At 49.4% G+C, this 57,541-nt stretch carries 54 protein-coding genes (1 of these 54 cut by a window edge); 25 read left to right on the forward strand and 29 right to left on the reverse strand.

All coding sequences use genetic code 11. From position 1 onward, the window contains the following. Positions 1-228 (forward strand): transposase (locus tag BMW93_RS23595; RefSeq protein ID WP_143061713.1); only part of this gene is annotated, 228 nt, incomplete at its 5' end. A gap of 151 nt (positions 229-379) precedes the next feature. Here the strand turns inward: BMW93_RS23595 and BMW93_RS23600 are convergent. Next, on the reverse strand, positions 380-838 hold the full coding sequence (locus tag BMW93_RS23600) for a hypothetical protein (protein ID WP_090382163.1): 459 nt from the start codon (positions 836-838) through the stop codon (positions 380-382). 231 nt (positions 839-1,069) lie between these two features. Here BMW93_RS23600 and BMW93_RS23605 point away from each other — a divergent pair, with 231 nt between their 5' ends. Both BMW93_RS23605 and hemW read left to right on the forward strand, forming a co-directional pair. Further along, positions 1,070-3,142: a TonB-dependent receptor gene (locus BMW93_RS23605; protein ID WP_090382165.1), complete on the forward strand. Its 2,073-nt coding sequence runs from the start codon at positions 1,070-1,072 to the stop codon at positions 3,140-3,142. Next, complete coding sequence (hemW, locus tag BMW93_RS23610; RefSeq protein ID WP_090382681.1) at positions 3,142-4,266, forward strand: radical SAM family heme chaperone HemW; 1,125 nt, start codon at positions 3,142-3,144, stop codon at positions 4,264-4,266. The genes BMW93_RS23605 and hemW overlap by 1 nt, the downstream gene beginning before the upstream one ends. Positions 4,267-4,320: 54 nt before the next feature. Here hemW and BMW93_RS23615 read toward each other — a convergent pair whose 3' ends face one another. Further along, positions 4,321-4,746 carry an OsmC family protein gene (locus BMW93_RS23615; protein WP_090382168.1) on the reverse strand — a complete coding sequence of 142 codons (426 nt, stop codon included), beginning with the start codon at positions 4,744-4,746 and terminating at the stop codon, positions 4,321-4,323. Between the two features lie 270 nt (positions 4,747-5,016). Here BMW93_RS23615 and BMW93_RS23620 point away from each other — a divergent pair, with 270 nt between their 5' ends. Beyond that, complete coding sequence (locus tag BMW93_RS23620; RefSeq protein WP_090382170.1) at positions 5,017-5,550, forward strand: hypothetical protein; 534 nt, start codon at positions 5,017-5,019, stop codon at positions 5,548-5,550. Between the two features lie 85 nt (positions 5,551-5,635). Further along, positions 5,636-6,256, forward strand: coding sequence for a DUF1684 domain-containing protein (locus tag BMW93_RS23625; protein ID WP_090382172.1), 621 nt, complete (start codon positions 5,636-5,638; stop codon positions 6,254-6,256). 55 nt (positions 6,257-6,311) lie between these two features. Here BMW93_RS23625 and BMW93_RS23630 read toward each other — a convergent pair whose 3' ends face one another. Continuing rightward, on the reverse strand, positions 6,312-6,863 hold the full coding sequence (locus BMW93_RS23630) for a YcxB family protein (protein ID WP_090382174.1): 552 nt from the start codon (positions 6,861-6,863) through the stop codon (positions 6,312-6,314). Between the two features lie 237 nt (positions 6,864-7,100). On the opposite strand from BMW93_RS23630, the gene BMW93_RS23635 reads away from it, so the two are divergent. The 6 genes from BMW93_RS23635 to BMW93_RS23660 all read left to right on the forward strand — a co-directional run bounded on the left by BMW93_RS23635 (position 7,101) and on the right by BMW93_RS23660 (position 12,340). Beyond that, the gene (locus BMW93_RS23635) at positions 7,101-9,155 is read left to right on the forward strand and encodes a BatA domain-containing protein (RefSeq protein ID WP_090382177.1); all 2,055 of its coding nucleotides are present in this window, start codon (positions 7,101-7,103) and stop codon (positions 9,153-9,155) included. Between the two features lie 81 nt (positions 9,156-9,236). Continuing rightward, positions 9,237-9,509 carry a hypothetical protein gene (locus BMW93_RS23640; RefSeq protein ID WP_090382179.1) on the forward strand — a complete coding sequence of 91 codons (273 nt, stop codon included), beginning with the start codon at positions 9,237-9,239 and terminating at the stop codon, positions 9,507-9,509. Between the two features lies 1 nt (position 9,510). Next, entirely contained in the window at positions 9,511-9,891 is a 381-nt protein-coding gene (locus tag BMW93_RS23645; RefSeq protein ID WP_090382182.1) for a type II toxin-antitoxin system VapC family toxin, read from the forward strand. 119 nt (positions 9,892-10,010) lie between these two features. Beyond that, positions 10,011-11,150 (forward strand): 5-(carboxyamino)imidazole ribonucleotide synthase, encoded by a 1,140-nt coding sequence (locus BMW93_RS23650; protein WP_090382184.1) that lies wholly within the window; start codon positions 10,011-10,013, stop codon positions 11,148-11,150. 9 nt (positions 11,151-11,159) lie between these two features. Beyond that, positions 11,160-11,651: a 5-(carboxyamino)imidazole ribonucleotide mutase gene (purE, locus tag BMW93_RS23655; RefSeq protein WP_090382186.1), complete on the forward strand. Its 492-nt coding sequence runs from the start codon at positions 11,160-11,162 to the stop codon at positions 11,649-11,651. A 59-nt stretch (positions 11,652-11,710) separates the two neighbouring features. Continuing rightward, complete coding sequence (locus tag BMW93_RS23660; RefSeq protein WP_090382189.1) at positions 11,711-12,340, forward strand: LysM peptidoglycan-binding domain-containing protein; 630 nt, start codon at positions 11,711-11,713, stop codon at positions 12,338-12,340. Positions 12,341-12,421: 81 nt separating this feature from the next. Here BMW93_RS23660 and BMW93_RS23665 read toward each other — a convergent pair whose 3' ends face one another. Together BMW93_RS23665 and BMW93_RS23670 are read right to left on the reverse strand one after the other, a co-directional pair. Next, complete coding sequence (locus tag BMW93_RS23665; protein WP_090382190.1) at positions 12,422-15,328, reverse strand: TonB-dependent receptor domain-containing protein; 2,907 nt, start codon at positions 15,326-15,328, stop codon at positions 12,422-12,424. 171 nt (positions 15,329-15,499) lie between these two features. Next, complete coding sequence (locus BMW93_RS23670) at positions 15,500-19,114, reverse strand: PAS domain S-box protein (protein WP_090382192.1); 3,615 nt, start codon at positions 19,112-19,114, stop codon at positions 15,500-15,502. An 88-nt stretch (positions 19,115-19,202) separates the two neighbouring features. Between BMW93_RS23670 and rsmA the strand changes: the two genes are divergently transcribed. After that, a complete protein-coding gene (gene rsmA, locus BMW93_RS23675; RefSeq protein ID WP_090382195.1) occupies positions 19,203-20,003 on the forward strand; it encodes a 16S rRNA (adenine(1518)-N(6)/adenine(1519)-N(6))-dimethyltransferase RsmA in 801 nt (266 codons plus the stop codon). Between the two features lie 66 nt (positions 20,004-20,069). Next, positions 20,070-21,422, forward strand: a complete 1,353-nt coding sequence (gene mgtE, locus BMW93_RS23680; RefSeq protein WP_090382197.1) for a magnesium transporter — start codon at positions 20,070-20,072, stop codon at positions 21,420-21,422. A gap of 11 nt (positions 21,423-21,433) precedes the next feature. Here the strand turns inward: mgtE and BMW93_RS23685 are convergent, their stop codons facing one another. From BMW93_RS23685 to BMW93_RS23695, 3 genes are read right to left on the reverse strand one after another with little or no spacing between them, the layout of a single operon-like run. Beyond that, a complete protein-coding gene (locus tag BMW93_RS23685; protein WP_090382199.1) occupies positions 21,434-22,861 on the reverse strand; it encodes an L-serine ammonia-lyase in 1,428 nt (475 codons plus the stop codon). A gap of 24 nt (positions 22,862-22,885) precedes the next feature. Then, positions 22,886-23,080 carry a hypothetical protein gene (locus BMW93_RS23690; RefSeq protein WP_090382202.1) on the reverse strand — a complete coding sequence of 65 codons (195 nt, stop codon included), beginning with the start codon at positions 23,078-23,080 and terminating at the stop codon, positions 22,886-22,888. A 4-nt stretch (positions 23,081-23,084) separates the two neighbouring features. Then, a complete protein-coding gene (locus BMW93_RS23695; RefSeq protein ID WP_090382205.1) occupies positions 23,085-23,525 on the reverse strand; it encodes a DUF6934 family protein in 441 nt (146 codons plus the stop codon). Between the two features lie 186 nt (positions 23,526-23,711). Between BMW93_RS23695 and dtd the strand changes: the two genes are divergently transcribed. Together dtd and BMW93_RS23705 are read left to right on the forward strand one after the other, a co-directional pair. Then, the gene (gene dtd, locus BMW93_RS23700) at positions 23,712-24,164 is read left to right on the forward strand and encodes a D-aminoacyl-tRNA deacylase (RefSeq protein WP_090382208.1); all 453 of its coding nucleotides are present in this window, start codon (positions 23,712-23,714) and stop codon (positions 24,162-24,164) included. A 104-nt stretch (positions 24,165-24,268) separates the two neighbouring features. Then, positions 24,269-24,595, forward strand: a complete 327-nt coding sequence (locus tag BMW93_RS23705) for a nucleotide pyrophosphohydrolase (RefSeq protein WP_090382211.1) — start codon at positions 24,269-24,271, stop codon at positions 24,593-24,595. Between the two features lie 66 nt (positions 24,596-24,661). Here BMW93_RS23705 and odhB read toward each other — a convergent pair whose 3' ends face one another. The 9 genes from odhB to BMW93_RS23750 all read right to left on the reverse strand — a co-directional run bounded on the left by odhB (position 24,662) and on the right by BMW93_RS23750 (position 37,758). Then, positions 24,662-26,254 (reverse strand): 2-oxoglutarate dehydrogenase complex dihydrolipoyllysine-residue succinyltransferase, encoded by a 1,593-nt coding sequence (gene odhB, locus BMW93_RS23710; protein WP_090382214.1) that lies wholly within the window; start codon positions 26,252-26,254, stop codon positions 24,662-24,664. Between the two features lie 47 nt (positions 26,255-26,301). Then, on the reverse strand, positions 26,302-29,064 hold the full coding sequence (locus BMW93_RS23715) for a 2-oxoglutarate dehydrogenase E1 component (protein ID WP_090382217.1): 2,763 nt from the start codon (positions 29,062-29,064) through the stop codon (positions 26,302-26,304). A 113-nt stretch (positions 29,065-29,177) separates the two neighbouring features. After that, a complete protein-coding gene (locus BMW93_RS23720; RefSeq protein WP_090382219.1) occupies positions 29,178-30,107 on the reverse strand; it encodes a PorP/SprF family type IX secretion system membrane protein in 930 nt (309 codons plus the stop codon). 100 nt (positions 30,108-30,207) lie between these two features. Next, positions 30,208-33,423 (reverse strand): hypothetical protein, encoded by a 3,216-nt coding sequence (locus BMW93_RS23725; RefSeq protein WP_090382222.1) that lies wholly within the window; start codon positions 33,421-33,423, stop codon positions 30,208-30,210. Positions 33,424-33,439: 16 nt separating this feature from the next. Further along, the gene (locus BMW93_RS23730) at positions 33,440-34,510 is read right to left on the reverse strand and encodes an FAD-binding oxidoreductase (protein ID WP_090382684.1); all 1,071 of its coding nucleotides are present in this window, start codon (positions 34,508-34,510) and stop codon (positions 33,440-33,442) included. 1 nt (position 34,511) lies between these two features. Beyond that, positions 34,512-35,222: a (d)CMP kinase gene (gene cmk, locus BMW93_RS23735; RefSeq protein ID WP_090382224.1), complete on the reverse strand. Its 711-nt coding sequence runs from the start codon at positions 35,220-35,222 to the stop codon at positions 34,512-34,514. Between the two features lie 46 nt (positions 35,223-35,268). Then, positions 35,269-35,784, reverse strand: a complete 516-nt coding sequence (locus tag BMW93_RS23740; RefSeq protein WP_090382226.1) for a GNAT family N-acetyltransferase — start codon at positions 35,782-35,784, stop codon at positions 35,269-35,271. A 6-nt stretch (positions 35,785-35,790) separates the two neighbouring features. Next, complete coding sequence (locus tag BMW93_RS23745) at positions 35,791-36,378, reverse strand: LUD domain-containing protein (protein WP_090382228.1); 588 nt, start codon at positions 36,376-36,378, stop codon at positions 35,791-35,793. Positions 36,379-36,381: 3 nt separating this feature from the next. Continuing rightward, positions 36,382-37,758, reverse strand: a complete 1,377-nt coding sequence (locus BMW93_RS23750; protein ID WP_090382231.1) for a lactate utilization protein B — start codon at positions 37,756-37,758, stop codon at positions 36,382-36,384. 240 nt (positions 37,759-37,998) lie between these two features. Between BMW93_RS23750 and BMW93_RS23755 the strand changes: the two genes are divergently transcribed. Next, positions 37,999-38,394 carry a hypothetical protein gene (locus BMW93_RS23755; RefSeq protein ID WP_090382233.1) on the forward strand — a complete coding sequence of 132 codons (396 nt, stop codon included), beginning with the start codon at positions 37,999-38,001 and terminating at the stop codon, positions 38,392-38,394. A gap of 79 nt (positions 38,395-38,473) precedes the next feature. Here the strand turns inward: BMW93_RS23755 and BMW93_RS23760 are convergent, their stop codons facing one another. Genes BMW93_RS23760 through BMW93_RS23785 form a run of 6 tightly spaced genes read right to left on the reverse strand, consistent with a single transcriptional unit; the run spans position 38,474 to position 42,947 of the window. Continuing rightward, positions 38,474-39,256 (reverse strand): (Fe-S)-binding protein, encoded by a 783-nt coding sequence (locus tag BMW93_RS23760; RefSeq protein ID WP_090382239.1) that lies wholly within the window; start codon positions 39,254-39,256, stop codon positions 38,474-38,476. A gap of 3 nt (positions 39,257-39,259) precedes the next feature. Then, positions 39,260-40,042 carry an endonuclease/exonuclease/phosphatase family protein gene (locus BMW93_RS23765; RefSeq protein WP_229240739.1) on the reverse strand — a complete coding sequence of 261 codons (783 nt, stop codon included), beginning with the start codon at positions 40,040-40,042 and terminating at the stop codon, positions 39,260-39,262. 37 nt (positions 40,043-40,079) lie between these two features. Continuing rightward, positions 40,080-40,409, reverse strand: a complete 330-nt coding sequence (locus tag BMW93_RS23770) for an L-rhamnose mutarotase (protein ID WP_090382241.1) — start codon at positions 40,407-40,409, stop codon at positions 40,080-40,082. Positions 40,410-40,417: 8 nt separating this feature from the next. Next, positions 40,418-41,248, reverse strand: a complete 831-nt coding sequence (locus tag BMW93_RS23775) for an amidohydrolase (protein ID WP_090382245.1) — start codon at positions 41,246-41,248, stop codon at positions 40,418-40,420. Positions 41,249-41,251: 3 nt separating this feature from the next. Beyond that, positions 41,252-42,115 (reverse strand): fumarylacetoacetate hydrolase family protein, encoded by an 864-nt coding sequence (locus BMW93_RS23780; protein WP_090382247.1) that lies wholly within the window; start codon positions 42,113-42,115, stop codon positions 41,252-41,254. Positions 42,116-42,173: 58 nt separating this feature from the next. Next, positions 42,174-42,947, reverse strand: coding sequence for an SDR family NAD(P)-dependent oxidoreductase (locus BMW93_RS23785; RefSeq protein WP_090382250.1), 774 nt, complete (start codon positions 42,945-42,947; stop codon positions 42,174-42,176). 39 nt (positions 42,948-42,986) lie between these two features. Between BMW93_RS23785 and BMW93_RS35255 the strand changes: the two genes are divergently transcribed. Continuing rightward, a complete protein-coding gene (locus tag BMW93_RS35255) occupies positions 42,987-43,436 on the forward strand; it encodes a hypothetical protein (protein WP_143061714.1) in 450 nt (149 codons plus the stop codon). Here BMW93_RS35255 and BMW93_RS23795 read toward each other — a convergent pair. After that, positions 43,405-45,060, reverse strand: coding sequence for a UxaA family hydrolase (locus BMW93_RS23795; protein WP_090382688.1), 1,656 nt, complete (start codon positions 45,058-45,060; stop codon positions 43,405-43,407). The genes BMW93_RS35255 and BMW93_RS23795 overlap by 32 nt on opposite strands. A gap of 175 nt (positions 45,061-45,235) precedes the next feature. Between BMW93_RS23795 and BMW93_RS23800 the strand changes: the two genes are divergently transcribed. The 4 genes from BMW93_RS23800 (at position 45,236) to BMW93_RS23815 (ending at position 49,896) form a co-directional block, all read left to right on the forward strand. Next, positions 45,236-46,144, forward strand: a complete 909-nt coding sequence (locus BMW93_RS23800; protein WP_090382255.1) for an AraC family transcriptional regulator — start codon at positions 45,236-45,238, stop codon at positions 46,142-46,144. Continuing rightward, a complete protein-coding gene (ade, locus tag BMW93_RS23805) occupies positions 46,141-47,769 on the forward strand; it encodes an adenine deaminase (protein ID WP_090382257.1) in 1,629 nt (542 codons plus the stop codon). The genes BMW93_RS23800 and ade overlap by 4 nt, the downstream gene beginning before the upstream one ends. 159 nt (positions 47,770-47,928) lie before the next feature. Next, positions 47,929-48,510, forward strand: coding sequence for an RNA polymerase sigma factor (locus tag BMW93_RS23810; RefSeq protein ID WP_015815162.1), 582 nt, complete (start codon positions 47,929-47,931; stop codon positions 48,508-48,510). Positions 48,511-48,624: 114 nt separating this feature from the next. After that, positions 48,625-49,896: a replication-associated recombination protein A gene (locus tag BMW93_RS23815; RefSeq protein WP_090382260.1), complete on the forward strand. Its 1,272-nt coding sequence runs from the start codon at positions 48,625-48,627 to the stop codon at positions 49,894-49,896. On the opposite strand, the gene BMW93_RS23820 is transcribed toward BMW93_RS23815, so the two are convergent. Next, positions 49,890-50,141, reverse strand: a complete 252-nt coding sequence (locus tag BMW93_RS23820; RefSeq protein ID WP_090382262.1) for a hypothetical protein — start codon at positions 50,139-50,141, stop codon at positions 49,890-49,892. The two genes, BMW93_RS23815 and BMW93_RS23820, sit on opposite strands and share 7 nt — an antisense overlap. A gap of 134 nt (positions 50,142-50,275) precedes the next feature. Between BMW93_RS23820 and BMW93_RS23825 the strand changes: the two genes are divergently transcribed. Continuing rightward, the gene (locus BMW93_RS23825; protein WP_229240741.1) at positions 50,276-50,839 is read left to right on the forward strand and encodes a YfbU family protein; all 564 of its coding nucleotides are present in this window, start codon (positions 50,276-50,278) and stop codon (positions 50,837-50,839) included. A 198-nt stretch (positions 50,840-51,037) separates the two neighbouring features. On the opposite strand, the gene BMW93_RS23830 is transcribed toward BMW93_RS23825, so the two are convergent. From BMW93_RS23830 to BMW93_RS23840, 3 genes are all read right to left on the reverse strand, one after another. Beyond that, the gene (locus tag BMW93_RS23830) at positions 51,038-51,232 is read right to left on the reverse strand and encodes a hypothetical protein (protein ID WP_090382264.1); all 195 of its coding nucleotides are present in this window, start codon (positions 51,230-51,232) and stop codon (positions 51,038-51,040) included. A gap of 75 nt (positions 51,233-51,307) precedes the next feature. Further along, positions 51,308-51,802 (reverse strand): hypothetical protein, encoded by a 495-nt coding sequence (locus BMW93_RS23835; RefSeq protein ID WP_090382267.1) that lies wholly within the window; start codon positions 51,800-51,802, stop codon positions 51,308-51,310. Between the two features lie 159 nt (positions 51,803-51,961). Further along, positions 51,962-53,959 carry a T9SS type A sorting domain-containing protein gene (locus tag BMW93_RS23840; protein ID WP_090382269.1) on the reverse strand — a complete coding sequence of 666 codons (1,998 nt, stop codon included), beginning with the start codon at positions 53,957-53,959 and terminating at the stop codon, positions 51,962-51,964. 678 nt (positions 53,960-54,637) lie between these two features. Between BMW93_RS23840 and BMW93_RS23845 the strand changes: the two genes are divergently transcribed. Further along, positions 54,638-55,276, forward strand: a complete 639-nt coding sequence (locus tag BMW93_RS23845) for a response regulator transcription factor (RefSeq protein WP_090382271.1) — start codon at positions 54,638-54,640, stop codon at positions 55,274-55,276. 40 nt (positions 55,277-55,316) lie between these two features. Here the strand turns inward: BMW93_RS23845 and BMW93_RS23850 are convergent, their stop codons facing one another. After that, positions 55,317-56,369, reverse strand: coding sequence for an aldo/keto reductase (locus tag BMW93_RS23850; RefSeq protein ID WP_090382274.1), 1,053 nt, complete (start codon positions 56,367-56,369; stop codon positions 55,317-55,319). Positions 56,370-56,909: 540 nt separating this feature from the next. Between BMW93_RS23850 and BMW93_RS23860 the strand changes: the two genes are divergently transcribed. Both BMW93_RS23860 and BMW93_RS23865 read left to right on the forward strand, forming a co-directional pair. Beyond that, positions 56,910-57,440 (forward strand): gluconate 2-dehydrogenase subunit 3 family protein, encoded by a 531-nt coding sequence (locus BMW93_RS23860; RefSeq protein WP_090382279.1) that lies wholly within the window; start codon positions 56,910-56,912, stop codon positions 57,438-57,440. Positions 57,441-57,524: 84 nt separating this feature from the next. Next, positions 57,525-57,541, forward strand: the 5' end (the start) of a protein-coding gene (locus BMW93_RS23865; protein WP_090382281.1) for a GMC oxidoreductase. Its footprint extends 1,705 nt past the window's final position; the window shows 17 of its 1,722 coding nt (coding positions 1-17); the start codon lies at positions 57,525-57,527; its stop codon lies beyond the right edge, outside the window.

Raw genomic sequence — 57,541 nt, forward strand, 5'->3', positions numbered from 1 at the left:
CAAGTAAATGTGGACCTGGAAAGACATAAACAGCAGGCAGACGAGTTACTGAAAAGTGAAGAGGGAATCCAGAAACGAAAAAAGCGGTGCTTTGATGTCGAACCTGTCTTCGGCAATATCAAGCATAACCACAACTTTCGCCGGTTCATGCTCCGTGGCAAGCAAAAGGTTGAGATCGAATGGGGATTGATTGCGATAGCACAGAATATCAGGAAGAAGGCAGCTTAGATAGGCTTGATCTAGCTCAGGAACTGCCCATGCCGCTAAAATCTTATACCAATCGGAAAACACGTTTGTAAACCATTTAAAACAGAAGCCCGTCCCAAAAATGATTTGAGACGGGCTCATTTTTCATTATTCCATAACCCTCATCAATTTATTAGTCTTTCAAATCCGCCTTTACTTTGGCGATCTTTTCCTTGGTATTCGCCTTGAACTCGTCCCACTTGTCGGCGGTTTCGTTCTGGGCGCGCTTCCAGGAAGCCTGTAACTCTTCTTTTTCAGCATTCAATTCTCTTTTGCGCTCCCGCCATTTGGCTTTTTCCTTGTCGGCCGTCTTGTCAATTTTGGCGTCGGCTTCCTCTATTTTACGGTCGAGTTTGCCGATAGCGTCGTCGATATCTCTTTTCAATTCGTCCTTATCTTCTTTCACTTTGGCTTCAAAATCATCCCCTGCTTCCTTGATATCGGCTTTGGCGTCGGCCACATTTTCGTCCATATCGTTTTTAGCTTCCTCCACCGTCTCTTTGGCGGAGTCCTTTGTTTTGTCTGAACAGCTCGTCAGCGAAAGTGTACCGGCGAGTAACAGAGAGGCGACAATCCATGTGATCTTTTTCATCTTTTCGGGTATTAAGTTGATTTCAATGATTGTGTGAATGCATTGATCAGAGCAAAAAGCTTACCAGGGTGCAGAACGTATATCCGCGTGTTTTTTGTAGAAAATTCTTCTCAGACCGCCGGAAGTCGTTGAACTTCGCACCAGACTGGACGGTTAAGCGCATAGTGATATATTGAAACTGTTGGCATTTATGATCAGCTTTGCATTTTATTAATATACTCCTAAACCTATATGCTCAAAATCTCTATTACCGGCGCTCTTGCCGCTTTCCTCATTATCCACGAATCCGGGCCGGCATTAGCCCAAAGCGATTCGCTGCAAGCGCGCGACTTGCGCGAGGTTACCGTGCACGCATTCGAATCCGACAAAAACCCACTGACGACCACCGCAACGGTAGGCATGCTCACGCCGCGCTCGCTCAGCCGGTTTTCCAATTATACCTGGGCTAACGCGGTCAACACGATCCCGGGCGTACGCATGGAAGAGCGCTCGCCGGGCAGTTACCGGTTTTCCGTCCGCGGGAGTTTGATACGGTCGCCATTTGGCGTGCGCAATGTGAAATTTTACTGGAATGGCATTCCGTTCACCGACGCGAGCGGCAATACGCCCCTGAACTCGGTCGATTATGGGGCTATTCAAAGCATGGAAGTGATCAAAGGCCCGGGTAGCAGTATCTACGGCGCGGGTACCGGCGGTGTGGTGCTTATGCAGAGCCGGCCGGACAACGAATTCCAGAACCGCGCGGAGCAAAGTGTGAGTTTTGGTAAATATGGCTTCCAAAGCCGCAATTCGACCTTGCAAATCGGCGATATTTCCATTCAGTACGGCCATAGCGAACAGGACGGCTACCGCAAGCAAAGCGGCATGGTACGCGATGCGATCCGGTTTACGTCCAATTCAAGCATTGGCGAGAAGGGCACATTGTCGTTGCTGGGAATGTATTCGGATTTGTACTACCAAACACCGGGTGGCATTAACCTTGCCCAATATCAAACCGACCCCAAGCTCGCCCGCCAATCCACCCCGACGGTACCAGGCAGCGAGGCGCAAAAAGCGGCGATTTATACCAGGCTGGCATTGCTGGGTGGTAATTATGTATTACAATTATCGGACAAATGGACACAATCCACCGCTTTGTACCTGACCTTCACCGATTTTGCCAACCCATTCATTTCCAATTTTGAAAAAAGGGATGAAAACGGTGTCGGCGGGCGGAATATCTGGCAAAACAAATCGGAATGGGGGAATGTAAAAACCAACTGGACCAGCGGTTTTGAATGGCAATACGGCAAATCGGCCCAGCGGAATTACGATAACAAGGGCGGCGTTGCGGACAAGCAGCAGACCGTCGAGGATATCCGCACCGCCAACCTGTCGGTATTCAGCCAGCTGGAAGCGACTTTGCTCACCGACCTGACACTAAGCGCAGGTTTGAGCTACAATACTTCCAAATACAAATACGAACGCTACTTCCCGCTTCCGTTCAACGAAGACCAGAAGACATTCGACGGCATATTCGTCCCGCGCTTCGCCGCCAATAAGGTGATTGCCGGCAACTGGTCGGTTACTGCATCGTACAGCGGCGGGTTCTCCCCTCCTACCTTACAGGAAGTACGGCCGTCGGCAGGTGGTTTCCGGAAGGACCTGGAAGCTGAAAAAGGCAATAATACCGAAATTGGCATCCGGAAAGCGGGAAAGGTTATTTCGGGAGAGATCAGTCTGTACCATTTCGGATTGCGTAATGCGATCGTGCGCAGGCTGGACGAGGCTGGTGCCGAATATTTTGTAAATGCAGGTAAAACCAAACAGAATGGCCTGGAATGGACCATCGGCTGGGACATTCTTTCCGATCCGAAACTGCCGGTGATGCTGAAACTCTGGAATACCGGCACTTATACCAAATACACCTACGAGGAATTCCAGCAGGCCGACGTCGACCTGAGCGGGAAACTCATTCCCGGCATTCCACGTTTTTCACAGTCGACAGGCCTGGATGTGTTGCTCAAATACGGCATTTCAGCATTCCTGACCTATCAGCACGGCGATTCGTTTTACCTTAATGACGCAAATACCGTCAAAAACACGGCTTATAACCAGTGGATGGCGCGTGTGAGCTGGAAGAAAAGCTGGGGACAACATTTTTACAGTGAGCTGTCGGCATCCGCGGAGAAGGTCAATGCGGGTATTTACAGCCTGGGCTACGACCTGAACGCATTTGGTAACCGCTATTACAACGGCGCGCCGAAAAACAACCTCTGGGCCGGTGTAAAGATCGGCTGGGAATGGCAGAAAAATTCAAAATAATGCATTTATACATCCATATCCCCTTTTGCAAACAGGCTTGCCATTATTGCGATTTCCATTTCAGTACCAACACCACCAACAAGCGTGCCGTAGTGGAGGCCATTGCGCGGGAAATCGTTTTGAGGAAGTCCTATTTGCCGGACGGGGATATGGAAACCATTTATTTCGGCGGCGGCACGCCTTCGATGCTCGACGAAGCGGAGCTGCATTTCCTGCTTGAAACCATTCACAAGCATTTCCGCGTGGCACCCAATGCGGAGATTACCTTAGAAGCAAACCCCGACGACCTGAATGCGGCAAGCCTGCAAATGTTTGCCAAAGCAGGCATTAACCGCCTCAGTATAGGCATACAATCATTCCACGAGCCGCATTTACGCTTCATGAACCGCGCGCATTCGGCCGTGGAAGCCGAGCAATGCGTAACACTGGCGCAAAATGCGGGTATCGACAATATTTCCATCGACCTGATCTACGCGATTCCTTCGGAGGATCACGACATTCTGCATAGTGACCTTTTCAAAGCATTTACACTCAATGTCCCGCACATTTCGGCCTACTGCCTTACCATCGAGCCGCAAACGGCTTTTGGAAGCTGGCTGAAAAAGAAGAAGATGAGGCCGATTGAAGAAGAATATGCGGCGCAGCAGTTTGAAATACTCGTGAAATCGCTCGGTGAGCATGGGTATGAGCAATACGAGATCTCCAACTTCGCCAGAAATGGACATTACAGCAATCACAACAGTTCCTATTGGAAACAGCATCCGTACCTGGGCGTGGGCCCAAGCGCACACTCGTACAATGGCGCGAGCCGCGAGTACAATATTTCCAATAATGCCAAATACCTGGAAGCGATTCAAAAAGGGCTTATTCCCGCAACCATAGAAGCGCTTACACCTGCCGACCGGACCAATGAATACCTGCTAACCGGCCTGCGCACCAAATGGGGGGTGGAATTACTCAAACTGGACGAGTTCTCCGCCGGCGCATTCGCATTGCAATCCGAAAGTGAATTGGAAAGGATGACCCGGAAAGGCTGGATCAGGGAAGATTCGGGGATATTGCTGCTCACCGAAGCCGGTAAGCTCTTCGCCGACCGCATTGCCAGCGATCTTTTTATCGACTAAAAAAAATCGCCACACTGCGGGCAGCATGGCGAATCTTTTAAAACTGGACTGAAACTAGGCTTCTACCAGTTCCGCGTTCAATGTAATCTCAGTGTTGAGCAACTGGGAAATAGGGCATTCCTTTTTCGCCTTGTCGGCAACCTGTGCAAACTGCTCCGCGCTGATGCCCGGAACCTGTGCTTTCAATTCGATAGCGCTTTTAACAATCTTGCCTTGTGCCGGGTCAAGCGAAATTGTGGCAGTCGCATTTAGCTCGTCGGCTGTAAAACCTGCGGCATTCAGTTCGAAGCTCAGTTTCATCGCGAAACATCCGGCGTGTGCAGCGGCAACCAGTTCTTCGGGGTTGGTTCCCTTACCGTCGGCAAAACGGGTATTGAAAGAGTACTGGGTATTTTCCAGAACTGTGCTCTGCGTGCTGATCGTACCTGTACCTTCTTTGCCGGTACCTTTCCAAATGGCGGTTGCTTTACGGTTAATCATCGTTGTTCCTTTTTAATGTTAGTTGATCCTAAAATCGTTGTTTCCGTGAAAAGTAGCACGTAAACGATATCTACGCAAACAATCAATGCATTAAAAACACAATAATTACTTACCGTCCTCTGTTCCAGTATGTGCCTCCCTGTGATGCATGGAACGGCATTTTTTTAGTTAATAAAGGTTAATGCCCGATCGGGATTTAAACTTTATAATTGCATCATCATCTAATCACAAATTGTTAACAGATTTCTCAATTATCTCAACTCACAAGTCATGAACAGAAAACTCTTGCCCCTAGTGTTACTCGTTGTCGCTGCATTGTTCCAAAGTTGCGAGGGGCCGAAAGGCGATCCCGGACCACAGGGAGGCGACGTGCTCGGCCGGACCTTCGATATCATCAATGTAGACTTTACTTCTGCCAACAATTTTGGCTACGTCCTGAATTTTAAGCAGCAGAATATTGAAGTCGTCCCTACCGACGCGGTGCTGGTGTATGTATACTGGAACGACCAGGGTAACCTCAAAGCTTACCGACCGCTGCCTCAAACTGCATTTCTTGACAATGGCGTGTTGGTAACTTATAACTTCGACCGCACGGACGACGATATGGAAATTTTCATAGATTCAAATATCGACCGGGCCAAACTTCCTACCACCCACACCCGTGGCTTCGAATTCCGCGTGATAGTCATTCCTTCCGATCCCCTCCAACGTGCCAATGCCGAAGTGGATTTGAACGACTACGAAGCGGTAGTTAAAGCATTCAACATCGACGAATCGAAAATCAAGAAAATTTCAGCTCAATAAGTTAAAAGTTCCCCCACTTTTGGGTTTCTGGAATAATTTTTATAAAATCCGGTAAAAATTACCGGATTTCTTTTTTCCCTGACTTATGAAAGTTGTTTTAAGCACACTGTTTATAGTTCTGGTCGCGGCGTTTGGATCACAAGCACAAACTTTTACCGAAGAGACTAATCAGTACAGAAATCATTACAAAGAGGAGTTCCTGCACTCCGACAACTCGCCGCTCAAAGCAGCGGACCTGCCCTATTTGCAGTTCTACGAGCCCGATTCCACCTACCGCGTAGTCGCCCATTTTGAAAAAGCGAAAGGCAAATCCTTCGAAATGCCTACATACAGCGGAATGAACAAGACCTACGTGAAATACGGGACATTGAAATTCAAAGTGAACGGCAGGAGACAAAAGCTGACGGTGTACCGCAGCCTGAGCCTGCAACAACTCGCGAAATACAAGGATTACCTTTTCATACCTTTCAAGGACAAAACCAACGGCGCCGATACCTACGGCGGCGGCCGCTACCTCGACCTGAAAACGACCGATCTGAAAGACGGGACCTGCGTGCTCGACTTTAATAAAGCATATAATCCGTATTGCGCGTACAGTACGGGCTACAATTGTCCGATCCCGCCGCTGAACAACCACCTGGCGATCGCGGTCACAGCCGGGGAAAAGAATTTCACGAAACATCATCAGGAGGCGAGCATCAAATAGCCATCATGAAAAACGCCCGACTTTTCAGCCGGGCGTTTTTCATGAATGCCGTCGATCAGGCTTTCAATATTTCTTTTTGCTTCAAAATGCGTTCGAAAACCTTGATATCGTGCTCCGAAGTGAAAATATTGAATGGCAAATGCAGGAATTGTCCTTTTGAAATAACCAGTACATAAGCGTCCTTGTCTTTATATCCTTCCACGATCTGCTCCCATTTCATCACACTGCCTTCTTTCACATTGAGCTTCATGAGAATCTGACGGTTGTCGATCTCGTAGGAGAACTTCTCAAACATCGGCTTGTATTGCGCAAGCTGCGTGATGCCGGTGAACTGGATCAGCCAGAACAGCACATAAAGGATAGAAGCAACCACAACGGTGATATAAATCCACAAATTGGGATAAATGCCCGTGAGGCTAATGACCGCATTGATCAGGATCAGGGCCACAGGGATAAGTACCCATTTAAGCTGCGTTTTAAAAAAATAACGCATGGCCAGTGAAATGTATTTTTGGGTAGGTAAGGCGTACTTCTTGGTACGAACCGCAGCCGGGTTCGTAGGCATTTGATAGACGGGCTGGTGTTTGTTTACCGAAACTTTGGCCATAACTCTGTTTAAATTAACGATCTTCTCAGTTTGCGACGGCTGTTCGAAACACGGTCCGGGCAAATGAAGTGCAAAGTTAGAAAAAAGCGCCCGAGATATGAGAAAGGTCCGGAAATAAAAAACTGTTAGGAGAAATTGGTGTAATTTGTCTTTCCTAACTGCGTTGAACATTTGAAAAGTGCCGTTTTGAAGCCATATTCGGCAACTGATCACTGATACAAGACTATCCTAAGCTACATGAGTTTCCTTTTTCCGTCCTTCCTGTGGGGTTTGCTGGCGATATCGGTTCCGATTGCCGTTCACATTTTCAATTTCAGGCGGACAAAAAGGGTCTACTTCACGAATGTGGCATTTCTGAAAGCGGTTGAAACGCAAACAAAGTCGATTCGCCAGATCAAGCACTGGCTCGTCATGGCGGCGCGGATACTGGCCATTGCCTGCCTTGCATTGGCGTTCTCCCAGCCATTCATTCCCGCGGAAAGCAATGTGGCCGTCGACAAGCGGGGCATTACCAGTCTTTACCTCGACAATTCGCTGAGTATGGAAAGCGAGCTGAACAACAAGCGCTACCTCGACATTGCGACCGGCCGATTGAGTGATTTATTGGGATTGTTCAAAAACGCGACTTCGCTCCAACTCGTAACCAACGACTTTTCGGCCCAGGAACAGGGCCTATACCCCGCTGAAAAGCTCCGCGACCGCCTGACGACCATCGGGCTCTCAGGCACGCCGCGCACGCTCGAACAGGTGTATAAGCGCCAGGAAAACCTCATGGCGAGGCATTCGCAATCCGGCAGGAACCAGCTCTTCTGGTTTTCGGATTTCCAGAAAAGCACGGCTGGCGACCTTTCTGCCATTCAAACCGACTCGACGAACCAGATTTTCCTGGTACCGGTGCAGGCGGAGGCAGAAAAGAATGTATTTGTAGATTCCGCCTGGCTGAATACGCCATTTATCCGGGAACTTCAAAACAATATACTCTTTGTAAAAGTGAGCAATTCCGGCAACCGCGAGGCGCGGAATGTGGTATTGAGGCTAAGCCTGGATAATACACAGGCGTCGACGGCATCCGTGAATGTGCCGGCCAACGGCAGCGCGACGGCCAGGTTCAACTTCAATCTGAAAGGAAAAGGATATAAAAAAGGCCAGATCACATTCGACGATTTCCCGGTTACTTTTGACAACGACTATTATTTTGTACTGAATGCGTCGCCGCTCATCCGCGTGTTGCATGTATACGGGCAGAAGCCGGAGGGTAATTACATTGAGAACGTGTATGCCAACGACAGTCTTTTTACGCTGCAAAGTTACAGCGCCCAGAATGTCGACCCGGGGCTGATCAAAAACTCGGATTTGGTGGTATTGGAAGGTGTCACGCAGCTTTCGGGTACATTGCCGCAGGATTTGCAGGACTTCGTTCGTCAGGGCGGCAGTCTGGCCATCATCCCTCCTACCGCTCCGGCAGCGGACAGTTACAGCCGCTTTTTAAGTCCGCTAGGCATCAATGGCATTACTTCCGAAAAAGCCCAGGCGCCGCTTCCCCTGGCTGTCCCCGACCGCAACAATCCGTTTTTCAGCGATGTTTTTGAGGAATCGATGCGCCAGGAAATGAACCTTAACCTGCCCGGCGCATTGCCCGTGTGGAGCTGGGCGAATGCAGGGCAGCAGCTACTGACGTTGCGGAACGGACAGACCTATCTTAACCAGGTACTGGCAGGAACGGGCAAAACCTATGTGTTCGCTGCGCCTTTAAATCAGGAAAATGGTAATGTAGCACAACACGCCATATTTGTGCCGGTCATGTATAAAATAGCCGCTTCGAGCGTCAGACAACAGCGTACTTCGTTTACTTTTGATGAAAACCCGATCAGTCTGACCGTCGATAAACCGAAACCTAACTCGGTTTATAAACTACGACGGAACAAAACGGAGATCATCCCCGTCCAGCGTGTGGCAGGCAACCAGCTTTTGCTCGAAATCCCCCAGGGCGACCAAGCCGCCGACGGGCTGACAGCAGGCTATTTCGAACTGGTGCTCGACAACAAAACTGAACAGATCATCGCCCTGAACCACAACCACGCCGAATCGAAACTGCAATACTATTCGCCCGACGAGCTCCGGGCCGCATTCTCCGGCAAAAAGAATGTACAAGTCTTCGACCGCATCGACGACGACGCCTTCTCTACTGCATTCCAGCAACAGAATATGGGGACTAACCTCTGGAAGTTCTTTCTTTATGCGGCGTTGTTCTTTCTATTGGTAGAGATAGGTTTAATTCGGTTTTTGAAGTAGCAATTATCCTGTGACGATTTAGCGGTTTCCGGGTCCGGCAAGGAATGTGTAAATTTGCAAAAAATAAAACAACACACGCCCATGAAAACCCCTTCCCAAAACAAATCCGGAAAACGCACAGGTCCTTCACAAGCCGCATCGTATATCGAACTTGAAGAAACTAGCGCCCCCCAACTCTGTGAGCCCATCGCACACTACGCACGCCTCGATCCGGCCGCGCACGGGCGCATTATTTGTGAACAGCTGACGCCCGAAGAAGAAGTGATGGCCAATGATCCCAATGTCAAGCCTTTCGCCCATGTTTCCGACTCAGCGGCCTACGTGAGAAGAATTCGCCGAGATTTCAGGTGTTAGCATGCTATTACTGGATACCAACATCCTAATCGACTATCTGAGAGGCAGGCAGTCTGCTATTGAATTTATAGACTGTACCGGCAAACCGGGCTTTGCTGTCAATACGGTCATCGTCCTGGAACTTTACAATGGTTGCCTTAACAGGGCTGAACTGGCAAAAATCCGGCGGTTGCTTAATGGGTTCATGCATTTCGATCTGAATGAGGCCATTGCAAAAGCCGCCACCCAGATCGGACACTCCTTCGCATTGTCACATTCGGTGACCGCTTCGGATGCACTAATCGCAGCGACCGCATTGGTCTACAACCTGGAACTACGAACGGCAAATCTGAAAGATTTCAGAATGATTCCGGGCCTGAAAGTATCAAATGCGCTGCTATAACCACATTTTACCAATAACAACTCCCGCCGCGTTGACTCTTCCCGACCAAGATTTAGCCGAACATTCCTTTTTTCTGACCCGTTTTTAAACCAATTTTGCGGGAAAATATCATTTCATAAATGCTTTCATCCCGAATAGGAATTCTTGGTGGCGGGCAGCTGGGACTTATGCTCCTACAAGCGGCTGTGGACTGGAACCTCGATATTCATGTACTCGACCCGGACGCCGAAGCACCGTGCCGGAAAATAGCGCCCCATTTTACACAGGGCTCGCTGCAAGATTTTGACACCGTTTATAACTTCGGTAAGGACCTCGATGTCATTACCATTGAAATTGAAAAAGTAAATGTAGAGGCGCTCGAAACGTTGGAAAAAGAAGGCAAAAAAGTATACCCGCAACCTTCGGTGATCCGTCAGATACAGGACAAACGCATTCAAAAGCAATTCTACGCAGAAAAACAGCTTCCTACCGCGGAGTTTATACTAACTGAAAACCGCGAGGACGTTGCTAATTACGTCTCATTCCTCCCCGCATTTCACAAGCTCGGAAAAGATGGCTACGACGGTCGCGGTGTGCAGCGGCTGACATCGGCGGATGACCTCGATAAAGCATTCGACAAGCCAGGTTTGCTGGAAAAAGCGGTCCCATTCGAAAAAGAGCTGGCCGTGATCGTTGCCCGCAACGCGAACGGCGAAGTCGAAACATTTCCGACCGTGGAAATGGTATTCCATCCCGAGCATAACCTGGTAGAATACCTTTTTGCACCTGCGGAAATCAGTGAGGAAGTAAACGCCAAAGCGCAGGAAATTGCCCGCAAAACGGCAGAGGCATTCCAGATTGTGGGATTGCTGGCCGTGGAGTTGTTCCTGACGCCCGAGGGGGAAGTTCTGATCAACGAAGTGGCCCCGCGCCCGCATAACAGCGGCCACCACACCATCCGCGCGAATGCGACCTCGCAATATGAGCAGCATTGGCGGGCGGTCCTGAACCTGCCGCTGGGCAGCACGCACGCTTACGGGCCGTCGGCCATGGTAAACCTGCTGGGCGAAGATGGTTATGAAGGTCCTGCCATTTATGAAGGAATGGAAAAGCTGCTTGCAACGCCGGAGGTTTTCCCGTTCCTTTATTGGAAAGCGCTCACGAAACCGTTCCGCAAAATGGGCCATATCACGATCATGGATACGGATATCGCTTCGCTCAAAGCAAAAGTGGATTTCGTGAAGAACAATATCAAAGTAATCAGCCACAAAACGAAGTAAAATATACCAATGGTAGGGATTATCATGGGCAGCCTTTCTGACAGAAAGGTAATGCAACTGGCCGCAGACGCATTGACGGAACTGGGCGTTTCTTATGAAATGGAAATCGTGTCGGCACACCGCACGCCCGAGCGTATGCTCGAATACGCAGCATCGGCGCGCAGCCGCGGGTTGCAGGTGATCATCGCAGGCGCAGGCGGAGCAGCGCATTTGCCCGGTATGGTGGCTTCACTGACGTCGCTTCCGGTGATCGGGGTGCCGGTGCTGTCCAGTAATTCGATAGACGGCTGGGATTCGGTGCTTTCGATCCTGCAAATGCCTGCGGGCGTACCCGTTGCGACGGTAGCGCTGGATGGTGCCCGGAACGCCGGAATCCTCGCTGCGCAGATCATCGGAGCGAGCGACGCGGAGGTTGCAAAAAGGCTCGATGCATTCAAAGAAAGCCTGAAAGAGAAAGTTGCGGTGATGAACGAGGAATTGAAAAATCAACTTGGAAACTAGGTTGTCTTTAGTATTTTCGTAGAAAATTAACTCCACTAAAAATAGAATCCGGCCAGGCTATGGAAGAGGAATTCCCGAAAAAAAGAAATATCCGTCCCACTGAAAAGTCGAATCTTCCTATTGTTACATTGCTCGTGTTGGTGTTGCTCGTACTTGCAATGCTTTACGTAGGCTACGAATATATTTCCGATAGTTCTTCCAGCTCCGAAGAGCTCACTTCGGTAGTCGTCGATTCGACGCTCGAAGAAACTGCCGCCGAGCCCGTAAGCGATGAACCGGCACCAACCGAGGAACCGGTCGAAAAGCCAAAGCCTGAACCGGTTAAAGAAAAAACGGAAGAACCGAAAAAAGAAGAGAAACCTTCCATTTCGGCTTCGTCTATCGGTGGAGAACAAATAACGCATACCGTTCAAAGCGGCGAGACGTTTTCGAGCATTGCGTCGCGCTATAACCTGAAAACCGAAACCCTGCAAGGCCTGAATGCCTCGGTTCCCGATGTAAAAGCAGGTGTTACCAAGCTGAAAGTGCAGGTTAAGGCTGTCCATACCGTAGGTCCCGGCGACGTACTTCGCGTAGTGGCAAGCAAATATGGCATTACCAAAGAAGCGTTGATGAAAGCCAACGGCAAATCCCGTGACTTCTCCGAAAGGGGCGAAAAGCTGATCATCCCTTTTCCTGACAAGAAATAGATTTCGATATCTTATAAAGCAAAGAATCCCGGAGCTGACCGCCCCGGGATTTTCTTTGCACTGAATTGAAGGGTTTAATGCTTAATTGTTGAAACCCCGGCCTCCGCCCTGTCCGCGGTCGCCGCCCATTCCGCCGCCGCGCGGGAAGCCCGCTCCGCCGTCGAAATCACGTCTTCTGTATCCGTCGCCATTGTTGGAAGGCATTTTGCCGAAGTTTCTCAAAGTGTATGTGAATGTGAGCATAGCGTATTGTGTGAGCACGCGGTTCGTGACGTCTTGCACGTATGTTTCGGTCACGTTGCGGGTAATGCTGTTGTTTTGTTTCAAAATATCGAAAACAGTCAGTTTAAGCTCGCCTGCATTGTTTTTCAGGAACTTCTTGCCGACACTGGCATTCCAGAGCGTAAAATTCTGGTTGAAACCAGCGCCCAAACCGCGGTACGACTGATTATTGATATCGCTTTGGAATACAAATCCTTTGCCGAATATCCAGTTCACGCGGCCGGTAATGCCCTGTGTATAGTAATTGTTGTTCAAATTGGGCTGGATACTGTTCCGAACCACATTGTAATTGCCTGAATAAGAGACTGTAAAATCGAGTTTGTCGCTGATATTGCTACTCACCACAAGCCCCTGGGAAATTGCGTAGGTATTGGAATAATTGGGCACGTTGTTGATCATCCCCGGCGACCGTACATAGTTGAAGCCCGTGCTGAGGTTCAGGTTCAATTTCAAGGGCGCGATCGGCTTTCCGTAAGCGAAGAGCGAGCGTGCATTCCAGCTACCGTCCACGTTGATCGGCGCGGTGAATTTGGCACCTCTTTCGAGGAACAGACCATTCGGTAATGTCTCCGGTTGCTGTGCGATGTAGGTCGAATTCACGATCGCATTGTTGGTTTGCGTCACAAAAATCATCGCATTCAGGCTGTAAGGCCGTTTCGCGCCGGCAAGTGAATAGCGCACGTTGATCATATTACGGTACTCCTGTTTCAGATCGGGGTTACCTGCCGTAAGCGACAACGGGTTACTGTTATCGACGACATTCTGCAATTGGGAAATCGACGGCTGGTTGGTCGAACTCCGGAAGAATGCCCGGAATTGCGCACCTTCTTTCGAACGGTAGTTCACCATGAAATTGGGGAGAATATTGGTAAACGACTGGTCGACTTTGTTGTTAATCGGCGCCAATTGCTGGCTGTACAGACCGGTATTTTGAAAATCGAGACCCAGGTTGGCCGACCAGCTGTTTTTGCGGTAGCGGTAACCCAAACCCGCGCGGTTGGTAATGTAGCGGTTGTCAAAATTGTTGGTCAGCAGTGAATCCAGGTCCGAATAGGTGCCATCGTCATAGCTCATATTGTAAGTATCCTTACTTGAATTGCTGTTCTGTACCGTCAAACCATAGTTGAACTGCAACTGGCCGGTCGTGCTGATTGGCTCGGTATAGACGAAGTTTCCGCCCAATGTGATACCATCCGAATGCGTAAAACTGCGCTGGTCGATCGTGTCGCCTCTCATCATCGTGTCGCCCAGCGCGAGGTTATCGAAATAGGTATTTCTCGAATACAGGTCGCGGCGACCGTTTTTATCGTTGATCTGCGTGTTCAAATTAAATGAAACGGTGCGTCCCTTTTTCTCGAATGCGTGACGGAACAAAATGTCGTTCGAAAAGTTGTAACCCTTGTTGGAATTGCCCTGGCTGTTGTCGGAGCTGTTGACATTACTTCCATCGGAAGCCAATGTGGTCAATCCGGCTTTCACACTACCGGAATGATTATCCTGGAAACTCAATCGCGGCGTGATGATCAGCGAGTTTTTAGGGTCGATGTTATATTCAATGCGAAAGTTCAGGCGATGATTGGAGTTGGTTGTATTCGTCCGGCTGTTTTCTTTGTACAACTGGTCTCCGGCGCCTCCTTGCAGAAAATACTGTTGTGAAAGGCCCTGCACGTTGCTGTTGCTGGTTCTGTTGAAAAAATAGCTACCGCTGACGTCGAGCTTTTTGCCGATTTTATTGGAATAGTTTAAACCAAATGAATTGGTACCCGTAATCCCGCTCTGGTTGCCCACGAGGAAGTTGCCCGCAGAGCCACCTCCGCCACGGTTTCCGCCTCCCCCACCCGAAACGCCCAGTAAATCCTGGCTGGAAAAGTTCTGGTTATTGATATTGTTGCTCAGTCCAATCACGGATATACGCTGGTTTCCTTTGAAAAAACTCACGTTCCCACCAGCCTGATAACGGTCATCAAGGCCGTACCCTGCGAAAATTTTTCCAAACTGCCCCATCCGCTTGTCGGCCTTAGTGACGATATTGATCGTTTTCTGCGCATTACCATCGTCAAAACCAGTGAATTGGGCCTGGTCGCTCAGCTTGTCGAACACTTCGATTTTATCTACTACTTCCGCGGGAAGGTTTTTGAGGGTCAACGCAGCATCGTCGCCGAAGAAAGGCTTTCCATCCACCAAAACTCTGTTAACCGTCTCGCCATGAGCAGTTACCGTTCCGTTCGTCACGGTAATGCCGGGCATTTTCTGGATCAGGTCTTCGGTGGTAGCGTCCGGATTGGTTTTGAATGCAGCCGCATTGAATTGCGTCGTATCACCCTTCTGTTCCATGGCGGTCACCTGACCCACCACTTTCACCTCTTTCAGGTTGGCTACGGCTTCCGTGAGGGTAATGGTTCCGAGATTTTCAATGTCTTTGGTAACCGTTACTGTACGGGAGAAATCTTTGTAACTCAAATAGGAGACCTTGACAAGGTACGAAACCTGCTTCGACAGGCCCGTAAAAGTGAACTTGCCGTTCACATCCGTCGTCACGTATTCCGGTTTGGAGTCGGGGGTATTTCGGCTTACGGCCACATAGGCGCCTACCACCGCTTCCCGGCTCACACTGTCGACAACGCTACCGGTAATTTGTGCATTTTGTGCGAAGGCCGGGGCGGCGAAACCGGCTAGCAGGAGGACGAAGAATGTAAATCTGTTCATGACTTGTAAAGGTTTATTGCTGGTTAGAGCTCCCTTTGGTAACAAAGTTTAATGCTCCCTCGCAATAAACCTTTACAATCGACAGTATCGGATATTTTAACAGACCAACAGCCCGTTTTTACCGACGAAAAGGAATTGGCCCCAAGCCGTCGGCGATCAGTTATCATGCCACTATTTCAACCATTCTCCCAACAAGCCCTTGTAGCTCGCCAGGAATCTTTCATAAGCTTTTTCCAATGCCGGAAGCGCCTCCGCGAGCGTGCTCGTATCGTCCGATTTGAGCCGCCATTCGGCATCCCGCGCAATCTCGGCGACCTGCGAAACGCCTACCGTGCCACCGCTTCCCTTCAAAGTATGCAGGTTACTCTTTACTGTTTTAATATCACCACTTTGGTAAGCCTCCAATGCACCGGCCACCAGTTCGTTGGATTCGCCCACAAAATCCTCGAACACCGACCAAACGAGATCCGCACCGCCAATACCCGCGAGCTGATCGATAATTTCTTTGTCGAGCACCGGTACCATCGCCTCCTGCGCGATCTCCTTCTGCTTTTGTTCGAGTTTGCGATTTTCGATATTGCCCATCAACTCCTTCACCTTCTGCACGAGCGTCTGCGCGCGTATGGGCTTGGCAATGTAGTCGTCCATTCCCTGGCTCATAAACCGGTCGCGGTCCTCCTTCATCGAATAGGCGGTCATCGCGACGATCGGCGGCAGGCCTTTGGAAAACCGCTTTTTTAGCTCCTGGGTCGTTTCCACACCATCCATATCGGGCATTTGAATGTCCATGAAGATAATGTCGTAACCTTTTCCATCGGAGTGGTACCTCTTTTCCACCATTTCAATGGCCTTGAAACCACTTTCCGCCATATCGGTTTCGCAACCGGATTTTTTGAGGATTTCATTCGCGACTTTCCGGTTCACAGCATTATCGTCCACAAGCAGGATCAGCGGATGGTAATCGGTAAACAGGTCCTCAATCGGCGTGTCCTCCTGCTGGGCAATCGTGCTTACCTGTGCAATGGACGTTTCCTTTGTTTCAAATGTAAACCAGAATGTACTCCCCTCCCCGAGCGTCGATTCTACCCCTATTTCCCCGTTCATCAATGCGCAGAGCTGTTTGGAAATAGCCAGACCAAGGCCTGTTCCGCCAAACGACTTCCGGGACGAGTTATCGAGTTGGGTAAATGAGGTAAACAGAATCTGTTTGTCGGTGGCGCTGATCCCGATCCCGGAATCCTGCACGTCTACTTTGATTTTATGAAATAGCCCCTCTTTCTTCTCCAATGCCAGGAATACCTTCACCGATCCATTCTCGGTGAATTTCAGCGCATTGGACGTCAGATTGGACATAATTTGCAACAAGCGCGTCTGATCGGCGATAATGAATTTCGGGATATCGGGTCCGATGTGGTACGTAAGGGTATTGCCTTTGCTTTTCGCAGTTTGCCCGAAAAGTGAAACCAGTTTGAGCAGCAATTCCTCGACGGCGATCGGCGCCTCGTGAAGCTCCATTTTACCCGCCTCGATTTTCGAAAGGTCGAGAATGTCGTTCAGGATATTCAGCAGTGTTTCCGACGACCGTTTGATCGTCAGTACATAATCTTTTTGCTCGGTATTCAGCGGCGTTTCGCCCAGCAAGTCGATCATCCCGATCACCCCGTTCATTGGCGTACGGATCTCGTGGCTCATGTTGGCCAAAAATCCTTCCTTCACCTTCAATGAGCGTTCGGCGTGTTCCTTGGCTTTCAGTAATTCGAGTTCGTTGCGTTTCAGCTCGGTAATGTCGCGTGCGAGCACGGCGACCTCGGTTGGTTTACCTTTGTCGTTGGTAAACATCAGCATATTGATCATAAACTGGCGCTCCGTGCCGTCTTTGCGGTACATCGTAATTTCGAAATTCCGCAGACTTTTCGTCTTCCGAAGCCGGATCAATGCCGAGTGAATGCGCTTTTTGTCGGCAAAAAATTCGGTAATCTTGTGCCCGATCACCTCCTCCGGCAAGTATCCGAGCCGTTTCAGCACCGACTGGCTGATCATCGTAATCTCGCCCATTCGGTTGATACGGCAATAAATGTCCTGCAAGTTTTCAAAAATACCCCTGAAAAGCTCCTCGCTGTGCCTTAGCGAAAGCTCGGCTTCCTTCCGGCGCGTAATGTCGCGCGCTATACCCGATACCTCCTCGATCACGCCGTCGGCATAATGGATCGGGTTCAGATAAAATTCCAGCCACATTTCACCGGCATCTTTACGGTCGATCTTGAATTCGAAATACTGCGGTTCGCCACGCAATGCCTGGCGATACTTGGTTTCGAGCGTCCGTCGGTTGCTGTTACCGACCATCCGCCATCCGAACTTCTCCGCGCTGGATTGCAGCGAAGGCCGCACACCCAGTTGATTATGAATCAGATCCGCGTAATTCCGGTTAAATGAGGTGAGTTGCAGCGATTTGTTCACCGACCATATTAAATGCGAGCTGCTATCGAAAATCGCATTCAATCGCGCCAGGTATTTACTCAGCTCCTCCTCGCTCTGCTTCCGCGCAATCGCCATCGCCACCTGGCCGGAAATAAATTCCAACAGTTCCAGATCGCGGGTATCGAACATATTGGGATCATCATAGGATTTCACCCCGATAATCCCCGTCACCCGGTCGCCTATACGCAGGGGCACGCACAGGAGCACCTTGGGCGTGACGCCGTACAGATACAAACTGTTCGTTTTAGCCAGCTTTTCAATGTCTGTGTCGGAAAGGAACAGCGGCTTGTTGGACGCGATCGCATATTCGGTCAGGCCATTGCCCAGCTTCCGTTTGGTAAACCGGACATTACCTTTGAAATACTGATCTACATAATAGGGAAAGTAAATGTAGCTTTTGCTGGGGTCGTACAGCGCAATGAAAAAATTCCGGACGTCGATGATCTTGCCCAGTTCGTCATGAATACCATGGTAAAATTCTTCCAGGTTTTGGGTATTGACCGTCCAGTTAGCAATGCTATAATAAAGGCTCTGCGCTTTCTCAGCCCTTATTTTTTCTGTAAAATCATTTAAAATACAGCGGAACGCGGTCGGTTTGCCATTGTCGAAACGACAGTTCACACTACCCGCTACAAACACCTTTTTGCCGTCGCGGTTCATGAAAACGGCTTCGAAACTCGGATTGGCTACGCCTTGTTCGATGCGTTTCAGCTGTTCAATCGCCTCTTCTTTGTGTTGCGGGTGCAGGATGTCCTCCATGCGCATGGAAGCGATCTCGTCCAGCCCGTAGCCGAGTACTTCCCGCCAGGCTTTGTTTACGAATATAAATTTGCCATCGATCGCCACCAACTGGATCAGATCGCTGGTATTATCCACCAAATCCTGCAATTGAGAGTTGGATTTGGCGATCGCGGATTCCATTCTCCGGCGTCGGGTAATGTCATCGCCCACGAGCGTAATGCATTCCACCTCGTCGTTTTCCTGGTGCATCAGCACGGAATTGATCGAGAATGTGCGTAAAGTTCCTTTTTGCGCCAGGAATGGCACCTCCCGTTGTTCGAGCTTCCGCTTGCCCTGGATACCTTCTTCAAGCATTTGACGCATCTCGTGCTCTTCTTCTTTCGGTATCAGTTTGTCGAATATGCTGAAACCGACCAGGTCGGACTCGTGCCAGCCCGTTTTCATAAGGGCGTGCGGGCTTACGCTGCGGATGATAAAGTCCGGCGAAAACGTAATTCCGATCAGGTTTAAATGTTGAAGTGTGTGGTGAATAGTCTGCCAGTCGGTTTGGGATAAAATCAGTTCCATGGGTCCCCGTACAATCGCACTTTTAAGTTTCCTTCCAATTCTTTATTCGATAAATCTACGAATTAAGACGTAATTTTGGCTTGTGAAAATGAATTATAAAAAACCGGATAACTCCAAAGTGCGGGCCAAAAAGCATCTGGGTCAGCACTTTCTGAAAGATTTAAACATCGCCCAGCGCATCGTCGACGGACTCTCCGGCCACGGTGGCTACGACCGCGTCCTCGAAATCGGGCCGGGAATGGGCGTGCTTACCCAATTTCTTTTACCCAAAACCAACTTTACGACCCACGTTATCGAGATCGACACCGAATCGGTGGCGTATCTTGAAAAACATTATCCCGACCTCGCACCACGCATTATCGCGGGCGATTTCCTGAAATTCAATCCGGGAGAATACTTCCAGGACAAATTCGCGATCATCGGGAATTTCCCTTACAATATCTCATCCCAGATATTTTTCCGCGCGCTCGAAATCCGCGACCGCATTCCGGAGATCGTTTGTATGCTGCAAAAAGAAGTAGCACAGCGCATTGCTTCGCCACCGGGAAACAAGGATTATGGTATTCTAAGCGTGCTTTTGCAGGCCTTTTATGACATCGATTACCTCGTATCCGTGCCTCCGGGCGCTTTCGATCCCCCGCCGAAAGTGCAATCGGGTGTGATACGGTTGCGCCGTAATGCGGTGACGGCATTGGAATGCGATGAAAAACTGTTTTTCAGGGTGGTGAAAACCGCATTCAATCAGCGGCGCAAAACCCTGCGGAATGCTTTGAAACCGGTAGGCGAAATACCGGACCATCCGCTGCTCAACAAACGGGCCGAACAATTGAGCGTTCAGGACTTCGTTACGTTGACGTTGCTTGCCCAAAACGCACAGGCAGCGAACTAAACCTTCTCTGAGACAGTATATTAAGTAAGCTAAAAGCATTTCGCCAATCGCTAAAAGCTCATTACGATGACGTTCGAATTAACCCAGCTATACGTAGATCATATTCAGGAACTGATTGAAAAAGAGGACTCTGCGGCCATCCGGTCGGAAATGGAGAATCTTTTTCCCGCGGACATTACCAGCCTTTTGTACGAGCTGGAAACAGAAAGCGCGAAATTCCTGGTCAACCAGCTGAATCTTGAAACCGGCGCGGCTATCCTTGCAGATATGGACCGGGGTGAACGCCGCGACTTTTTGAAGGCATTTACATCCGAAGAAGTATCCAAATTCGTCAACCTGTTCGATTCCGATGACGCCGTGGATTTGCTCAACGAGCAACCTATCCGCGTACGCGAGGAGGTGATCGCATTGCTCGAAGACCGCGAACAGGCCCGGTTTATCCTCGACCTACTGCATTACGACGAGGATGTGGCGGGCGGTTTGATGCAGAAGGAGCTTGTGAAAGCGAATGTCAACTGGACCGTAAATCAGTGCATTGAAGAGCTCCGTACGCAGGCGGAGGACGTAGAAAAGGTTTACGCAGTGTACGTAGTCGACGATTTTGGCAAACTACTGGGCATTCTTTCGCTGAAAAGAATCGTATTGGCACACAAGAATACGAAAATCGAGAGCTTGTACGACAAGGACGTCATTTTCGTGGAAACCTATCGTCCCGCCGAAGAAGTGGCGGAGCTCATGCGGCGTTATGACCTCGACGCCTTACCGGTCGTGAATGTCCAGGGCAAACTCCTGGGCCGCATTACGATCGATGACATCGTGGACGTGATCACGGATCAGGCCAGTTCGGATACCCTTGCGATGGCCGGTATTACCGGGGATGTGGAGGAAGACGACAGCATCTGGCAACAAACCAGGGCGCGTCTGCCGTGGTTGCTCGTGGGTATGATGGGCGGAATCCTGGCTGCAAAGTTTATCAGCTTTTTTGAGGGTGATCTCAAAATCATCCCGGCAATGGCCGCATTCATCCCTATTATTGGTTCAACCGGAGGAAACGTGGGAATTCAGACGTCCTCCATTATTCTGCAAGGCCTCGCGGATAAAACTGGGATCGATACTACGTTGGGGCAGCGTTTGATCAGGATGTTCGCCGTCGCGTTTATCAATGGGATCATTATCAGCGCTATTGTCTTCGGTTTTAATATGCTGATCGGAAATGAGCTGCAACTGGCGCTGGTCGTTTCGATCGCATTGATGTCCGTGGTGTTCCTGGCTTCGTTTATGGGTACTTTAACGCCCATTGTGCTCGAAAAGATCGGCATTAATCCCGCCGTGGCGTCGGGGCCATTCATTACCACAGCCAACGATTTGATCGGTTATGGCGTTTATTTCGGCCTTGCACATTTGTTGTTGAGGTTGTAACCCGAACGTTGCTAGCATTCGCTCAGACTAATCGGGATATTCACTGCAAGCCCGCCTTCGGAAGTTTCCTTATACCGGGTATTCATATCCAATGCGGTTTGCCACATCGTTTTGACCACATTATCAAGCGAAACTTTCGCATTTTCCGGATTGCTTTGCAATGCGAGTTGCGACGCGGTGATCGCCTTGATAGCGCCCATGGTATTTCGCTCAATGCACGGGATTTGTACCAGTCCGGCCACCGGATCACAAGTGAGTCCGAGGTGATGTTCCATCGCAATTTCTGCGGCCATTAAGCATTGCTCGACAGTCCCGCCGGAAACCTGCGTGAGCCCGGCCGCCGCCATTGCCGAAGATACCCCGATCTCCGCCTGGCAACCACCCATAGCCGCCGAAATTGTCGCACCTTTCTTAAAAATGCTTCCGATTTCACCCGCCGTGAGGAGAAACCTGAAAATATCCTCTTCGCTCCCGCCGCAAAACGTCACATGAAATTGCAGTACCGCCGGTATCACCCCTGCCGCACCATTGGTAGGAGCCGTCACCACACGACTGTATGATGCATTCTGCTCATTCACCGCCAGTGCGAAGCAACTGACCCAATCCAACGTATAATTAAAACCCGAGCCGCTGCTTCTGATCAGTTCGATCCATTCGTCGCAGCCAGCGCAGGCGTGGCCTTTTAACAATTTTTGGTTTAAATCGGCCGCTCGCCGTTTCACATTCAAACCGCCCGGCAATACGCCTTTATGTTGGCAACCAAGGAAAATACTGTCCTGCATGACCCGCCAGATATTCAGCACGTCCTTTCGAATAGCGGCATCGTCCTTCCAGACCCGCTCATTTTCCAGCACAATTTCCCAGATCGCCTTACCCGTAACCCGGTGCCATTCCAGCAAATCCGAAGCATGATCGACAGGGTAAGGTATTTCCGAAGACAAAGCACCAGCCGCCGCCTCCCGGCCTTCCTGGACTACAAAACCACCGCCAATCGAATAGTACGTTTCTTCGAGCACCTGCCCGTCCAGGCAAACAGCCGTAAAAGCTACCCCATTCGGATGAAACGGTAGCGACTCCGTTTTGTGAAATACGACGTCTGTTTTAGGATTAAAATGAATTTGCATTTCCCCGCGCAGGCGGATTGTTTCGCTGGCTGCTATATCCGCCAGAATGCGGTCGATCGAATCCGTTTGGATCGTCACTGGATCGTAACCACTTAAACCAAGAATAACGGCAATATCGGTGCCGTGCCCCTTGCCTGTTTTCGCGAGTGAGCCGTACAGATGTACCGTCACTTTTTCAACCGCCGCCAGCAAGCCTTTATCTTTCACCACAATCAAAAACTGCTGCGCTGCCCGCCACGGGCCTAGTGTATGAGAGCTGGACGGGCCGATGCCTATCTTGAAAATATCGAAAACGGAAATGCGTTCGGATGTCATGAAATGGGGATGATCGGAAAGAAGTTACTTCCTGGCCTTACGGTTGAGAAGTTCGGGTGGTAGCGGTGCGTTTTTTAGCATTTCTCTTGCTTTCGCTGTCTTTTCAGGGAACAGATCGATATCTACATACTTATCTAGTTCCGGGTTATACGTGCCAATATCAGCATCGGAAGTGTCCATCTTCTCCAAGATTCGTCTCACCATTTTTACAATTTCCATAATTTCAAAACAATTTTGATACAAGAAATGCTTCGTAATTTACATTTTTTTCGAAAGGATGCCATGCTCCACGCCAATATCCCCACACTTCATAGGCTTTACTTATGACGACAAAGTTGTTGCTGATAATAATCCTGTACAACCTCTGTCGAGCCGCTGTACTTCCCGTAAAAAATACAGAAACCTCCGGATTCTTTGTCAGAAATTTCGCTGTAATTTCAATGACAGTTGATAAGACCATTTCCATATCTCCATTATCAGTTATAACCTGATCATCAAAGTCGGAACCGTCGTCGTTACAGTCTCCGAAGCCCAAATTCGCTATGTCGCTCCGAACCATGTGAAACTTGACCATTTTAGTAACCTTTCCATGCCTTCCCATGCTGGCGAATAAGTAGACCTCGCGCGGGATGGCATATTCAAATTCGTAATGTGGTCTTTCCATTAATGAACAAGTGTGTGTTACTAAATCTTGCAACCTTTACATACTAAGCGCACAGTATTTCGATTTACCCACGAAAAGTGCAACCGGCCAAATCCATTGAACTAACGGCTTTTCACTCACTATTCAGCCCTTTTTCGGAGAATACCCTTTACTTTTGCCTTACTCAAAAATCAATAAACAATTAACATGATTGCAGTAATCCAGCGCGTGAGCAGCGCTTCCGTGACCATTGAAGGAAAGGTGAAAGGTGAAATCAAAACGGGCTTTATGGTGCTGCTCGGCATTACGCATTCCGATTTGCCGGAAGACATTGAATGGCTGGGAAAGAAGATTATCGGGCTCCGGGTATTTAATGATGAAGAAGGCAAAATGAACCTGGATTTGAAAACGGTCAATGGTGACATTCTGCTGATCAGCCAGTTCACATTGCACGCAAGCACCAAAAAGGGGAACCGTCCTTCGTTCATCGAAGCGGCGAAGCCCAATATCGCCATCCCGATGTATGAAAAGATGATAGCGTTTTTGGGGGAGGAACTAGGAAAGCCTATTCAGACAGGTGAATTCGGCGCAGATATGAAGGTGTCACTCTTAAACGACGGTCCCGTCACAATCGTTATCGACTCGAAAAACAGGATATAGTTTTTAATCTCCGCAGCTATTTGTCTAGTTTAAATAGGCCACAATACCTGACTATTCCTGACATTCACTCATTCAATCATTCAATCATTCAATCATTCAATATAATGACCATCCACGAAGCACAAGATCGCGTTGATCAATGGATTAAAACCTACGGGGTAAGGTATTTTTCAGAATTGACCAACATGACAATCCTGACCGAAGAAGTCGGTGAGCTCGCGCGCATTATGGCGCGTACATACGGGGACCAGTCATTTAAAAAATCGGACTTAGGAAAAGACCTGGGCGATGAAATGGCCGATGTGCTCTGGGTACTGATCTGCCTCGCCAACCAAACGGGCATTAACCTCACCGAAGCATTTGAGAAGAACCTGGCCAAGAAAACGGACCGCGATAAGGACCGTCATAAGCAGAACGAGAAACTGCAATAGCCTGTAAACAGAACAAGCCCGGAAACCCGGGCCTGCTCTGTTATCTATTTTTCCGAAATGATAATATTACATATCCAGTAACAGACGCATCGGATCTTCGAGCAACTGCTTCACGCGAACGAGGAAGCTTACCGAATCCTTACCGTCTATCGTACGGTGGTCGTACGACAACGCCACGTACATGATCGGGCGAACGACGATCTGACCATCCACTACAACCGGACGCTCTACGATATTATGCATACCGAGGATCGCAGATTGCGGTGCATTGATGATCGGCGTCGATAGCATTGAACCGAATGTACCACCGTTAGTAATTGTGAAGGTACCGCCGGACATTTCGTCAAGGCCCAGTTTACCATCACGTGCACGAACCGCCAGACGAACGATTTCCTTTTCGATGGCCGCAAACGAAAGTGTTTCAGCATTGCGGATAACCGGTACTACCAGTCCGCGCGGCGTAGAAACAGCTACCGAAATATCAGCGAAGTCGTTGTAAACCAGCTCTTCGCCATCGATCTGGGCATTGATAACCGGGAAGTCTTTCAATGCAACGGTTACCGCCTTCACGAAGAACGACATGAAGCCGAGGCCTACTTCGTGTTTTTCTTTGAATTTATCCTTGAATTTAGAACGCAAATCCATCACCGGCTTCATATCCACCTCGTTGAACGTGGTAAGCATAGCCGTTTCATTTTTCACCGCTACAAGGCGACGTGCGATGGTTTTACGCAGCGAGGACATTTTCTCGCGACGTGATGCGCGAGCGCCAGCCGGGACCGGAGCAGCAGCAGGGGTCGAAGCGGCAGCCGGTTTCGCTGGTGCGGGAGCCGCAGCCGGTGCAGCTTTTTCAGCCTTCAACGCATCGTCTTTCATAATTTTGCCTCCCGAGCCGGAACCGTTTACATCTTTCGGATCGATTCCTTTTTCCGCCAGGATTTTGGCAGCCACAGGCGATGCGTGCTTCTCGCTATAAGCCTTATCGGCCTGAGCGGCGGCAGGAGCTGTTGATTGTGGAGCAGCGGGTGCCGCGGCAGGAGCGCCGGTTGTTACCGCGATGGTGCAAATCACTGCGCCGATCGACAGCGTATCACCTTCTTTTCCTACAATTGTCAATATACCCGCAGCTTCCGCCGGGAGTTCGAATGTCGCTTTATCGGATTCCAGTTCGCAGAGGATTTCATCCACAGTCACATAGTCGCCATCTTTTTTGCTCCAAGAAGCGATGGTTACCTCGCTGATAGACTCTCCTACCGCAGGGACTTTCATTTCATAAACCTGGCCCGTTGCAGCAGGTGCTGCGGCAGCCGATGCTGCGGCAGCCGGGGCTTCTGCTTTTGCAGGTTCAGCCGGTGCGGCCGCCGGAGCTGGTGCAGCAGCAGCTTCCGCCTTTGGAGCAGTTTCCTTCGGAGCTGCGCCATTAGCCGCTTCGATGGTCGCGATCAGGTCTCCGATATTCAACGTATCGCCTTCCTGCGCTTTAATATGCAATATACCTTCTGCTTCCGCGGTGAGTTCAAATGTCGCTTTGTCCGAATCCAACCCGCAGATCACCTCGTCCATCTTCACAAAATCGCCATCATTTTTGAACCAGTTTCCTATCGTAACCTCGGTAATCGACTCGCCAACGGGCGGTACTTTTATTTCAATTTCAGCCATTTTATGTGCAATCTTGTTATCGAATTAAGTCAAAAATTATAGGAATATCATTCAAAAGCCCTGTTGATGATCTCCGCCTGTTCCTTCGTATGGATTTTCGAGAAACCTGTCGAAGGCGAAGCGCTCGGTTCGCGGGCGATTACCTGCAATGGCTTCACGCCTTTGTACATGCGAAGCATGAATGTCCAGCCACCCATGTTGAACGGCTCTTCCTGTACCCAATAAACACTTGTATTTTCGTATTGGCTCAGGTGTGCGTCGATCTGCGATTGCGGGAACGGATGCATTTGTTCCAGACGAATGATGGCTACATCGTCGCGTTTGTCGGCCTGCTGTTTTTCGTACAGTTCGTAGTACAGCTTACCCGTACACAGCAACACTTTTTTCACTTTCTTCGGATCTGCATAAGTATCTCCGATCGTTTCCTGGAATGAACCGCTTACGAGGCTATCCAGTGGGGAAACGCAAAGCGGGTGGCGCAGCATCGATTTCGGCGACATCACGATCAGAGGCTTACGGAACGGGAACTTCAACTGCCTGCGGAGCAAGTGGAAGAAGTTGGCCGGCGTAGTTACGTTCGCTACGATGAGGTTATAGTTTGCCGAAAGTTGCAGGTAACGCTCCGGTCGTGCATTGGAATGCTCCGGTCCCTGGCCTTCGTAGCCGTGTGGCAACAACATTACCAGACCTGTCCAGCGGTCCCATTTGGTTTCGCTGGATGTTACAAACTGGTCGATGATCACCTGCGTACCGTTGGCAAAATCTCCAAACTGCGCTTCCCAAATTACCAGTGCATTCGGGTTAGCCATCGAATAACCGAATTCAAAACCTAGTACCCCATACTCAGAAAGCAAAGAGTTGTAGATCATGAACTGGCCCTGGCCGTCCTGAATGTGCTGCAAGCTGTTGTAAGCCGCATTGGTTTCTACATCGCGCAATACCGCGTGGCGGTGCGAGAATGTACCGCGCTGCACGTCCTGGCCGCTCAAACGGACGATATTACCTTCCGCAAGGATCGAACCATACGCGAGCAACTCGGCCGTAGCCCAGTTAACTTCCTTTTTATCGAAGATCATTTGCTCACGGTCTTTGAGCAATTTGTCGATCTGTTTCAGTCTGTTGAAATTCTCAGGCGTGCTGATCAGCGCTTTACCGATCTTTTCGAGCACATCCTGAGGCACACCGGTTTCCGGCGATTTCTCAAAATCTTCCGGTTTCGATTTACGCAGAGTATGCCATTCCTGTTCCAATTTCGGCATGGTGTATGGCAATGCTTTCTGCTTCACCATGTCAAGACGTTCCTGCAACAGTTGCTTGAACTCTTTGTCCATATTAGCCGCCAGCTGCGCATCCACATCACCGCGTTCCGCCAGTGTTTTTTGGTAGATTTCGCGTGGGTTCTGATGGTTCTCGATGGATTTATAGAGAACCGGCTGCGTGAATTTAGGTTCGTCCGCCTCGTTGTGTCCATGACGACGGTAGCAAACCATATCAATAAAAATGTCTTTGTTGAATTTCTGACGGTATTCCACCGCAAGGCGCATACAGTATACCACTGCCTCAGGATCATCGCCATTGACGTGCAATACAGGCGCATCTACGATCTTGGCAATATCCGTACAGTATATCGACGAACGCGCGTCGGTGAAGTCGGTGGTGAAACCAACCTGGTTGTTGATCACGAAATGGATGGTACCACCGGTGTAGTAGCCATTCAGGGCCGACATCTGGGTTACTTCGTAAACAATCCCCTGACCAGCCACTGCCGCATCGCCATGGATCAATACCGGCAATACACGGTCGTAGTCGCTATCGTACATACCATCGGCGCGGGCGCGGATGTAACCTTCCACTACCGGGTTCACCGCTTCGAGGTGAGATGGGTTCGGGGCAAGTTTCAGGTGTACGTTGTTACCATCTTTCGTGGTGATCTGGCTTGCAAAACCCATGTGGTATTTCACGTCACCGTCTCCCCAAACCTGGTCGGGCAGGTTACCTTCGAACTCGTTGAAAATCTGTCCGTAGGTTTTCTGCATGATATTCGCGAGCACGTTCAGACGGCCGCGGTGCGCCATACCGATCATCACTTCCACCACGCCCATTTCGGCGGCTTTGTTGATCATCGCGTCGAGCGCGGGGATCGTCGTTTCGCCGCCTTCCAGCGAGAAGCGCTTCTGACCGAGGTATTTGGTGTGCAGGAAGTTTTCAAAAACAACCGCCTCGTTCAGTTTGGAAAGAATGTGCTTTTTCTCATCGATCGAGAAAGACATCGTCAATGCTTCCTTCTCGATTTTCTTGCGCAACCAGCTTTTCTGCTCGCGGTCGCGGATGTAAAGGTATTCAAAACCGATATTTCTTGCATAGATCGTCTGCAATGCATCCACGATCTCACGCAAGGTGGCCGGACGATCAAAGACCTCAACACCAGCTTCAAAAACGGTATCGAGGTCTTCGGGTCCCAGATTAAAATCAGCAATGTCCAATTGCGGGCGACGGTCTTTCCTTTTCTGGATCGGGTTCGTAGTCGCCAGAAGGTGTCCCCTCGACCTATATCCACGGATCAAATGCACCACTTCCATTTCTTTACGAATGCGTGCAGGGTCCGTTTTCCCGACTACCGCAGCTTCTTTGCCATTGGCAGCACCATTAGCACGTCCGTTGCCGTTAACCGGATATTTTTGATAAAAATCATAACCTTCAAAAAACTTTTGCCAGCCTTCATCTACGGATGCTGGATCTTGCTTATAGGAATTGTACAATTCATCGATATAAGCGGCGTCGGAATTTGCTATATAAGTGTATTTATCCATCACAAAAGTGAGTATTTCATTTACGGCACAAAGGTACGAGAGTTATGTAAAGATTACGAATAAAAATATCCTTTTAACTTAACCTGAAAGTCGATTTGGATTGGTTCTTGACATTAGTATTTCTGAAAACCTTTGGGATTCGGAATAAATTTCAGCATGAGCTCGTGAATCCCTTTCGGCCCTGTGTACGATGTGTAAATCTGTTCCACCTGCCGCGTGCTGTAAAAATACCCCAGTCGTACGTTTCTTCCCAACTGAACCTCAGCGGTTAACTGCAAATAATCCACTTTTGCAGATAAAGAATTGTACCCGCCGCCTACCCGGTAAGACGCGCCCAACCCCACCTTCTCCCTGAACCAGAACCGCGAGCCAAAGTCAAATCGCAGTTTGTGGTCTTTTTCCTGGATAAACAATACGTGCGGCAGCATCATCACATCCTCGCTCAGCTGATGGCTTCCACCGGCGGTAATGTAAAGCGGCCGACGATATAACGTTCCTAGAAGCTGGTCGCCGAATTTCTGCGAAAGTAATTCCGGTTTGGAAATCCCGAAATACAATTTGTCCGAACGCAGCCAGGCACCAAGCCCGAAACTGCCCAACGCACGGTTATTACTGATGAAGGCTCCATCCGAAACCGGCAGCACATTGATCCCGCCCTGCGCTCCGAGACCCAGTTTCCAGGTGTCCGACAGGCCGAGGTGAAATGCAAATGAGCCGACGAACCCGGTCGTCGTGAAGTAACTCGTCTGGTCGTTCAGTGCCTGAAAACCTATTCCAAACTTGCCGTTGGCTATGGTTCCGTCGGCAGCGAAGGTTTGGCTGGTGGGCGAATTGGGGATATTGAACCACTTTCTGCGAAAAATCGCAGTCATATTGAAGTCCTCGCGCGCACCCGTGAAACCGGGGTTGATCGACATCGGGTTTTGAACGTATTGTTCGTAGAGCACTTCCCGCTGCGCCGTAGCCACACCGAGGCTGCCTATCAACAATGTGCCCGCAAGAAAAAACTTTCTCGAATAGTGATGTGTGTTTTTCAAAAACATAGCACTGAAATTGGGTTATTGTAAACAAAAATGGCAGGAGAGCGATTCTCTTGCCATCTTTTATAACACTTGAATATTGTTTTTTTACTCCTAAATCAGATCAAAAATCGTAACCTAATGTTACGTAAGGAATTGGCTTGTTCGTATACCCGTTATCAACTCCCCAGGCGTAATCGAATTTGGCATAGAAACCGAACAGCGTCGTTCTTACACCGGCGCCGTAGCCCATCAGGTAAGGGTTTTTGTAGTTGGTAACCGTCGCGCGGAATGGCTCGTCTTCGCTCCCGATAATCTGGGTGTTCAGGCTGTTGTTTTCACTGAACGGCCCTTTACCAGTCCATGCAGTACCAATGTCGCCGAAGCCGACGATCTGGAAGTTGCGCAGGAAGCTGGAAGTAATCGCGCCGCGGTAAAGGTATTTGACAAGCGGGATTCTCAATTCCGCATTTAGCAACATATAGCTGGTACCCGACAGTCTGTTGAGTTTAAAACCACGCAGGTTTGTCGCGAAATCTGCGAAGAAAATATCACGGTTATCGCGCTGGAAGTTGAGCGGATTGTCGCCACTGCGATTTTCTTTACGGTTACCGAGCCAGTTTTCCATACCACCAAGGATATTCTGCTTAGGCGCCCGCCCACCCGAATGGCTGGCTGCCGCGCGCACGGCGAGAATCAGGTCGCGGTGGATTTTCTGGTAGTGACGGAAGTCCAGGCTTACCCGGTTGAAACTCTCATTTCCATTGGTCAAACCCTGGTACAAGTCGTAACGCAGCTTGAAGCGCGTTCCTTCCATCATGTTCATCCCGTTCACCCGGGTGTTGTCGAATACAAATTCGCTGCGCACGCCTCCGTAATTTGAAGACAAATCCGGGTTAGGCAGCAGCACGTCGATCATCCGCGTAGAAGTGAACATCGGCGACACCGATAAGCGGCTTGTAGTCGAGAACGGATACGAGGCCGTAAACATCAGCTGATTGAAACGGTATTTCTGGATCAACCCCTCCGAATCGTTGTAGAGCGTCTTTCTGTCGACGCGCAGACCAAAATCCACGCGGTACGTATTGTTGTTGTATTCGGCAAACAAATCGCTGTTTCGGAAATTCGAAGAAATGAAAAGCCCGGCCTTGATGACGTGGTTTTCGAGCAAGTCGTTCATCGAAATGGATTGTGCATAGCCAAATCCTCTGATCGGGTCGATGCGCCAGTCGGAGCTTGCGTCATTGGTGATAAACAGTCCTTTATAATTGTACGGGCCTTTGATCGCAATGTTTTCACGAACGGCCTTTGTGCGCGAAGCTATGCCAGGTGTGGTAGGGAAGCTTCCGCGGTTCCTTCTCGATTCAAAAGATTTCAGAATATCTTCGTCGAACTCGTAGTTATCGGTATCAACCTCGCCTTCCTTCAAAGTCAGCTTTTTCTCCTGACCAACTTGTGTCGCTTTGGCAGCCGAATCAGTCTTCACCGCATTGGTTGCGGCGCCATTGCCGGGATTGCCCGCGCTTGCTACGCTTAGCGACGGCGGATTTACCGTTGCATTGATATCAAAGCCGTTCTTGAAAGCGGCGGTATAGTATCCGTCATTCAAATAGGTATAGGCCAATGCGCCGCCCGCAGCTTTCAGGTTCACATCCGCATTACGGATGTTCTGAATGTAGTTGGTCAGTTGCGAACTGGTTTGCGAAGCACGATTGTATTTGTAAAGGTTATTGACACCCTTGCCGTTGGACAGGTAAACAATATCGTTTTCGTCAGCATACACCGGCGTCACTTTCGCCTTTCCCTCCGACTCCACCAGTTTGATGATATTTTCCGATCGCGGCGTTCCGTCGTGTTCAAAAATGGTATACGAAGGCGCGATGGACTTGAAACTGCCCTTATCTCCCCTACCCAGCGAGTCGACTGGTCTGTTGGAAGAGAACACGACGCGTCGCGAAGAACCTTGTATGAAACGCGGCGACAGATCGTCGTAAAGGTCGTTGGTCAGCGGCAATGCGGAAGCCCTGGCTACGCTGATCAGGAAAATATCATTCTGACCGGCCTTATCCGCACTCACGGCGAGCATCGAACCATCATGCGACACGTCCATATCCACGATCTGGTCCAGCCCGCGGATATTCCGCTTCGTTTTAACCTTAATCTTCTTCGTACCTACATTTTCGTACCTGTACAGGTTCTTTTTATCATTTTCGTTGGCAAGAATTGTCAACTCATTGTTTCTCGACCAGCCTAAAAGTGGCGGCTGTGTTTTCATACGCCCTCCGATAATGTCAAGCTTGCCCTGGCGTATGATTTTTTTAGAACCAGACTCACTATCAAATAAATACACACGGTAACGCCCGTTTTTGATCTCGCTCACCGCTGTGAATTTCTTGTCCGGCGAAACTTTGATCACCGCACTGGCGTCGGTCACATTGAATTCGTTCAGCTTGTATTTCCAGGTCGGATTGGGATCTGAATAGAATTGCTCTGCATTCTTGGTCTGGTTCAGGTAATAGGCCCGCCAGTCGCGCAGGAAGCGGTTGTAGGATTGTACGCCGAGCGTGCTGGTAATACTGGTCTGCTCGGTGCGGATAATGCGGGTAAGGTTGAGAATGTCGGAAATCTTGTCCTTTCCGTAACGCTCAGCAATGTAGTTCCAGATCGAATGCCCGATCAGCGTCGCGTCGTCGCCCGTCATCAGCGTAGGCTTGCGGACATTACGGTTTTTGAAGAAATCACGCATGTAGTCGTTCAATTCCGGCGACCATCCTTCTGCAATGTAAGCCGCCGTTCCCGACATGAACCATTCAGGTAACGTCAGTAGCAATGAGCTTTGCAAAGCCTCTTTCATATTACCGCCATAGAGCATGTCGTACACGAAAAGAAGACTGATATCCCGTACAAGCTTCTTGCGGAAACCGATCTGGTCGCCCGTATACGCTACCTCCACGCGCGATTGCGAGAGGTTCAGTTTCTGGTCCGAGAGGTTATCCAGCACCGAAAGGCCCATATTGCTCTGTTCGAGCTCCGCGGGCGAGTTATAAAGGAATATTTTTACGCGGTTATAGGGTGTCCAGCCGAGAACGTCGGTGATTTTATCGAACTCGCTTTCTGCATATTGTGCCGTCAGCTTTGCGAGCGCGGTACCGCCCTGGTAATGATAGATTTCGAAGTTGGTGGTACGGAAAATCTTCCAGTTGAACTTCTTATACTGGACCCGGTTCTTTCCAAAAGTCTCCTGTGAAGGATAGCGCTGTGCTATTGAGTCGTTGAATAATCCAAAAACTACTAAAAGACCGATCGAAAAGGTTAATGTGTAAATATATCTTCTGCTCATATTGCTTAGGCTGACGTCAACGGAAATATAACGAAAAATACCTTTTTATATTCACTAGCGGGTTCAATTCTTTGCCGTAAATCAGGTGGTTACAAAACTCTTTTGCCAGGAAAGGTGCGAGCGTGACGCCCTTTGTACCTAACCCGTTGAAAATAGACACATTAGAAAACTCCGGATGAATACCCATCAACGGCCGCCGGTCACGCACGGAGGGGCGTATGCCCGCCTGAGCGCCCATTAACGTATAACCGGTACTGAGTAAAGCCCGCAATTTGGTTTCCAATTCGTCGATTGCATCGTCCGTAACCGCCCAGTCGAGCGGGTCCCAGGAATAGGTAGCTCCCACTTTCATCCTATTTTCAGCCACCGGCAACGCGAATATTCCCTGATTGATAATGTACGGTTTAACGGGAACGTCCGTAGCAATTTCCAGGATTTGTCCTTTTACGGGTGTAAACGGCAGCCAGTTGAACCAGCTGTTTTCCAATGCAAAAAATCCCTGACAAAAAATGATCGTTTTAAACCGTTTGCCCTGCCATTCGATTCCCTCTTCGGTTCGCAGCAGATCGGTTGCGTCAAAGGTGGTTTCGACATATAAATCCTGTTCCTTAAAATACGCCCTGCTGGCGTCCACCAAAGCTGGCAGGTCAATCCAGCCGGACTGTATTACCTCCAAACCACCGAACTTTGCATTTATATAGGGCAATTCACTTCCGGGATCGGATGTCGCGGCGATATAAGGGCTAATGCCCGGATCAGCAGTTTGCGCCAGATACGTGTTTTGCTCCTCAATGGACCGGAAAGGCCGGTAAATCGGGGTGAGGTGCATTAGTTTACATCCTAACTTCTCTTCCAGGTTTCCGTAAAAGGATTTGGCGTAAGGAAAAAGATCATCGGCCAGCCAGGTCTTGACCAGCTTTTTACCGGTTAATGGATTAAAAATACCCGCGGCAACCCGTGAAGAAGAAGGCTTCGAGGAGTCGCCTACGATTTGGAAGCTTTTGCCCGAATCATGCAAATGCCAGGCAACGGAAGTGCCGCCTATGCCCTGCCCTACTATGAGATATTCGTAGTCAAACTGCTGCATATCAGGCATTATCGGAAGCGCGACGTCTGAGTGACAACCCGATTTGCTCGTCGGCCAGACGCACTACCACTTCCACCTGCTCATCAAGGGTCATAAACGAATTGTCAATATAAATGGCATCCTCGGCCTGCCTGAGCGGGCTTTCAACGCGGGTAGTGTCGATGTAATCACGTGTTTTGAGGTTTTCCAGAATTTCCCCCAAATCGACGATATCTCCTTTTCCCATCAGTTCCAGCTGGCGGCGGTGCGCACGGATCAGCGGATCGGCGGTCATGAAAATCTTCAATTCGGCCTGCGGAAATACGACGGTACCGATGTCGCGGCCGTCCATGACGATGCCTTTTGTTTTACCCATTCGCTGCTGCTGCGCCACCAATGCGTGCCGTACTTCGGCGATGGCGCTTACTTCGCTAACCCTCTCGGAAACATACATTTTCCGGATTTCATCTTCCACATTCAAGCCATTCAGATACGTATCGTTGCGCCCGAGTTCAGGGTGGCGGCGGAAGGAAATGTGCACCTTAGACAATGCATTTTCTACTTCCTTCGGGTTGGTAAGACTTATATGATTCTGGATAAAATACAGTGTAACAGCCCTGTACATCGCGCCGGTGTCGATGTAAGGGTAATTCAATTGCTTGGCGACCAGTTTCGCAGTCGTGGACTTACCACAACTCGAATAACCGTCGATCGCAACGATAATCTTGGGCATATCGGAAAGTGTAATTTTACAGAGCGTAAAAATACATTTTTAAAGCTCATTCCCCGGCTAGCTTCACAAACAAATGTTCGTCCAGAACCTGGTCGTTTTTGGTAATGGCCTTTCGGTGAACGGCTTCGAGTTTGTAACCGGCTTTTTCCAATACCCGCATCGACGCCGGGTTGGTTTCAAATACCCCTGCAAAGAGCCGTGTGATCGTCGTATTCGCAAAAATCCATTCGGTCATTTGCATTACGGCGGCGGTGGTAATATTGAGCCCCCAATAAGGTTCGCCGAGCCAGTAGCCGATCTCGGCATTATTGCGGTGAATGTCTTCCTGGCGCAGCACGCCTATTCCACCTACAAATTCATCATGATAATAGATTGCGCGGTGAAAGCTCTCTCCGCTATGCCGGCCGTTGCAGAAATCGATCCAGTAATGGGCGTCGGAGAGCGTGTAAGGCGAGGGAAAATTGTCCCTCACCTGTGCGACTACATTTTTGTTGTTGGCCAATTGCGCCAGCCTTTCGGCAATATTTCTTGTGAACGGTCTGAGAGTTACCTGTTGGTCCATACAATACTACTCGCCTTCGAGCAGGAAGATCACCATGCTGCGCGCCCCGTGCGCGCCGATGACCAGCGATTGCTCAATATCAGCAGTTTTTGACGGACCTGCAATAAAGCAGCCCCAGCCTAATGTGTCCTGCAAGCGCACGTATGCGTCATGCATATTGTTCACGAGCGCGTTACGCGGGATCACGAACGCGAGGTTTTGGGTAATAAATGGCAATACCCGGTGCGGCAAATACTGGTCGGAAACCCAAACGGCCCCATTTTCCGCCACACCAAACTCGGCCTGCACAATGGCTATCTCTACGGTTTCCAGCTCGTGCGGGTCGGAAACATTGAGGCTGAAATCCGCCCAGGTACTCAATGCGGGAATGGTAGTAGCGCGATTGACCACCTTTCCATAAAGTTCCTCCGCTTTTTGCGCAAGCTCTTCCAGGTCTTTCACCACGATTACTTCGGTGTAAATCAGGCCGAGCATTTCCCGGAATTTGTCTTCGGTATTTTCAAAATCGCTGGCAAAAGTGGTTACCGCCGGCAATGCCGCTTCTTCCGGCTTGTTCTGCCTGATTTTCGCTAATATGCTGTCTCGTGAGCTCATCGTCTAATTTTTTCGGTTACGAACGTACCAGTCCCGGAAACTTTCCTTCGGCGGCTCAGGCATATCGCGTTGTTTGTACCAGGGATTCAATCCGTTATTGACCATAAATGGCATCGCACGCATCACAGTCCTCCCCAGCCTGCCCGACCATTGGTAAAACCGCGGCGCGGCGAGCACAGTCGACATTGCCCGGATGCCTATTTCCTTACTTTTCGGAACATGGCCTTCTTTGGCCAACACCTGCCGCCATTTATACAACTGATCATGAATATCGATTTTCACCGGGCATACATTGGAGCAGCTACCGCATAATGTACTCGCAAACGGGAGATCCGCATTCTTGGTCATATCCAGGTTCGGCGCGAGAATAGAACCGATCGGTCCGGCGACCGCATTATGGTAGCTATGGCCACCGCTTCTCCTGTAAACCGGGCAAGTGTTCATACAAGCCCCGCAGCGGATGCATTTCAGTGAATTCCTGAAATCTTTCCTTCCTAACTGCGTGCTCCGTCCGTTATCCACTATTACAATATGCATTTCCTGCCCCTCCCGAGGCTTTTTGAAATGGCTGCTATATGTGGTAATCGGCTGACCGGTAGCGCTCCTTGCAAGCAGGCGCAGGAAAACGCCTAAATGCTCCTGTTTGGGAATAATCTTCTCAAAACCCATGCAGGCAATGTGAATATCGGCCAAATGCGCGCCCATATCCGCATTTCCTTCGTTGGTAGACACTACAAAACTACCGGTTTCCGCGACGGCGAAGTTGACGCCCGTCAATGCGGCACGGCGGGTTAGAAACTTGTCGCGCAAATGCTGGCGGGCAGCCTCGGTGAGGTATTGCGGATCGGTAGCGCCGGCGTCGGTCCCCAAATGCTCATGGAACAGATCGCCGATATCCTTCTTTTTCAAGTGTATGGCGGGAAGTACGATATGGCTTGGCGGCTCGTTGCGGAGTTGCACAATGCGTTCGCCAAGGTCGGTATCGATCACTTCGATGCCGTTTTTACTGAGGAACTCGTTCATATGGCATTCCTCAGTCAGCATCGACTTGCTTTTCACCATCTTGTCGATCTTATGCTTTTTCAAAAGACCGAGTACGATTTCATTATGCTCCGCCGCATTGGCCGCCCAATGGACCTGCACACCGTTTTCCTTTGCTTTTTGTTCAAAAGAAACCAGCAGCTCGTCGAGGTGCGACAGTACATAATGCTTGATACCCGAAGCAGCTTCGCGAAGCTCCTCCCATTCGGGCAATTGTTTGGATGATTTATCGCGTTTCTGGCGGACAAACCACAGGGTTTCGTCGTGCCAGTTTACGTAAGGTTCGTCTCTGTTGAACACTTCGGAAGCGTCCGCGTGCTCCATTACTGTTTTGGACATAGTGCCTTAACAATTAGATAATGGTATTTAAAGAAGAATAAGATTTGTACTTTTCACATTCGTTGCATTATTTCAAGTTTGCAGTTTGTTTAATAAACAACTTTTTACAAATCGAAAAAATGCTATTTTATTGTACTGCAATATCTTATACTTTTGAATCAACAAAGTTTTTCGATCGGGGCATCGGAGTCTGAATTAAGTTCAGTTTAACTTTTTTTAGACATTTAAATATTAACTCCTATGAAAACCAAAAACACTCTTATTATCGCAGCCTTGACAGGTCTGCTTCTATCAGGATCGGCATTTGCTGCAAATGCCCAGGACAACTTCGCTACTGCGGACAAAACTGAAAACGCTTCTACCAAGCTGACTGTTCTGCAGGTTAAACCATTGCAATTCCGCGTTTCTTATAATAATCCTATTTCAAAAAATGTAGTCGTTCGTATTCTGGACAATGAGAAGAATGTGCTTTTCTCAGAAAACCGTAAAGTTGAGAACAACTACCTGAAATACTTCGATTTGTCAACTTTGATGGACGGTACTTACACGTTCGAAATCACGGATGGTAAAGAGAAGACTGCACAATCGTTTGATATTTTGACTACAACCAGCCGCGTTGTTTCTTCAATTAACTAACAACGGGCGCTTCTCAGATTCCAAACATCCGTAAACTTTGTATAAACCGGGGCTCAATGTATGGGCTCCGGTTTTTGTTTTAGTGCTGCGTTTCCGCATTTCGGCGTTTCGGGGTCGCGGCATTCAGAATTTCCGCAATGTGCTTCACCTGCACATTGGAGTTACCGCGTTTGAGAATGCCGCCCAAATGCATCAGGCAACTCATATCGGAGCCGGTAATGTATTCCGCATTATGCCGGATGTGGTCAGCTACGCGGTCCTTGCCCATTTTCACGGATACCGCTTCTTCGCTCACGCAGAATGTACCGCCGAAACCGCAGCATTCGTCGGTACGGTCCAGGTCGATCAGTTCGATACCTTTCACCTGCTTTAAAAGTGATACCGGTTTCGAGTATGGCGAAGCATTCAATTCCGACATTTGCGACAAATGCAACCCTCGTTGCCCGTGGCAACCCTGATGCAGTCCTACCCGGTGCGGGAATTCGGCCTCAATGGTGTCTATTTTCAGAATATCAGTCAGGAACTCAACCAATTCGTATACTTTCTTGCGGAGTACTTTCGACTCGTCGGCCTTGTTATCGGCCTTCAAATGATCCTTGATATGCAGCACACAGCTACCCGACGGCGATACCACGTAGTCGCAATCTTTGAAAATATCATAAAACAGATTGTCGCACGAGCGTGACAGGTGTTCGAATCCGGAGTTGGCCATCGGCTGGCCGCAGCAGGTCTGATTCAGTGGAAATGTAACTGTACAGCCCAGCTTTTCAAGCAATTCGAGCGTAGCGATCCCTACCTGGGGATAGAACTGATCGACATAGCAGGGAATAAATAATCCGACTTTCCAATTTGAGTAATTCATTTTCTACCAAAATTCAATGGTGGCCTGAATGGGATAGTGATCAGAAACGTCCGGATAATTCCTGATAACCTTGTAGTTTTTGATGCGGACCTTGTTATTGAGCAAGGCAAAAATGTAATCGAGCCGGTCGCCCGGTAAACCCTCGTTCCAGGTCTGCATCTGTGACCCGTGGGCAGCGTCCTGCCACTTCTTACGAAACGAGAAATAAGGCTGTTCGTTCGGTCTGGCACCCATATCCATGCCCAAAAGCACAGGCTGGACGCTATTGACGAGCATTTGATTTATGTAAGCGGCCTGCAATGCACGGTCCATGACGGACGCATATTCAAGCCGGGAGTTGCAAAACCGGAAGGTAACCGACCTCGACAGCCGGATCAATCCGCAAAGCAGCACTTTCGGGTCGGAACCTGGCGTCCGCGGGAGATTGATCGTCTGCGTTTTTTCAAACGGCCAATTCGAAAGTATCCCCACGCCCTGTGTCCCGTTCTCGGCCGTGTCCGCCACCGCGTACGCATAATGCATGCCCGTTTGCGCGGCGATCTGCCTCAACTGGAACTGAACCTTTCCCTTGTCCATCAGGCTGTCGACCGCCTGTAATGCCACAAGATCCGGGTCATTTTCCTTGATTATCCTCAGAATATCCCGCAGGTTCGACTCTTCGTCGTTTTTCAGCCCATGCCGGATGTTGAAACTCATCAACTTCACTTCGACGGCCTGGCGGGGCTGAGACGAAAGCAATGCGAATGATAAAACGAGGATGGATAATGCGTAAAGTAATCTACTCAACCTGTTCGAATGCTAGTTCATACTACGACCTTTATTCTCAGAGGGCAAATATCTGTTCCATTAAAACCCATTTTTCACCGGGTTTTGCAGTGGGTAATGCTTGCTGATATTTCCACATGAGCTGCTCCCATTCCTGCACTTTCGGATTGTCGGCGTCCATTTGGCTTTTTGTTTCAAAACTAAAATCGTCTTCCGTTTCCATGATCATGAAAAGGCGGTTTCCCGTGCGATAAATATCCATTACGGTAATTCCTGCCTCGGTAATGCTCTTGTGAATTTCCGGCTGGATCTTTTTATGGTAACCCTCGTATTCCGCGATCATTTGTGGATCGTCTACCAGGTCCACCGCAAGACAATATCTTTTCATAGTACTATTTAAAAATCGAGATTGTAAAATCTTCTCGCATTGTCTCCCATTACATCACGTACCTCGTCGTCGGAAAACATGCTGAGGTAATCCGTCAGGATTCCTTTCGCGCCTTCGTACTCGCCTGCGACGAGGCATACGGGCCAGTCGGAGCCGTACATAATGCGTTCCGTACCGAATGCTTCGAAAACCACGTCGAGATAAGGTTTAAAGTCGGCCTTCTCCCAATGCTGCCAGGTCGCTTCGGTAACCATGCCCGAGACTTTGCAATGCACGTTCGGCAATTCGGCGAGTCGGCGAATATCGTCTGCCCAGGGCTGCAGTTCCTGCGCTTTGATCAGCGGCTTGGCAATATGGTCCAGCACGAATTGTACATTTGGCAGCTTTACCGCGAAGTTGAATGCTTCTTTCAACTGGTTTTGGTAAATGAGAATGTCGTACGTAAAATCGAATGCGACCAGCGTGCCTACCCCTCTGATAAATTCAGGCTGCAACAGGAAGCCCTCCGGCTGCCCCTGCGCTACGTGGCGGAAACCTTTCAGTTTTTCAAATTGAGAATACCTTTCAAGCTGATCGTACAAATTCTCGGCCCGGAGATCCACCCAGCCTACGACGCCTTTCACGAAGTCGTTCGCCTCGGCCAGATGCAGGAGAAATTCCGTTTCCGAATCGGTCTGCGAAGCCTGCACGGCCACACAGCCGTCTACCTTGTTCGCTTTCAGTACCGGCCACAGGTCCTCCGGCAGAAAATTCCGCCGGATAACCTGCATATCGGGTGTGATCCACGAATCACGCTCTTCGTCAAATATCCAGAAATGCTGGTGGGCGTCGATTACCATATATTAAACGGCCTTCCAGGCAATTGCTTCCTGTTTTTGCGAACCTAGTTTTTCGATACCCAATTCCACGACGTCGCCTGGTTTCAAATAAACCGGCGGCTTCATACCCAATCCCACGCCGGCCGGTGTACCGGTGGTGATCACATCCCCCGGAAGCAGCGTCATGAACTGGCTCAGGTAGCTTACCAGGAAAGGAATCTGGAAAATCATATCGGAGGTATTGCTATCCTGGATTTTCTTGCCATTCAGTTCAAGCCATAGATCGAGGTCATTGGCATTGCCTACTTCGTCGGAAGTGACCAGGTATGGGCCCAGCGGCGCGAAGGTGTCGTTACTTTTACCTTTCACCCATTGTCCGCCGCGCTCCATTTGGAACGCCCGTTCCGAATAGTCGTTGTGGACTGCATAACCAGCCACGTAGTCGAGTGCATTCGCTTCGTCTACATAACTTGTTTTCTTACCAATCACCACTGCCAGTTCCACCTCCCAGTCGGTTTTCTCCGAATTTCTAGGGATAATCACCTGATCAAAAGGCCCGCACAACGCGGATGTCGACTTGAAGAAAATGATCGGCTCTTTCGGCAGCTCCGTTGCACCCGATTCATACGCATGTTTGGCATAGTTCATACCAATGCAGACGATCTTCGAAGGACGCGCAACGCAAGAGCCGTAGCGGAAACCGTCATCCACTTTGGGAGCGGAAGCCGCATGGGTTTCCAGCCAGCTTTGCAGACGGGCGATACCGTCGGTGGCAAAGAATTTCTCGTTGTAATCTTCGCCAAATGCCGAGACATCCAGCTTCGTACCGTCGGCCAATTCTACGCCCGGCTTTTCATTTTCAAATGCACCAAATCGAAAAAGTTTCATAATGTATGGTCTCGCTTCGGGTATGTGGCCGTCGGCAGGGTTAGATTATAGGGTTGTATTAATTGTTCAATTTTTCAAAACCGCCATCGATCAGATAATCGCAGCCGGTGATAAAGCCTGCCTCGTCGGAGCAGAGATACAATGCCAATGCACCGATTTCCTCCGGCTTTGCCATGCGGCCGATAGGCTGCGTTTTCGATAGTTTTTCAAACATTTCCTGTTCTTTGCCAGGGTAATTTTTTGAAATAAATCCATCCACAAAAGGCGTATGCACGCGTGCCGGCGAGATGCTGTTGCAACGGATACCATCCGCCAGATAATCGCGGGCTACCGACAATGTCATGGAATAAACCGCACCTTTTGCAGTAGAATAAGCAAAGCGGTCGGGTATTCCTACTGTTGCGGCGATGGATGCCATGTTCAAAATCACCCCTCCGCCATTCGATTTCAAATGCGGAATAGTCGCTGCAAGGCAGTTGTAGACGCCTTTCACATTGATATTGATCACCCTGTCGAAATCGATCTCCGCGGTTGTATCCGCCTTGCCAATGTGCGCGATCCCGGCATTGTTGACCAGGATATTGATTGGGTGCTGCGTCGCGATGGCGTTGATAATGTTGACGACATCGGCCTGTTTGGAGATGTCCAGTGCGTGTGCCTCAGCTTGTCCGCCTTCCGCGGTGATTTCGCTCACCACCTGATTGGCCAGATCAATATTGAGTTCCAAAATGTGCACATAAGCTCCCTGCTTCGCGAAAGTTTTGGAGATCGCCAATCCGATCCCGCTCGCTCCGCCGGTTACCAGTGCTGTTTTTCCTGTTAGATTGAACATAGTTGGTTGGTCTGGGCCCAAGGCTGAAGCCTTGGGTTAATGATAGTTGTGCTTGTTGCTCCGGATCCGGGGGTTGAAACCCCCGGCAATGGATTTTGGGTTGCTCTGCAATTGCCTCCGGTTGCCCTGTGCTTCGCAAATTTTAATAATTTCAATCAAATCTATTTCCGTCGGTTTCAACCGACGGGCACAGGCGGGGTTGCCCCCGGCAATGGATTTTGGATTGCTCTGCAATTGCCTCCGGTTGCCCTGTGCTTTGCAAATTTTAATAATTTCAATCAAATCTATTTCCGTCGGTTTCAACCGACGGGCACAGGCGGGGTTGCCCCCGGCAATGGATTTTGGATTGCTCTGCAATTACCTCCGGTTGCCCTATGCTTCGCAAATTTTAATAATTTCAATCAAATCTATTTCCGTCGGTTTCAACCGACGGGCACAGGCGAGACACCCCCAACAACTACAGCAAAACGCCCCCTTTCCAGGGAATAAAATCATCCTGGCCGAGCTGCTGCGCTTTGGTCAGCTCGCCGCTGGCTACTTTGATCACATAATCGAGCAATGCTTCGGCATTTTGTTCGATCGTCTGCGTGCCGTCCACAACGGGGCCGCAATCGAAATCGATTACGTCGGGCATGCGTTGGGCAAGCGCCGAGTTGGTGGCCACTTTCGCTACCGGGCAGATCGGGTTGCCTGTCGGGGTGCCGAGGCCGGTGGTGAACAGGATAATGTTCGCTCCTGCCGCCGTTTGGCCCGTGGTCGCTTCCACGTCGTTGCCTGGCGTGCACACGAGGTGCAAACCTGATTCCGTCGCACGTTCGGTGTAATTCAAAACGTCGGAAACGTATGCATTACCGCCTTTCTTGGCTGCTCCTGCGGATTTGATGGCGTCGGTGATCAGTCCGTCCTTGATATTACCCGGCGACGGGTTGAATGCGAATGCCGAACCTACGGCTTCGGCCTTGCCTGCGTAGTCGCGCATGAGTTTTTCAAATTTCGCGGCCTTCTCTTCCGTTACGCAGCGGTTGAGTAGCTCCTGCTCCACCCCGTTCAGTTCAGGGAATTCAGCGAGAAGGGTTTGTCCACCCAATCCTACAACAAGGTCGGAAAGATGTCCAAGTACCGGGTTCGCCGAAATGCCTGAGAAACCATCCGAGCCACCACATTTAAGGCCCACTGAAAGTTTAGACAATGGTGCATCGGAGCGTTCGAACTCATTGATTTTGGTCAAACCCATGAAAGTTTCCTTGATCGCGCCTGACATCAATGAATATTCCGTGCCCTTCTGATGCTCGAATGCAAAGAATGGCTTGTTGAAATGCGGATCGCGTTTGCGGATTTCATCTTCCAGCGTTTTCAGCTCCGAATTCTGGCAACCGAGGCTCAGTACCGTGATACCCGCCACATTGGGATGCACCGCGTAAGCCGCGAAGAGCGAACATAATGTATTCGCATCCAGGCGCGTACCGCCGCATCCGCCCTCGTGTGTAAGGAATTTCACACCATCCACATTCTTGAACGGGCGTTCCGGTTTCCTTTTAGCGGATACCGGAGCGTCTACGAAAGTTTCCAGATTTTTGATCGTGCGCATATCGCCCTGTTGGTACAAATGCAGGAACTCGCGCACCTGGTCGCGGTACATATCGGTTTGCGCGTACCCGAGCTCGCGCTCGAATGCGTCCTTCATGATAAGCACGTTGCGGTTCTCGCAAAAAACGAGGGGTACTACGAGCCAGTAGTTATACGTCCCCACACGGCCGTCTTCGCGATGGTACCCTTTGAATGTCCTGTTTTGCCAGTGGCTTACATCCGGCTGCGTGTATGAATAGGGCTTACGATTGGCAGTACTGTAATCGTGCGCGTCGTGTTTCAGATTGAATGTCGTGATCGGCTCTCCTTTTTTGATCGGCTGCGTGGCCCGTCCCACGAGCACGCCGTACATGATGATCGCACCGCCGGTGTCAATGTCCTCGGTGACGAATTTGTGCTTGGCCGAAACGCCGTATTGAAGATTGTAAATACTCCCCTCGTAGGTCACGTCCGCGCCTGCGGGCTGGTCGCGCAAGGCCACGATGACATTGTCGGAAGGGTGAACTTTCAGGAATTGGGACGCCATATTAATGTTCAGGTGAATGGTAATCTGGTATATTCTTCTGGTTTTCAACGATGCCAAATAGAATATATCAACAAAACAACAGAATTATTTGAATACAATGAACTCAGACATTAGCATTTTTTTCAACTATATTGGCATATATTTCTCTTTAACGGTTTTAACCATGTAATTATTTGTGAAACCGCAGCTACTTAAAGTCCCGAAAGGTTTACAAAAGTCTTTCAGCATCCGCCGCGACGTAGTGCTTTATTTTTACAATCGCTGGCATTACCACCCTGAATTAGAGCTCATTCACATCGAACAGGGCTCCGGCACACAGTTCGTAGGTGATAACATCCGAAGTTTCCAGAGCGGCGACCTGCTGCTGATCGGCCCCAACCTACCGCATTACTGGCGTTGCGATGAAAAGTACTTCCAGCGCGGCAGCCAGCTTTATGCACAGGCTACTGTCGTCCATTTTTCGGAAGAAATTTTTGGTAAAAACTTCCTGGCGCTGCCTGAAAACAAGTCGATCCACGATTTGCTCGTGAAAGCCAGGCTTGGTATGAAGATACTCGGCGAAGGCACTGATAAAGTGAAAACGCTTTTGCACGAACTCCTCAACCAGACCAACGGCAACCCGATCATCGCATTAATGCAAATACTCGAAACCCTGGCCCATTGTGAGGAAATCAATGTGCTCTCCAACACGCAGTACCAGAACGAGTATGACCAGTACGATACGGACCGCATCAACCACATTTACCAGTATTCTATTTCCAACTTCCAGAAAAAGATCTCGATCGAGGAAATCGCCGAAGTCGCCAACATCAGCCCCCATTCGTTTTGCAGGTATTTCAAAAGCCGAAGTCGCAAAACCTACTCCCAATTTCTGCTCGAACTCCGAATCGGCCATGCGTGCAAGCTGTTATCCGAAAGCCGCATTCCGGTAGCGCAGGTTTGTTTCGAAAGCGGTTTCAACAATTTCGCCAACTTCAACAAATACTTCAAACTCCACACGGGTAAGAGCCCGATGCAATACCAGAAAGAATTCCGAAAAATCCCCATTTCAGGCCACTTGCCCACTTTTAATACCACCTTATGAAAGCCAACCTGATCAATATCTTCGAAAAAAGCATTCTGGAAGCCGAAATACATATTTCGGACAAGCATATTTCCAAAATTGAAATCACGGGCCCTGAAAACACTGCCCTACCTTATATATTACCCGGCTTCACGGACGCGCATGTGCACGTGGAAAGCTCGATGCTTACCCCCGCACAGTTCGCCCGGCTGGCTGTGGTACATGGGACGATCGCGACGGTATCCGACCCTCACGAAATCGCGAATGTACTCGGCGTGGAAGGCGTGTATTTCATGATCGAAGATGGCAAACGCGTTCCGTTCAAGTTTTGCTTCGGCGCGCCCTCGTGCGTACCTGCGACAGTTTTTGAAACCGCCGGCGCCGTTGTAGACGCCCGGCAGGTGGGTGAGCTTCTTGCCAGTGGGGATATCGGTTATCTGGCGGAAGTCATGAATTTCCCGGGGGTTTTGAATGAAGATCCCGATATGATGGCGAAAATCAACTGGGCCAAACATTATAATAAGGTGATCGACGGCCACGCGCCGGGCCTGCGCGGCGAGGCCGCAAAGCGATATGCAAGTTTTGGAATCAGTACTGATCACGAATGCTTCACATATGCGGAAGCGCGCGAGAAGATTGACTATGGCGTCAAGATCCTGATCCGTGAGGGCAGCGCTGCGCGAAACTTCGATGCCCTGATCCCGCTGATCGACGAGTTTCCCGGACACATTATGTTCTGTTCCGACGACAAGCATCCCGACAATTTGGTGGAAGGACATATTAATGTACTCGTCAAACGCGCGCTGGCGCTGGGTTACGATCTCTGGAATGTACTGCAAGCCGCCTGCATTAATCCTGTACAGCATTATAGTCTAAATGTAGGATTGCTGCGCGAAGGTGATTCCGCCGATTTTATACTGATAGACAATGTAAATGCATTCAATATCCTCGAAACCCGGATCGACGGCGAACCGGTAGCCACGCAGGGCACGTCGCTAATCCCCGATCTGCGCAGCGCACATCCCAACTATTTTGAATGCGAACGGAAAACTACGGCGGATTTTAAATATCCTGCAAAAAATTCCGAAACGCGGATCAGGGTGATCGAGGCTTTGGATGGTCAATTGGTTACAAATGAATGGATAACGGAAGCGAAAATTGTCGACGGCGCAATAGTACCCGACCTGGAAAAAGACGTATTGAAGGTGACCGTCTTAAACCGTTATTCAGAGGCGCCGCCTGCGGTTGCATTCATTCGTAATTTTGGTTTAAAACACGGAGCATTGGCCTCATCGGTCGCGCATGACTCACACAATATAATAAGTATAGGGTGCGATGACGAGAGCATTGCGCAGGCGGTGAACCTGGTGATCGAGGCCCGGGGTGGATTGTCGGCGGTGAGCGCAGGCGAGGAACATGTGATCGGTTTGCCGATCGCCGGATTGATGACTGACGAAGATGGTTACGAAGTGGCCGAAAGTTACACGAAACTCGACCGCTTCGCGAAGGAAACGCTCGGATCGACATTGAAATCACCATTTATGTCGCTGTCATTCATGGCGTTACTCGTGATACCATCGCTGAAACTGAGCGACAAAGGCCTTTTTGATGGTGAAAACTTCCTATTTACCCCGGTAAGTTTATAGAAAGCTGTGATTTTCGGGAAATAGTATCATTAACCTTTGAAATATAATTTTATGATGAAAATATTTTTAAAATATGTTTTTTTATAAATATATTTACAAGTGTAATAATGACATTATTCACAATCATTCCTAACCCCAATTCCAAATCCTTTCCAAACAATGGCTCACCTACGCTACAAGCAAGAAGAAGAACTCTGTTTTTGGGATCAGTTCAGAAAAGGCGATGAAAATGCCTACGCATGCCTCTACCGCTCTTACGTTCACATTCTTTACCAGTACTGTTCGCAATTCACGATCGACAAGCCTCTTATCAAGGATTGTATCCACGATTTGTTTGTAGAATTATGGAGAAACCGCATGACGCTCGGTGACACCACTTCGGTTCGCTTCTACCTGATGGCCTCCATCAAACGGAAATTGGTCCGCCATTTGAATGCACAGCAAAAGCATACCAGCAACGAAGATATCCCGGTTGAATACTGGCATATCAACACCCCTTCCCACGAAAACCACCTGATTTCGGAAGAGGAATTCGAATCCACCAACCAGCACCTGAATGTAGCCATCAACGGCCTGCCACGCCGCCAGCGCGAGGCGATCTTCCTCAAATTCTACATGAACCTTAACAATCACGAGATCGCAGATTTGATGAAAATAAATATACAATCGGTATATAACCTGGTTTTTGGTGCATTGGGTAACCTGAAAAAACAGATGACACTGGACAGGCTGACTTTTTGATAGTCGTCTGTTTAAACGTTTAAATACATTCTCGGAAAGCGCGGCGAACCAGGCCGCGCTTTTTTTGTGTTAAATTTACCTTACATTAACAGGCTAGATTCCGACACTTCACCTATGAACCAGATGACCACGCCCCTCGCCGAACGCCTCCGTCCCCGGACGCTGGACGATTTTGTGGGGCAGGAAAAACTACTCGGCCCGAAAGGACCGTTAAGGCGCGCCATTTTACAGAATGCTATTCCCTCGATGATCTTCTGGGGACCTCCCGGCGTGGGGAAAACGACCCTCGCATTGCTCATCGCGGAAACCACCAAACGGCAGTTCTACAACCTCAGCGCCATCAGCTCGGGTGTGAAGGATTTACGCGAAGTACTGGCGAGGCCGTCAGGTTTGTTCCCGGCCATTCTTTTTATTGACGAAATTCACCGTTACAACAAAAGTCAGCAGGACGCATTGCTCGGTGCGGTGGAAAAAGGACAGGTGACATTGATCGGCGCCACGACCGAAAACCCGTCGTTCGAGATCAATTCCGCATTGTTGTCGCGTTGCCAGGTATATATTCTCGAAGCATTTGGTGAAAAGGAATTGAAAGGCCTCATTGCCCGTGCTTTGGAAAAAGACCCATGGCTGAAAGAAAGGAATATCAAATTTGCTTCCTATGATGCATTGCTGCGCCTCTCCGGCGGCGACGGCCGTAAGTTACTGAACCTGCTCGAACTGGTAGTATTGGGTAAAGGCGAAGCGAAAAAAATCGAAATCACCGACGAATGGGTTACCGAGGTGGCGCAACAGAACATTGCGCGTTATGATAAATCGGGGGAGCAGCATTATGACATTATTTCGGCGTTCATCAAATCACTTCGCGGCAGCGACCCGAATGGCGCGGTTTACTGGATGGCGCGGATGATCGTCGCGGGTGAAGATCCGTCGTTCATTGCCCGCAGAATGCTGATCATGGCTTCGGAAGACATCGGTAACGCCAACCCGACGGCGATGATCATGGCCAATGCTTGCATGCAGGCGGTGAATGTGGTCGGCTACCCCGAATGTCGCATTATCCTTTCCCAAACGGCGGTTTACCTCGCCACGTCGCCGAAAAGCAATGCGAGCTACATGGCGATCGGCGAGGCTATCGAGGCGGCCACGCGTACCGCGCACCTGCCCGTGCCCCTGCACCTGCGTAATGCACCTACGAAGCTGATGAAGCAGATCGGTTATGGGAAAGATTACAAGTATTCACACGATTTTGAAGGGAATTTCGCCAGGCAGGATTTTCTGCCGGACGAATTGAAAGGCACCAAATTCTTCGAGCCGGGAAGAAATGCGCGCGAAGAAGAGATTCGCAAAAAGCTGCAACACTGGTGGGGCGACTGGTACGGTTACTGACCGTCGCGTTGCGTGCGCTTCTCTTCGAACTTCTCAAAAGAGAGATTGGGCGTGGATACGTCCGGCTTGGATACGTCAATATCCTCGTTTTCAACCGGTTTTGCAAGATCATTTTTTAGTTTCTCGGCCAGTTTACGGAGGTTCTCGTCGGTTTCCATCCTTTGTACATAATCGGAAAGCGACTCCGCCCCGGGGGTACCGGCGGCATTATCGGGATCGATCGTATCGGCGTTTAGCTGTTCCATAGTTGAGTTGAAATGAATGTTCACGCGCTAATGTACAGGCTTACTGAACAATGCTCCCGTAAAGGAGCAAACTTTCCGGAATATTGCAAGCGATGCCGGCGCAAAATATTCCTAATACCATTAACTTGCTGAAAATGACGAATCACCTTTATATGATCCCTGAAAGTATTTCCCTCATTGATAGACAACTGCTAATCAACCAATGTAGAATCCTCTCCGTCATTGGGAACGAAAAAGAACGCGAACTTTACGAAAAGAGGATTGAAATACTCGAAAAAGGCTATACCGGTCTTTATCCCAAGGTATTCAATAACCTGTATGAAGAGGTTCCCCTGAGCGTCTACAACGAAATTTCCGACATCATGAAGATGTACAGCCGCATCAACGACTCCATTCGATTGTTACCGGAAGCCGATAAAGAGTTACTGGATCTGGCGTCGCTCGAATTCGAAGGATTCGATCAGGATAGCGGAATGCATTATTATATGATGTCATATCTGGTCGACCGGATGGATGAGCACGGCGAGTACAAAGGCCGTGAATTAAAGTCTCATAAAAGCAATTCACTGATTAAATACAACCGCATGCTTTCCATCTATTTCGATTACGAAAATGCGGAAAAGCGGCAATATTCAGCGCTGGATTTACAAAAGTTCATCGACCAGGTCCGAGCGATAGTAGTTGATACTCAGGCATGATACGTAACCGCGAACCGAATAGTAAAAACATATTATCCAACGGCTACAAAAAATATTATTTCGTAAACAAAAAACAATGTTTTGAATAAAGAAATCATTAAGTTTGTATCGAAAACCCGTCAAACGGTTTTCAATAACGTTGAGTAAAATCAGACATCCCGGTTACTTTGTAATTGGGATGTTTTTTTATACTCCTGCTTAATGAAGCTGCATTTTACGAACCCTGTTGGCGTTGCGTTTGAGGAACAAGCGGTCGCTCAGGGAATAGCGGGCATTAGCGCTGCGCGTTTTCAAGTCGAACACAAGCCAGAACCCACCGGCCGCCGCGCCAAAAAGAGCGATCATCGCCAGAACCGGCGCGATATTGTAGAGATTTTGAAGTAACTGTGCCATAGTATCCGCTGTCAGTCAGGTTTGGCGGATAAACTTAAAAAATCGTACCAGCCAGGCACAATTGCCGCACGGTTACTATCTTGCGCTGAGGACTTTTACATTACACCCCACTACCGCATTATTGACGTAACCAACGCTCAGATCGGATATTTTCGTGGATTTCTTTGCCGGGATCGGCTTTTTGATGGTGACGACCTTCGAAGTCACCACGGCCTGTACGTCGTTGAGGTATTTAAATTCCACTTCCACACTTTTCACCGTTGTTGCTGATGTGTTTTCAATCACCATATTGTGGATCGCAAGCCCGCCAACCTGGTGCCATTCGTTGCTGGTTACCAGTATTTGAGCAGCCAGCTCCTCCGACCGCCCCATGCTGATCTGCAGGGAATCACCGGAGTTCAGCACTTTTGTTTCGGTCTTCACCGGTTCCTTCCGTTTCAGGAAGTCGAGTTGCTTATAGTAGTACAGAATATAAATGAAGGCGCAAACGGGGATAATCGCGCTGGCCCATTTCAATGCCGGAATCAGGACCTTTTTAAACTTGCTTTTTCTACCTCTTTTGCTGGGCATAATTAAAATAACGTTGGTAATCGGGATACTTTAAAGTTTCAAAGATACCGCTCTGCCGGTTCAAAAAAAGTAGTTGGTTCCGCTTTTTGGAATTCGGCTGATAAAAAACAAACCGCTGGCATATGCCAGCGGTTTGCCCGTGTATCGTGTGGACAGGACTTACTGTCTTACAAATCGCTGTGTGCTCACAGTACCGTCGGTATGTGTAACCTGTACTACATACGCACCCGCTACGAGGTTGCGTGCGCTGATGCCCGAAAGCAATGCGTTGGAAGCTTCGAATACCACCTTACCAGCGACATTCACCACTTTCACCTGGCTCACTTTGCTCCAATCGCCCACGTTGAACGTCAGGTTTTGCGACGCACTTACCGGGTTAGGATAAACCAGCGCGACGCCGTTGAAATTCAGATTTTCGATGCGGCTGTATGCGAATGTCTCATCCAGATCGACCATTTTCAGACGGTAGTAGTTATCGCCTCTCAAAGGTGATGCATCCGTAAATGAATAATACTGGTTCACGTTGCTTTCCTTGTGGGAAGCCAAAGAGCCGATTTTTACCCAGTTTTTACCATTCTGGCTACGCTCGATATCGAAACGGTCGCTGTTGGTTTCTTCCGAAGTCGCCCACGACAGGGAGGCTGTCTGACCTTCCGATTGGGCCTTGAAGCTAATCAGCGTAACCGGCAGCGCATTTTCGATTACCAGGGTGAAGGATGTTACGCCTGTCTGACCAAACTGGTTTGTAGCCTGAACATCAAAGTTATACGTACCGTTCTGTCCCGGGGTAGGAGTACCGGAGAAAGTACCGTTAGGATTCAGGGTTACCGTGTTTGGCAAAGTCCCTGCCAGCGTACGGCCGCCTGGTGCCGATACCTGGTACAATGCATAAGTATAGTCTGTTGGCAACCCGCACTGGATACTGAAACTTCCCGAACCGCCGCTCTGCGCGCCGAAAAGGTTCGAGCTCAAAGCATCACCCACACGGCCCGCCGACACTGTACCACCGGCGAAAGATACCGGAGGGCGTGACGCCAGCTCGTGGATACGCAAGCCTGTAAACAAGTTGATGTTCAAACCTGTGGTGGATGTAACTACTACCCTGTCGAAAGCACCGCCTGGTGTGAATCGTACCGGGGTCAGCGCATCAGCATTGAAAAGGCCCAGCAAATCGAGCGACAAAAGGCTCGTCAGACTTCGTGGAGCACCCACAGGCGTTGGACCGAGATATGCCTGGAATGAGATATTGTCCAGAACTGCCACGTTCGCCAATGCGGGAGGGCGGGAAACGATCGCCGTCAGTTCATTGTTAGCCGCCGATTCTTTAGCCAGATAAAATGTCTCGGAAACGGAAGTTATGGCTGACACAGCACCATTTTGAAGCAATGCGAAGTTGGCTAGACTAATAACACCGTCGACTGCCCTTTCAGGATTTTGCAATGTGGGTGTCAAAGCCAGACCAACAATGCCTGTCGCCTGAGGATTAAGTCCTGAGAACCCGTAAGAGATCTGCTCACACGGGGTGAACGTAGCATTTTGATAAGAGATAACGCCGTCTACCTTAAGATTGAGGCTTCCAAGCGCTATTGGCAGCGCACCTCCGTAGTTGCCCAGGTCAAGCTTGATCGAGATCGTGCTGAATGCTGCTGACGATGTAACCGCGATATAGACATTGTTTGCGCCATCTTTCACCAACGTGCTTTGCGGCGTACCTGCGTCTGTCGTCACATTAATCGTATTGGAAGTAAGTAACCCGAGAAGGTTCACCAGTTCACCGAGGTTGATCGAAATCCCATCCACCGTAGGTAATTCGATCTTTACATAAGCTCTTTTATTCGCTGGAATCGGGTTGGGCATGGTAAGATTCAGCGTAGCGGTGCCGGTTACTTTCACAGCCGTCACAACAATACCCGATGATGTCAGGGTAGCATAGTTGTTATCGGGCGCGCCTGTTGCATTTGCTGCTCCTGTGATGGTACCCGGTGCTGTAACAAATAAGAGCTCGCCCGTAGTTGTAGAACTGGTTTGACCATTCGCGTACTCAGTCTGCGCATAGGAATTGAGAGAACACCCAGCAACCATGGTTGCTACTGCCAGGCCGCGGTGAAACCGCGACGATGCCAACTTTTTAATTAAATAGCCGATAGAACTTTTCATAGTGATAGAAATTTAGAATAGAGATAAACCGTTATGTGACAAATAGAACATAAGTGCAAGAAATTCAATTAGTTATAACAAAAACATCCTTATCCCGGCAGAGCCGGTAGCGTGGGCGAATACAATGTGGTGCCCCGTCGGTGAACGTTCGCTTGCATATATACGCAGGAGCGCCCGATGGTCTTTCTTGTGAAGGTGTCGCGTCTAACGAATTGCCGGATGGCCGGTCAAGAGAGATGAGTAAATATGCTCGGGATTATTATTTGAAATGGTTTAGTGTTGATGATTTAAGAAAGTGGGTTAAATCGCGTATGTCAACTTAGTTATACTATATTCTCAAACTAGATAGTACTTATTTGCAAATGTATCTATAAAAGCATCAAAATAAACCCACATATTTTTAGTATGATTGCACCCCCAAAAAATTAGGGGAGTCAAATTAATTTTATCTACGTAATAATTGTAAATTCACACGGAGCAACAGCCGGGAAATAAGTAATACTCTCCGTTTAATGGCCACATCCCACTGTGTTCGAGTATTTTATGTAGTACGATCTTTATATTAAAAAGCGGCACATATTTTCAAACGCCAACTCTTTTCGCAATGAAAGTCAAATGATTGAATTGTATAAAAAAAGGGTGATAAAATTAGATCGTATAATTCTTAAAAGTAATTCTATGAATATAGTTTTAGTAGACGAACATCTCCTTTTAGCCGATGCCCTTCAAAATCTGTTGAAGCTTGTACCCGAAGTGGAAATGGTGAACGCTTATTCCGACGGGAAGGAATTCCTCACCGAAAGAAGCGCCACTCCCCCCGATATCCTCGTGATGGATCTCGCACTGAACGGCCTGAATGGCCTCGAACTACTCGACGTATGCCGCGCCACACTCCCACGGGAAATGAAAGTAATCGTATTATCGACGGTGGCCGATGCGCAGACCGTCAAACACACGATCCGCAGAGGAGCGAACAGCTTTCTGTCGAAATCGACGCTGTTTGAAGAATTTAAGGAATCGATTTTTCAGGTACGGTCCGGCAAACAATACATTGGCAAAGCCATTCGCGATAGCCTGATCAACAGTGTATTTTCGGAAGAAGAAGTGGTCATGCACCTTTCTCCCCGGGAAAAAGAGGTACTTCAAAAGGTTTGCGGCGGCCACACGATCAAGGAAATCGCTTATGAACTGAAACTCAGCGCCCACACCGTGCAATATTACCATCGCAGTGTTATGGATAAGCTGAAAGTACGCCGCACGCCCGACCTCATCGTATATGCTATACAGCACGGACTTTATATTCCGGAGGCCAGGTGACTTAGGTTGTCGACAAGGCCCGGCCTCCGGCTTTCAGTATTTATGAGCGCTCGGCAAGCTTGCCGTAGAAATCCGGAAGGGGGTTCAATGCGGTGTTTTTCCGCTGATGCCAGTATGGATAAATCGGCGATTTGTCGCTGGCTTCGTCCAACCGCTTTACCTGGTCCAGGGTCAGGTTCCAGCCCACGGCACCCAGATTTTGCTTTAACTGCTCTTCATTCCGCGCACCAATCACGATATTACTCACCGTGGGGCGTTGCAGGAGCCAGTTCAGCGCCACCTGTGCCACGGTCTTTTCCGTTTCGGCAGCCACTTCGTCCAGCACGTCGATCAGGTTGAAGAAAAAATCTTCGGGTATGGCAGGCCCCTCGCCGCCGCCTTGCGCAATGCGGCTCTCCGGCGGAAGCGGCTGACTTCTGCGGTATTTGCCGCCCAAACGCCCCGCGGAAAGCGGGCTCCACACCAGTGTACCCACCTTTTGATCCACGGCGAGCGGCATCAGCTCCCATTCGAACTCCCTGCTCAGCAACGAGTAATGCGCCTGGTGCCCGATGTATTTGGCCCATCCGTACCGTTCCGAAACAGACAACGATTTCATCAGGTGCCATCCCGAAAAATTAGAGCAGGCAATGTAACGTATCTTCCCGTCCCGGATCAGATCGTTCAATGCGCTGAGGGTTTCTTCCACCGGAGTAGTTGCGTCGAAACCGTGCATGTGGTAAATATCGATGTAATCCGTTTGGAGCCTTCGCAGACTGTCCTCGCAAGCTTTGATCAGGTGAAAACGCCCTGAACCCGATTGATTGGGCTGATTTCCCATCCGGAACGTGGCTTTGGTGGAAAGAATGATCTTGTCGCGCAGCCCTATGATCGCCTTGCCCAGGATTTCCTCCGAAAGCCCCTGCGAATACACATTGGCGGTATCGAAGAAATTCAGGCCCGCGTCCATACACAATCCCACCAGCTTCGTCGCTTCATCCACCTGCGTGTTGCCCCATGCCTTGAAGAAATCGCCGGTCCCCCCGAAAGTTCCGGTACCAAAGCTAAGCACCGGCACTTTCAAGCCCGATCCTCCCAGTTGTCTGTATTCCATTTGCGTGAATGTTAAGATGAATTAAGCGCGCCCAATTAAAAGATAAAATCCTCAAACATCAAGTCGGGGAGGGCATTTTAACATGGCAGGGCACAAAAAAAGGCCGGACGTGTCCGGCCTTTTGCCTTGATCGCACAATCAGGAATCCGCCAGTCTCCCGGTAACTGTGGCAATCTTGGCAGTTCGTTTAGTTAGGTTGTTATCACTATGAATCGCACTTACCCTCTGGCGTTGCTTTCTAAAAAAATATCTTCCCCGAAAATCAGGGAAGATATCTGTATTATTTACTCAACGTTCCTCTATTACTAACCTCAAAACGGATCAACAGAACCTATGATTTACTGTTGTCTGTGCCCCTGGTTCAATAATGTGATTCAAATATCAGCACAGGATCGGGGTCTAAAGAAATTTGATGTGCAAATGGCGCCTATGGCTGAATTATCGGAAAAAAGGTCTCGTTTTGATGCCCGAATCCGCCTTCTTATTATCTTTAAAAGATATTTTATAGCTATTTGAATTTCCTGACTTAATAACCTAACCATGAACCGTAGAGAAGCTGTTCAAAGAATAACCTTCCTGCTTGGCGGCGCGATCTCCGCTCCGCTGATGGCCGGCATCGCAGGCGAACGTCTGAATTTCGGCCCCTCCCTCGAAGTGTCCGATCAGCAGGAAGCACTGCTGGCGGAAGTCGCGGATGTGATTATCCCTGCAACCGGCACACCCGGCGCCAAAGCAGCCGGAGCCGAGAAGTTTATCGTACGCGTCATGCGCGACTGCTACCCGATGGAAGATCAGAAAAAGTTCTATGATGGTCTTGCCAAAGTAGATGCGCTGGCCAAAGAGACCTATTCCAAAGACTTCGCCGCGCTGGACCCCACCCAGAAAAATGACATCATCAAAAAAACCACGGTTTCCGACAAGCCATTTTTCCTCCAAATGAAGGGGCTTACCGTCACCGGCTATTTCACTTCCGAAATCGGTGCAACACAGGCACTGGATTATCTGCCGATCCCCGGTCGGTTTGAAGGCAGCTGGCCCATGCCCAAAGGACAGAAAAGCTGGGCACTTTAATCCGGAAATATTTAACAGGAAAGCAGCAGCATGCAACGCATGACCTCCTGACCACTTCCTGACATTCCAAACTCTATTAGAAAAATGGCGAATCTCAATAT

Origin of the sequence: Dyadobacter sp. SG02, from assembly GCF_900109045.1 — a bacterium.
In the GTDB taxonomy this organism is placed as follows: Bacteria; Bacteroidota; Bacteroidia; order Cytophagales; family Spirosomataceae; genus Dyadobacter.

What these genes read in the sequence shown, in the direction of transcription:
- BMW93_RS23600 (WP_090382163.1), bottom strand. Translation starts at nt 838, where the DNA reads ATGAAAAAGATCACATGGATTGTCGCCTCTCTGTTACTCGCCGGTACA.
- BMW93_RS23605 (WP_090382165.1), top strand. Translation starts at nt 1,070, where the DNA reads ATGCTCAAAATCTCTATTACCGGCGCTCTTGCCGCTTTCCTCATTATC.
- hemW (WP_090382681.1), top strand. Translation starts at nt 3,142, where the DNA reads ATGCATTTATACATCCATATCCCCTTTTGCAAACAGGCTTGCCATTAT.
- BMW93_RS23615 (WP_090382168.1), bottom strand. Translation starts at nt 4,746, where the DNA reads ATGATTAACCGTAAAGCAACCGCCATTTGGAAAGGTACCGGCAAAGAA.
- BMW93_RS23620 (WP_090382170.1), top strand. Translation starts at nt 5,017, where the DNA reads ATGAACAGAAAACTCTTGCCCCTAGTGTTACTCGTTGTCGCTGCATTG.
- BMW93_RS23625 (WP_090382172.1), top strand. Translation starts at nt 5,636, where the DNA reads ATGAAAGTTGTTTTAAGCACACTGTTTATAGTTCTGGTCGCGGCGTTT.
- BMW93_RS23630 (WP_090382174.1), bottom strand. Translation starts at nt 6,863, where the DNA reads ATGGCCAAAGTTTCGGTAAACAAACACCAGCCCGTCTATCAAATGCCT.
- BMW93_RS23635 (WP_090382177.1), top strand. Translation starts at nt 7,101, where the DNA reads ATGAGTTTCCTTTTTCCGTCCTTCCTGTGGGGTTTGCTGGCGATATCG.
- BMW93_RS23640 (WP_090382179.1), top strand. Translation starts at nt 9,237, where the DNA reads ATGAAAACCCCTTCCCAAAACAAATCCGGAAAACGCACAGGTCCTTCA.
- BMW93_RS23645 (WP_090382182.1), top strand. Translation starts at nt 9,511, where the DNA reads ATGCTATTACTGGATACCAACATCCTAATCGACTATCTGAGAGGCAGG.
- BMW93_RS23650 (WP_090382184.1), top strand. Translation starts at nt 10,011, where the DNA reads ATGCTTTCATCCCGAATAGGAATTCTTGGTGGCGGGCAGCTGGGACTT.
- purE (WP_090382186.1), top strand. Translation starts at nt 11,160, where the DNA reads ATGGTAGGGATTATCATGGGCAGCCTTTCTGACAGAAAGGTAATGCAA.
- BMW93_RS23660 (WP_090382189.1), top strand. Translation starts at nt 11,711, where the DNA reads ATGGAAGAGGAATTCCCGAAAAAAAGAAATATCCGTCCCACTGAAAAG.
- BMW93_RS23665 (WP_090382190.1), bottom strand. Translation starts at nt 15,328, where the DNA reads ATGAACAGATTTACATTCTTCGTCCTCCTGCTAGCCGGTTTCGCCGCC.
- BMW93_RS23670 (WP_090382192.1), bottom strand. Translation starts at nt 19,114, where the DNA reads ATGGAACTGATTTTATCCCAAACCGACTGGCAGACTATTCACCACACA.
- rsmA (WP_090382195.1), top strand. Translation starts at nt 19,203, where the DNA reads ATGAATTATAAAAAACCGGATAACTCCAAAGTGCGGGCCAAAAAGCAT.
- mgtE (WP_090382197.1), top strand. Translation starts at nt 20,070, where the DNA reads ATGACGTTCGAATTAACCCAGCTATACGTAGATCATATTCAGGAACTG.
- BMW93_RS23685 (WP_090382199.1), bottom strand. Translation starts at nt 22,861, where the DNA reads ATGACATCCGAACGCATTTCCGTTTTCGATATTTTCAAGATAGGCATC.
- BMW93_RS23690 (WP_090382202.1), bottom strand. Translation starts at nt 23,080, where the DNA reads ATGGAAATTGTAAAAATGGTGAGACGAATCTTGGAGAAGATGGACACT.
- BMW93_RS23695 (WP_090382205.1), bottom strand. Translation starts at nt 23,525, where the DNA reads ATGGAAAGACCACATTACGAATTTGAATATGCCATCCCGCGCGAGGTC.
- dtd (WP_090382208.1), top strand. Translation starts at nt 23,712, where the DNA reads ATGATTGCAGTAATCCAGCGCGTGAGCAGCGCTTCCGTGACCATTGAA.
- BMW93_RS23705 (WP_090382211.1), top strand. Translation starts at nt 24,269, where the DNA reads ATGACCATCCACGAAGCACAAGATCGCGTTGATCAATGGATTAAAACC.
- odhB (WP_090382214.1), bottom strand. Translation starts at nt 26,254, where the DNA reads ATGGCTGAAATTGAAATAAAAGTACCGCCCGTTGGCGAGTCGATTACC.
- BMW93_RS23715 (WP_090382217.1), bottom strand. Translation starts at nt 29,064, where the DNA reads ATGGATAAATACACTTATATAGCAAATTCCGACGCCGCTTATATCGAT.
- BMW93_RS23720 (WP_090382219.1), bottom strand. Translation starts at nt 30,107, where the DNA reads ATGTTTTTGAAAAACACACATCACTATTCGAGAAAGTTTTTTCTTGCG.
- BMW93_RS23725 (WP_090382222.1), bottom strand. Translation starts at nt 33,423, where the DNA reads ATGAGCAGAAGATATATTTACACATTAACCTTTTCGATCGGTCTTTTA.
- BMW93_RS23730 (WP_090382684.1), bottom strand. Translation starts at nt 34,510, where the DNA reads ATGCAGCAGTTTGACTACGAATATCTCATAGTAGGGCAGGGCATAGGC.
- cmk (WP_090382224.1), bottom strand. Translation starts at nt 35,222, where the DNA reads ATGCCCAAGATTATCGTTGCGATCGACGGTTATTCGAGTTGTGGTAAG.
- BMW93_RS23740 (WP_090382226.1), bottom strand. Translation starts at nt 35,784, where the DNA reads ATGGACCAACAGGTAACTCTCAGACCGTTCACAAGAAATATTGCCGAA.
- BMW93_RS23745 (WP_090382228.1), bottom strand. Translation starts at nt 36,378, where the DNA reads ATGAGCTCACGAGACAGCATATTAGCGAAAATCAGGCAGAACAAGCCG.
- BMW93_RS23750 (WP_090382231.1), bottom strand. Translation starts at nt 37,758, where the DNA reads ATGTCCAAAACAGTAATGGAGCACGCGGACGCTTCCGAAGTGTTCAAC.
- BMW93_RS23755 (WP_090382233.1), top strand. Translation starts at nt 37,999, where the DNA reads ATGAAAACCAAAAACACTCTTATTATCGCAGCCTTGACAGGTCTGCTT.
- BMW93_RS23760 (WP_090382239.1), bottom strand. Translation starts at nt 39,256, where the DNA reads ATGAATTACTCAAATTGGAAAGTCGGATTATTTATTCCCTGCTATGTC.
- BMW93_RS23770 (WP_090382241.1), bottom strand. Translation starts at nt 40,409, where the DNA reads ATGAAAAGATATTGTCTTGCGGTGGACCTGGTAGACGATCCACAAATG.
- BMW93_RS23775 (WP_090382245.1), bottom strand. Translation starts at nt 41,248, where the DNA reads ATGGTAATCGACGCCCACCAGCATTTCTGGATATTTGACGAAGAGCGT.
- BMW93_RS23780 (WP_090382247.1), bottom strand. Translation starts at nt 42,115, where the DNA reads ATGAAACTTTTTCGATTTGGTGCATTTGAAAATGAAAAGCCGGGCGTA.
- BMW93_RS23785 (WP_090382250.1), bottom strand. Translation starts at nt 42,947, where the DNA reads ATGTTCAATCTAACAGGAAAAACAGCACTGGTAACCGGCGGAGCGAGC.
- BMW93_RS35255 (WP_143061714.1), top strand. Translation starts at nt 42,987, where the DNA reads ATGATAGTTGTGCTTGTTGCTCCGGATCCGGGGGTTGAAACCCCCGGC.
- BMW93_RS23795 (WP_090382688.1), bottom strand. Translation starts at nt 45,060, where the DNA reads ATGGCGTCCCAATTCCTGAAAGTTCACCCTTCCGACAATGTCATCGTG.
- ade (WP_090382257.1), top strand. Translation starts at nt 46,141, where the DNA reads ATGAAAGCCAACCTGATCAATATCTTCGAAAAAAGCATTCTGGAAGCC.
- BMW93_RS23810 (WP_015815162.1), top strand. Translation starts at nt 47,929, where the DNA reads ATGGCTCACCTACGCTACAAGCAAGAAGAAGAACTCTGTTTTTGGGAT.
- BMW93_RS23815 (WP_090382260.1), top strand. Translation starts at nt 48,625, where the DNA reads ATGAACCAGATGACCACGCCCCTCGCCGAACGCCTCCGTCCCCGGACG.
- BMW93_RS23820 (WP_090382262.1), bottom strand. Translation starts at nt 50,141, where the DNA reads ATGGAACAGCTAAACGCCGATACGATCGATCCCGATAATGCCGCCGGT.
- BMW93_RS23825 (WP_229240741.1), top strand. Translation starts at nt 50,276, where the DNA reads ATGACGAATCACCTTTATATGATCCCTGAAAGTATTTCCCTCATTGAT.
- BMW93_RS23830 (WP_090382264.1), bottom strand. Translation starts at nt 51,232, where the DNA reads ATGGCACAGTTACTTCAAAATCTCTACAATATCGCGCCGGTTCTGGCG.
- BMW93_RS23835 (WP_090382267.1), bottom strand. Translation starts at nt 51,802, where the DNA reads ATGCCCAGCAAAAGAGGTAGAAAAAGCAAGTTTAAAAAGGTCCTGATT.
- BMW93_RS23840 (WP_090382269.1), bottom strand. Translation starts at nt 53,959, where the DNA reads ATGAAAAGTTCTATCGGCTATTTAATTAAAAAGTTGGCATCGTCGCGG.
- BMW93_RS23845 (WP_090382271.1), top strand. Translation starts at nt 54,638, where the DNA reads ATGAATATAGTTTTAGTAGACGAACATCTCCTTTTAGCCGATGCCCTT.
- BMW93_RS23850 (WP_090382274.1), bottom strand. Translation starts at nt 56,369, where the DNA reads ATGGAATACAGACAACTGGGAGGATCGGGCTTGAAAGTGCCGGTGCTT.
- BMW93_RS23860 (WP_090382279.1), top strand. Translation starts at nt 56,910, where the DNA reads ATGAACCGTAGAGAAGCTGTTCAAAGAATAACCTTCCTGCTTGGCGGC.